The organism is Brevibacterium epidermidis NBRC 14811 (assembly GCF_001570805.1).
Lineage (GTDB): Bacteria > Actinomycetota > Actinomycetes > Actinomycetales > Brevibacteriaceae > Brevibacterium > Brevibacterium epidermidis.
In genome coordinates, this window is record NZ_BCSJ01000001.1 from 1 (window position 1) to 57,204 (window position 57,204).

A 57,204-nucleotide genomic window follows, 5' to 3' on the forward strand; every position below is an offset into this window, starting at 1 on the left:
TGACTTCCCCACCGCGTCAACGGGCCCATCAATGCTCGGTGTTAGCGTCCTTTTATGAGCTTCGAACCCACTGACACATCGCCGACGAGTACCCCGAAACCGGTCGCAGTCGTTGCCGGAGCATCGGGATTCATCGGCGGAGAGCTGCTCAATGCACTGAGCACTTGGGGATACACGACGCGAACGATCGGCCGCTCCCCCGCATCCGCCGATGCCACCTGGGATCGCCCTGACCTGATCGCCGAACTCATCGACGGAGCCGACCTGCTCATCAACCTCGCCGGCCGCAGTGTCGGCTGCCGGTACACGGATGCGAACCGACAGGTCATCTGGGACTCCCGCGTCGACACGACCCGCACTCTCAATGCTGCGGTGGGGGCCGCCTCGGCGCCGCCGCGCCTGTGGATCAACTCGAGCACGGCCACGATCTACCGTCATGCGATGGACCGACCACAGACCGAGGACGACGGTGACATCGGTGAGGGGTTCTCGGTCGACATCGCCAAAGCTTGGGAGAAGGAGTTCTTCTCCGGGTCACTGCCCGCGACCAGACGTGTTGCGCTGCGGATGGCGATCGTGCTCGGCGACGGAGCAGCGTTGAACATGCTGGCCACAGCCGCCAGGTTCGGAGCCGGCGGCGCACAGCATGAAGGCCGCTGGTTCCCACACCGCCGGTATCGCGGGATCGGACCGGAAGCGTCAGGGCCGACGATCTGGCGGGGACACCCGCCGACTCACGGCCGGCAGCGATTCAGCTGGGTTCATATCGAAGACGTGCTCCGCGCAATCCGGTTCATCGACGAGCATGAAGAGCTCAGCGGCCCGATCAACGCCTCTAACCCACAGGTCTCGGACAATCACTCGCTCATGAAGGCGCTGCGCAAGGCCGTACGGATGCCCATCGGGGTTCCTGCACCCAGATGGCTGCTCGAGACCGGGATGATCGTCCTGCGCCAGGAATCGGAACTCGTACTCAAGAGTCGGTGGGTACTGCCCTCACGGCTCGAAGCGGCCGGGTTCGACTTCAAGTGGACCGACATCGAGGCGGCGACGAAACAGCTGCTGCGCTGAACTCGACACCGTAAGTTCACACGCCTCAGCCGGCGGCCGCCTCGGCGGGGATTCCCTGCTCGACGCAGTCGACGCAATAGGGCTGCAGACCCTTCTCCGTGCATTCGGTGCACCGCAGGTACTGCTTGCGGCAGTCGAGGTTCGCACAGTTGACGAATTCCGGGGTCTTCTTTTCGCAGGACACGCAGTGCCCGATCGATTCGACATTGTCGCCGAATTCGACGTGCATGCGCTTGTCGAACACGTAGAGAGAGCCGTCCCAGTAGCCGGAATTGCCGAAGGTCTCGCCGTAGCGGACGATGCCGCCGTCCAGCTGGTAGACCTCCTCGAACCCGCGGTTCTTCATGAGCACGGACAGGACTTCGCAGCGGATGCCACCGGTGCAGTAGGTGACGACAGGTTTGTCCTTGAGGTCGTCGTATTTGCCGGATTCGATCTCGGCGATGAAGTCACGAGTGGTGTCCGTATCGGGGACGATCGCGTCCCGGAACTTCCCGATCTGCGCTTCCATCGCGTTGCGACCGTCGAAGAAGACAACCTCTTCGCCCCGTTCGTCGAGGAGTTTGTGCAGTGCTCCTGGCTTGAGGTGCTGGCCGCCGCCCATGACTCCGTCTTCCGTCACTTTGATCTCGTCCGGAGTGCCGAAGGTGACGAGTTCATCGCGCACCTTCACACTCAGACGGGGGAAGTCGTCCCCTTCGCCGTTCGACCACTTGATGTCCGCACCTTTGAACGGCGCATAGGACTTCGTCGCCCGAACGTACTGCTTCACTTCGAAGATGTCCCCGCCGACCGTGGCGTTGATGCCGTCCTTCGACACGATGATCCGCCCCTTGAGCCCGAGGCTCTCGGCCAGGGTATGCTGCCACAGCTTGACCGCTTCGGGGTCGGGCAGCGGAGTGAAGACATAGAACAGGACGATCTTGGGAGTTGCCATGACCCCCATTCTAATTGTGGTCATCCGGTGCTCCCCACAGATCCCCTCGCCGAGGCGGTCGACCGCGGCCGTGCCCGTTCCCAGCCGAGCCGCCTCGACCCGTGCCCGGGTACCCGTGGGCCGGCCGTGGACGCACTTCGCCCGCGCGGTGGGGTCACGGCTAAGATTGGGCGAGAGTGCCGTGTCGTATGAAAGGGCCCCTTAGAGGACATGTCGTCAAACCTCAGTTCTGCGGATTCCACGCAGGTCGATCCCACGCAGGACAATGCGAAGCAGGTCAAGGAGACGGTCGAGTTCGCTGCGGCGAACCCCGACGTCGATCAGCCCTTCGCCGATCTCGGTCTCAAAGCCGACGAATACGAGCAGATCAAGGAGATCCTCGGACGTCGCCCTACCTCGGCGGAATTGGCGATGTACTCGGTCATGTGGTCCGAGCACTGCTCGTACAAGTCGTCGAAGGTCCACCTCTCGAAGTTCGGTGACAAGGTCACCGAGGACATGAAGAAGCACCTGCTCGTCGGCATCGGCGAGAACGCCGGTGTCGTCGACATCGGTGACGGCTGGGCCGTGACGTTCAAGGTCGAAAGCCACAACAGCCCCAGCTTCGTCGAACCCCACCAGGGTGCGGCCACGGGCGTCGGCGGAATCGTCCGCGACATCATCTCCATGGGCGCCCGCCCGGTTGCCGTGATGGATCAGCTGCGTTTCGGCGCTATCGACCACCAGGACACCGCCCGTGTCCTCCACGGAGTCGTCGCCGGCATCAGCAACTACGGCAACTCACTGGGCCTTCCCAACATCGGCGGCGAAACGGTCTTCGATCCCAGCTACCAGGGCAACCCCCTGGTCAACGCCCTGGCCGTCGGAGTCATGCGCCATGAGGACATCCGACTGGCCAATGCTTCCGGCAAGGGCAACAAGGTCGTCCTCTTCGGTGCGCGTACCGGTGGCGACGGCATCGGCGGAGCCTCGATCCTCGCCTCGGAGTCCTTCGACGATACGAAGCCGTCGAAGCGTCCTGCCGTGCAGGTCGGTGACCCCTTCGCCGAGAAGGTGCTCATCGAATGCTGCCTCGAGCTCTTCCACGCCGGTGTCGTCGAAGGCATCCAGGACCTCGGCGCGGCCGGAATCTCCTGCGCCACCTCGGAGCTGGCGTCCAACGGCGACGGCGGAATGCACATCGCCCTCGACGATGTGCTGCTGCGTGACGAGACGCTGACCCCTGAGGAGATCCTCATGTCGGAGTCGCAGGAGCGCATGATGGCCGTCGTCCGTCCCGATCGGCTCGAGGAGTTCCTCGCCATCGTCGGCAAGTGGGAGGTCGAGACCTCCGTGCTCGGCGAGGTCACCGACACCGGCCGCCTCATCATCGAATGGCGCGGCGATGTCATCGTCGACGTGCCCCCGCGCTCCGTCGCCCACGATGGCCCCGTCTACAACCGCCCGATGAACGAGCCCTCGTGGACCGCCGAGGTGGCCGCGAACACCGTCGAAGCAGCGGGCCTGGCAAAGCCGGCCTCCGATGACGAACTGCGTTCGACGGTGCTGCAGCTCGCCGGTTCCCCGAACCTGGCTTCGAAGTCGTGGATCACCTCCCAGTACGACAAGTACGTTCAGGGCAACACCGCACAGGCGTTCCCCGACGATGCCGGAGTCATCCGCGTCGACGAGGAGTCCGGACTGGGCGTGGCCATCGCCACCGATGCCAACGGTCGCTACACGTTCCTCGACCCGGCCCGCGGAGCCCAGCTCGCACTGGCCGAGGCCTACCGCAATGTCACGACCTCCGGAGCCATTCCGCGTGCGGTCACCGACTGTCTGAACTTCGGTTCGCCCGAGGATCCGGCGATCATGTGGCAGTTCGCACAGGCCGTCGAAGGACTCGCCGAAGCCTGCCAGGACCTGGGCATCCCCGTCACCGGCGGCAACGTGTCCCTGTACAACCAGACCGGCGGAGTGGCCATCCACCCGACTCCGGTCGTCGGTGTGCTCGGCGTCTTCGATGACGTCACCCGCGCCACCCCGAGTGGCTGGCAGGAGCCGGGCCAGACCATCTACCTGCTCGGCACCACCGAGGCGGAGCTCGACGGTTCGGCGTGGGCCGACGTCACGGCCGACCACCTCGGCGGGGTTCCTCCGCAGTACAAGCCGGCAGCGGAGAAGGAGATCGGCGAGATCCTCATCAACTGCTCGCGTGACGGCATGATCGATGCCGCGCACGACCTGTCAGAAGGCGGTCTGTCGCAGGCGCTCGTCGAGTCCTGCCTGCGCTATGGCACGGGTGCGCGCATCTGGCTCGACGAGGTGTGCGAGCGTGACGGCGTCGACGTGTTCACCGCGCTGTTCTCCGAATCGACGGCTCGCGCGATCGTGGCCGTGCCGCGGTCGGAAGAGGTCCGCTTCAAGGACATGTGCACGGCCCGCCGGTTCCCGTTCGTGCGCATCGGCATGACCGATTCCGGCGATCCGGATCCGAGCCTCGACATCGTCGATCACTTCTCGATCGGCCTCGACGAGCTGCGTGAGACCTACGAGGGCACCCTGCCCAACCAGTTCGGCGGAAACGTTGCGGCAGTGACCGAAACCGCGGTCTGAGCGACGACCGTAAAAGCCTGACGCTGAGACGACCCCTCGGCCTCGACATGACCAGCATCAAGCGGTCTGTTCGAGGCCGAGGGGTCATTTCGTTGTCTTCCGATATCCGGCCAGCTTCGCCGGGTGCGACGGTCACGAGGGTGAGTCGTCAGGTGTCGCATCGTCGCGATTGCTGCGACGCCGGCGGTCACGAAGGGGTCCAACGATGCCCCAGGCGAGAGCGGTGAAGACCGCGACGATCACCCAATAGATCAGCCAGAAGGAATCCGCCAGGCCCGCGATCGCGATTCCGATGGCCAGCAGAACAATGGTGATCGCAGATGCGTTCAGGCAGCGCAGCCAGTACGCCAGACTGGTGCGGGTCGGAACTGCAGACAGCTCGGCCTCGCTGAGGTCCGAGTGACGACGGGCGAATCGGCGGTCGACCCGGGCAATGGCCTCCGGTCCGAACACTATGGAGAAGCCGACGTAGAACGCGGCCATTCCATTGCTGAAGTCCGACGTCGCTCCCCGGTTCAGATCGATGTAGGTCAGGACGACGATGACGATGTCGATGAGCGGAGTGGCTGCTAGGAGAACCGTCGAAACAGTTCTCCAGCGCAGAAGGTATCTCGCGCAGACTCCGGCGAGCAGAACGAACCAGAACAGTACTTCACCGGCGACGATGTAGAACAGCATCAGGTTCCTCGCTCAATTACGCGGGTTTGTCGTGTCTCTTGTTCGAAACTAGTGCCGGGTGTTGGACCAGAGCTCGGGGCCAGGTTGCCACTGGTTCTGGTAGGTCTGGGCCATCTGTTCCGTGTGCGGATGGGATTGTGGCGCGTACCCCTGCTGCGGAATCGAATTAGGTTGGCTGGTCACTGGGACCGTTCCCGATCGCACACGACCAAGCAAGTGACAGAGCCCGAGAACACCGAAGACGACGACCAGCCAGATGGCTTGGAAGACGACCGTGACCGCGACTCCCCCAGCCAAGTGAGCTGCCAGCATCTGGTTGACGACCGTGTTGAAGATATTCAGCACCACTGCGATAGCGACAGCGATGACGAGGATCCACCATCGACGGTTGCGGGCGATGTTCCACCCGCAGAACAGCGCGGACAGGTAGACCGAACTCACGGCACCTTGGACGATCGCCATGGCCAGCATCGAATCTGCCGGTCCGGCTTCGCTCATGCTCACAACCATTGACATCAATGGGCTGAGGACCAGCAGAGCAAGGCAGCCGAGCACGAAGATCGCTGCGCCGACTATCCTCCGCACCCACGTCGTATTCTTCACCAGCAGGATCGCAATCGCGCCGAGGATCAGCCGCAGGCAGCCGCCCACGATCGTTCCGACACTGTAGAGGACGAGTGAGTTCTGCTGCCCGGCCGAGAGCAAGGGCGCCAGCACAATCGCCGGGAGTCCCCCGACGACGAGAGCCGCCCAGAACAATGACCGTGCGAGCCATCCGGGATGCTGTGATCCTGCCGTACTCGAGATGACCGACGCGTCCGCTGTGGCCTGCGTGTCTACTGGTGTCGGAGGCTGCGATGGTGCCGGAGGATATCCATAGCTCATGATTCCACCCTACGGCCCATACACACGGTCCATGTAGGCAGAACTCTCACGGGCACGCGACTGAAGATGAGGTCGGGCACCAGCAGAATCTGATCGAGCGGTGGAGGCGGAGACTGTTGCCCCTCTGATCCGCCCGAGCAGGTGGAAGATGCCGAATCCGCCCACCGCGAGCAACAGGGACAATGCCACCACCACCGCCGTCATCAGCAGGGGCGGCGCGCCGAATGACACCATCGCGAAGAACATCAGCTGCTGGACCACAGCGACGATAGCGGACCAGACAAACGAGAGCAGCAGAATCCACCACCGTCGATTGCGCACAATGTTCCACGCAAGATAAGTGACGCCGAAGAACAGAGTCAGTCCTGCTGGCACGCGGATGAAGTCCGGCAGGAAGGACATCGGCAGCTGCGACCCCGCCGAAGCGAAGGGCGGCGACAGAATCGGAACGACGACCAGTGGGACGCACCAGACGATGAGCAGTGAACGCAGCCCCGTAATGAGCTGACCACTCATCATTCCAAGCAACGGGAACAGTGCCGCCAACACCGCTGAGTTCAGAGGCGGCACAATGTAGAGCGCGACTGCGAGACAGATCAGACACCTAGCGAACCAGAGCATGAGCCGGGAGAACATTTCGGTGTGGGCTGCGGCCGAAATGGAGGTGCCAGGACTGCGCAGCTGGCTCGTCTTCTGTGGGTGCGGACGCGACTGGTTCACGTCGGGACCCTGGGGCCATGTCGAACTCAGGTCTTCACTCTAGGAACTCTCGGCGGACAGCGGCTGACTATGACGTTGCAAAGCTGACACTCGTACAACGGCATCTGACATTGCCGCCCACGTACGCAGATCACTCGCGCCCACGTGACCCAAGATGACAACAGCCACACATGCGCCACTGCGAATGTGATTGCCTGAAGAAGAACGATGCGGCTTCGGCAGTTCCACGGCCACCGCATCAGAAACGCAGACGAACAACACGACCATCAAGGAAGAGGAGTCAGACATGGCGACGATTCGCACATCCCACGCGGGATCCTTACCCCGCACCCCCGAACTCATCGAGGCCAACAAGGTCAAGCAGGCGCAGAACACCGCCCGCCTGGCCGGCGAGTCCGTGTCGCAGGATCAGGAGCAGGAATTCGACGAGCTCCTCGCCGCCAGCGTCACCGACCTCGTCAAGCGCCAGAAGAACCTCGGCATCTCGCTGCCCAACGACGGCGAATACGGTCACGCCATGGCCGCCGACTTCGACTACGGCGCCTGGTGGCACTATTCATTCGCCCGCACCGGCGGGCTCGAGCTCCACGATATCGACCTCTGGGAGATCCCGGCGAACCGTTCGACCCCGGGCAATATCGTGCTCACGAGCATGCCCGACCGCCGCGATCGCAACCTCTTCCCGAACGTCTACACGGATCCGAAGGCCGGAACCGACACCGGAACCCAGCCCCAGTTCCCGAAGGCCACAGGCCCGATCAGCTACATCGGCCACGACCAGGTCAACCGCGATATCGCGAACCTCAAGGCCGGTCTGGCTGCCGCGGGCTACGACGAGCGCGCAGGCTACATCAACGCACTGTCGCCCGGTTCGGCCTCCCGCATCGCCAACGAGCACTACGCCACCGAAGAGGAGTTCATCTGGGCATGGGCCGATGTGCTGCGTGAGGAATACCTCGCCATCACCGAGGCGGGGCTGACCGTCCAGATCGACGATCCTTCCCTCGCGGAGAACTTCGACCAGATCAACCCGGAACCGTCTTTCGATGACTACCGCTCGTTCATCCAGGTCCGCGTCGATGCGCTCAACCATGCGCTGCGCGGAATCGACCCGGCTCAAGTGCGCGTGCACACCTGTTGGGGCTCCTGGCACGGACCGCACGTCACCGACCTCCCGTTCATCGAGATCGTCGACCAGGTGCTCTCGATCAATGCCGCCGGCATCACCTTCGAAGCCGCGAACGTCCGCCACGAACACGAATGGCGGATCTGGGAAGAGAAGAAGCTGCCCGAGGGCAAGTACATCATCCCCGGAATCGTCTCCCACTCGACGAACGTCGTCGAGCATCCCGAACTCGTCGCCGAACGCATCGGCCGATTCGCCAAGCTCGTCGGACCTGAGAACGTCGTCGCCTCCACCGACTGCGGTCTGGGTGGACGCGTCCACCCGGACATCGCCGTCGCGAAGCTGCAGTCCCTGACCGAAGGCGCGGAGATCGCTTCGAAGCGCTTCTGACTCAGCGCTGCAGAAACAGATAGCAACAGCAGAAGCGCCTGTCCCCTCCGCTCGGCTCTAACGCCGAACGGAGGGGACTTCTGTATCACGCCCCGCCGCCGAGCTCCTCATCGAAGCAGTCGCTCAAAGTCGGGTGGGCGAACTGGTATCCGGTTTCCTGCAGCTTCTCCGGCACCACTCTCTGATCCGCCAACGCGAGCTCCTTCGCCCCGTCACGTCCGAGCATGATCTCCGTGATGAAACCGGGCGTCGGGATCCACGCGGGCCTGCGCAGGTGACCGGCGAGAGCCTCGGCGAATTCCGCCTGCGTGACGAGCTCCGGGGCAACGGCATTGACCGGCCCACGCACGTAGTCATAGAGGACGGCGTGCACATACGACCGTGCAACATCGTCCAGGGAGATCCACGCCAAGGCCTGCTTCCCGCTGCCCAAGCGACCGCCGGCGCCGGCGAGGAACAGCGGCGCCTGCAGTTTGAGCAGACCACCCAAGGTGCTCAGGACGACTCCGGTTCGAATCGACACTCGTCTGATCCCGGCATCCTCGACACCGGCCGCAGTCTCCTCCCATTTCTGGCATACCTCGGCGAGGAATCCCTCACCGGCCGGTCCGGATTCGTCGACGGGTTCGTCTGCTTTCGCCCCGTAATAGCCGACCGCGGAGGCGCAGACGAAGACGGACGGACGTTTCGCCTCGGGCAGACCGCGCATCGTTTCGACGAGCAGCCTCGTCGAAACGATGCGCGACGACCAGATCTCATCCTTCGCGTGCTTGGTGAACCGAGTGGCGATTGGTCGTCCGCCGAGGTGGACCACCGCATCCGCCCAGGCGAGATCCCGTGGGTTGAGGATTCCCAGATCCGGATTCCAGTGCACCTCGTAGGGGAATTTCGGAGTTTCGCGGACGAGGAGCCGCACGAAATGACCGGCAGTGGAGAACAGGGCAGCGACCTGGCGCCCGATCATTCCGCTGCCGCCGGCGATGAGGATGTGCTTGCCCTTCTTCCGCGTCAGCAGGGGCGCGTTCGTGGATTCGAGGAAGTCGATGTCCATGAGCATCCGCTTGCGGCGGGCGTCGAAGGTGGCCTCAAGGTAGTGAGTGAGCCCCCAGTCGATGACGTCGAAGCCCTGCGGAGCCATGGAGAATTCGATATGGTCATCGATCTTCGTCCCGCCGGCGACCGAGGTGAACTCGTGCGTGTGCTTCCACTGGCTCAGCGGACCCTTCTTCAGCTCATCGACGAAGGAGAAACGCGACGGCCCCTCCGAATGCACCGAGCTGAATGGTCGTCGCACGAGACCGTAGGTGCCGGGCACGCTCGTCTTCACCTGCGCCACCGAGCCCGGGGCGATCGGAGGATAGCTCTCTTCGACGATCTCCTGCGCCCAGTGAGGCGAGAGCCGGGTCAGCGCTCCCGGCCGAGCATGCCAATCGAATGTGGTCTCCGCGCCGAGCGGAACTTCAGATGTCGACTCAAAGATGGTCATGGCATCCCTCCTACCTCGAATGATGCCACCGGTTTCTGAGAATGTGACCCGCAACTCACCTAAGTCCACATGAATTGTTCTCGCCGAGGCGGCTCACCCTCCCAGCCGACCTGCCGGGGCCGCCCGGCGGAGTCCGCATTCCGCATCCGCGGGTTAGAAGTGTGAGCGCCCTGATCGAAATCAGGACGCCCACACTTTGAACCAGCGAGTGCAGCGCGATCCGCTGCAGAAGCCGACGAGTCAGTCGGCGGCAGGGATCTTGCCGAAGCGGAACGCCGACCAGAAGTCTCCGCGCACGTAGCCGTGCTCCGGCTCCGGGTCGAAGTCCCAGTGGCGGACACGACCGACCTTGAGCGCATCGGCGACGAGCTGGCGGCTGCGCTGCGAACCGAGCACATGCTCCTCGAGGTGCTCGAGATCGTAACGGGACTCGAGCTGCTCGCGCATCTCCTGCAGCGGCTGGGCATAGGCCGGATCCTCGGCACGGTTGACCAGCTCATCGGGGTCCGCGGCCAGGTCGAAGAGCAGCACCGGATCGCCCGGGCAGATCGTGAGCTTGAGGTCGCCGCGGACCAGCGTGACCTGCGGACGGTAGGTGCCCTCGGCGAAGTATTCGATGACGACGTCGCGGTCCGCAGGCCCGATTTCGCCGGCGGCTTCCCGACGCGCGGACTCGAGCATCGAGGTTCCGGTCAGTCCTTCATCGATCGCCGAGGCGGCCCCCGCCTCCGCGTCTGCCGAGTCCTTCGAAGAGCCGGAGTTCTCGGCCGTGCCCTGGGCGATGTCGAGCAGGGTCGGCGCCAGGTCGACGAGGCTGACCGGGTTCGCGTACCGACCCGGAGCGATCACCTCGGCGGGTCCGTTGATGATGAGCGGGACGCGGGAGGACTGCTCGTAGGGCGACATCTTGAACCACAGCCCCTTCTCCCCCAGCATGTCGCCGTGGTCGCTCGTGACGATGATGACAGTGTTGTCCGCCAGGTCGAGTTCTTCGAGCTTGCGCCGGATCGCCCCAACGTGATCATCGATGTAGTTGACCGCCGCATAGTAGGCGCGGCGAGCCCGACGCACGTCCTCGATGCCCGGCTCGCGTTCGTCGAAGCCGCACATAGTGCGCAGGCGATGGCTGTGCGGATCCACGGCCTGATCGGGAACCTCGGGATGGGCTGGGTCCGGGATGGCCACCTCGGCGAATCGGTCCCAGTTGACCTTCGGCGGCTCGTACGGGTCGTGGGGGTGGATGAACGAGGTGACCATGAGGAACGGCTGATCGCTCCCGGCGGCCTGGTTCGCGCGCTTGCGGTCGTTGAGGTGACGCAGGGTCTTGAAGATCACCTCGTCGTCGAAGTCCTGCTGGACGTTCGCGGTCGCCGCACCGGCGGTGAACACGGGGTCGGCCTCGTGGTACCACTGCAGCTTCTGCTCCAGGGGACGGTTCCAGTCGGGCACCATGTCGAGGTCGGCCGGGTACACGTCGGTGGTCAGGCGCTCTTCGAAACCGTGGTGCTGATCAGGGCCGATGAAGTGCATCCGCCCGATCAGCGCGGTGTGGTAGCCGAGCTTGCGCAGTCGGTGGGCGAAGGTCGGCACGGAGGCCGCGAAGTCATCGCCGTTGTCCAGGCAGTCGATCTCCGAGGGCATACGTCCGGTCATCATCGATGCCCGCGACGGCGAGCACAGCGGGGTATTGCAGTACGCGCGGTCGAAGACGGCTCCGTCGGCAGCCAGGGCATCCATGTTCGGTGTCAGCGCGGCCGCATCGCCATAGGCGCCCAGGGCCTGGGCAGCCATCTGATCGGCTTGGATGACGACGATGTTCGGGGCGATCATGAGGGGTCCTCTCTGCGGTCGGAGCCGACTGCGGCTTCGGAATCGTTCGCTGGGTCCGGGTCTGATTCGGTCGCCGAGGCGGTCCCGGAGTCCGCGTCGGTCGTGGAGGCGGCGGTCGCCTCGGTGTCGGTGGATTCCTCAGTCGACGAGGATTCCTCTGAGTTCGCGGAATCGTCGTCCGGTGTCCAACCGTCGGCCCATTCGCCGGTTTCGTAGTCGAAGCCGACGGGTTCGCCGTTCTCGTCGGTGCGCTGGTACCAGTCGGTGTAGTCCTCGTGTTCGGAATCGATTCCGCCGTTCGCGCCGTCACCGGGTTCGGTGGGCACGACCTGGAGGGCAAAGTCGTCACCATAGGCATCGGCACCGGCGACCACGGCGTTGTCCACCGCGTTGAGCGCGTACTGGCGACGCAGGGCGCGCGGATCCGTGCGCAGCTCCTTGAACCAGGCGACGATGATGAAGAGCATGACGAAGGCGAACGGCACCGCGGTGACGATGACGAGCTGTTGGAGTCCTTCGAGCGCGCTGGCGTCGCCGAGGAGGAGCATCACCACGGCGATGCCCGACATCACCAGGCCCCAGAACACGACGACCCACTTCTTCGGTTCCTGATCACCACGGCTGGTGAGCATGCCCATGACCACCGAGGCGGAATCCGCGGAGGTGATGAAGAAGATCGACAGGACGATGATGACGACGAAGGGCAGCCATTCGACATACGGAAGGTTGTCGATGAGGGTGAAGAACACCTCGGGGGCTTCCATGCTGTCGGTGAAGCCCGATGCTCCGGACCGGTACATCCAGATGGAGGTTCCGCCCATGATTCCGTAGGCGACGAAGAGCAGCGTCGAGGGGATGAAGATGGTGCCGAGGATGAACTGGCGGATCGAGCGACCGCGGGAAATGCGGGCGATGAAGGTGCCGACGAACGGCGACCAGGAGATCCACCAGGCCCAGTAGTAGACGGTCCACAGGGACTGGAATTCCTGAGTCTCGGCGCCCCAGGACAGGGACCGGCCCATCATGTCGAACATCGAGCCGAGGTATTCCATGAGCGCCGAGGGCAGCAGGTTGAGCAGGTAGAGCGTGGGCCCGAGGAACAGCACGAGCGCGACGATGCCGACGGTCAGCACGATGTTGATCGACGACAGGTAGCGGATTCCCTTCGAGACGCCGGAGACCGCGGAGATGATGAAGCCGAGGGTGAGGACGAGGATGATGATGACCAGCGCATTGTTCGTCATCGGTCCCGCATCTGCGACGATGCTGACGCCCGTGCCGATCTGCATTGCTGCGATGCCGAGGGCCGCGGCCGTGCCGAAGAGAGTGGCGACGATCGCGAAGATGTCGACGAGCTTGCCGGCGAAGCCCTCGGTCTGGCGCTTGCCGAACAGAGTCTGGAAGATCGAGGACAGCAGCAGCGAACGGCCGCGACGGTAGGCGGCGTAGGCGATGGCCCCGCCGACGAGCGCGTACATCGCCCAGGCGTGGAAGCCCCAGTGGAAGTAGGTCTGGGCCATCGCACCGTGGAGCGCCTCGGTGGTCTCCGGATCATTCGTCAGCGGAGGCGGTGAGATGAAGTAGGTCAGGGGCTCGGACGGTCCGAAGAAGAGGACGCCGATGCCGATGCCCGCGGCGAAGAGCATGGCGACCCAGGAGAAGGTGCTGAACTCCGCTTTCTCCCCGTCCTTGCCCAAGGGGATCTTGCCGTACGAGGAGAACGCGAGGATGAGCAGGGAGACGAGGATGATGATCGCGACGAGGTTGAACAGCCAACCGACGTTGAGCGTGGCCCAGTCGTAGGCCGTCTGAGCGACGGTGGCAACGCTGGATGGGCTCGTGATGCCCCAGATGACGAAGGCGACGGTGAGGCCGCCGGCGATCGCGAAGATGATCTTGTCCAGCGAGTACTTGCGCCGCTGTTCGTCGATGGCGATTCCGGGCACGAGGATCGGGTGGGTGTCGTGCGGGTAGTGGCCGTGCGTATCTTCGAGATCGGCCTTCACGGGACCCCGCGGGCGGCGGTAGTCGAACTGGCCGAGGTTGCGCCCGGTCTCGCGGCCGACGCGTTTGGCGTCGTCCCTCACTCGGCGGGCATCGGCCATGATTCGCTCGCGTGGTGCACGGCGAGCCGCCTCGGTGGTGGAATCGGACTGCTGATCCGGGCCCGGATCCTGTCCGTCGGTTCGGGTGGAGTCATCTGTCATGTGTCGGTTCACACTCTTTCGATTGTTGCGGAAACCGCCGAAATCGATCGGTGCCGTGCACGGAGTCAAACGCATCATGGCCCGATGGCATGAACGCACATCGGGTACAAGTCGGAATTCAGTAGATGCGACCGGCCGGCGGTCGTCGATCAGGCAGGAGGTCTGCGGATCGGCGATCAGTGACTAAGGCTCGCCGCCCCACCAGCCGATGGCCATGGGTTCCCAGGAATCATTGGCGAAGCCACAGCTCGGGCGCTCTCGATTCGGGGTCGACCATCCGCAGCGGCGGAGGTCGTTGAATCCGAGAGGGGTCATATCTTCGGACGATAACAGCTTCCTTGAGGCTTCACAATAAATTCTCAGCAACAAGCAGGAGAACCGCTGGCCTGGTCGGCCGCTTATGGCCGAGTCAGCCAGACGTGGTCGGGGCAACCGGGTATGGCATGTGCAACCCGGTACGGCCGCGTCAGCCGATTTCGACGAGGATGACTCCGACGGTGATGAAGCCGATGCCCAGCAGCGCCTTCCGCGTCAGCGGATCCTTCCAGATCACGCGGGAGAGCAAGCAGACCAGGGCGACTCCGCAGGCCGCCCACAGACCATAGGCGACGCCGAGCGGCATCCCCTCGGCGAGGGTGCGGCCGAGGAAGAAGAAGGCCGCGGTGTAGCTGATCGCCACGGGGATGAACCAGATCTTGCGCTGCAGTCCGGCGCTCGCACGCAGGCACAGCGTGCCGGCGACTTCGCTGAGGATCGACAGTGCCAGCCACAGCCAACTCATTCGGTCACCTCCGCTCCGACGGTCTCGGATTCTTCGGGGGTGCCGGATTCGACGAGGATGACGCCGATGATGATGAGGGCGATGCCGATGATGGCGCCGATGCTCAGGAGTTCCCCGAAGAACACGATGCCGAGCACGGCGACGAGGGCGACCCCGCTGGCCGACCACGTGGCATAGACGGCGCCGAGCGGCATGCCCAGTCTCTGGGTGAGGCCGAGGATGAAGAAGGCTGTGGCGTAGAGGACGACGACCCCGGGGATCCAGACAGGGTCGGAGACCGATGCGCGCAGCATCAGGGTGGCGGCCACCTCGGCGAGGATGGCTGCGACGAGCAGCAACAGTCGTTTCAAGTTCATTCGGTCACCTCCGTCTCAGTATCGGTAGACGTTTCTTCAGCAGCACCGTCGGACATCTGCTCAGCGGCGTCGATGAGCGAGAGGGCGTGTCGGCACACGGCCGTGAGGTCATCGGAGGGAAACACTCCGGTGGCTTCGGACATCCACGCACCGTCGGCACAGAACCGGGCCGCGGTCAGCAGAGACACCGCGCGTGGGTCGAGTCCGGTGGTGTCGAACCACGGGCCGAGGTGTTCACTCCAGGCCCGCGACAGCTTCGGGTGATAGAGCGCATCGGAGAAGATCCAGTAGTCGGCGCGGGAGACCTCAGCGGTGGTGGCCACGGTGACGTAGGCACGGTGCCGGTCGAAGCTCGTCAGGTCCTGACTCGATTGCCCGGTGTGCTTGCACAGTCGCTGCGCCCATTCTTCGGCGGCGTGGTCGACGAGCCCGAGCATGAGCGCTTCCTTCGACGGGAAGTGATACATCAGACCCGGCTTCGTCAGCCCAGCCTTCTGCGCGACCGACTCGAGTGAGATGGTCACACCCTGCACCGAATCATGCGACTCAGCCAGAGCCTTCGCCGCTTCGAGAATCCGCATCCGTCCATCACTTGCCATACCGCTACTTTACCAACCGGTTGGTAAAGTAGCCAAAGCAAAACAAGAGGGCGGCCCGCACCTTGTCGGTGCGAACCGCCCCTCGTTCTCGCCTGCAGGCCGTCGATCTGGCCGCGCGCGAATTCTCAGCTCAGTTGAGCAGCGCCCGGTCGCCCAGAGTCGCTCCCTTGAGTTTCGAGAATTCACCGAGCAGGGTCTCGACGGTCAGGTCCTTCTTCTCCTCGGCCGAAGCCTGGTAGATGATCCGTCCTTCGTGCATCATGATCAGCCGGTTGCCCAGCGCGATCGCCTGCTCCATATTGTGCGTGACCATAAGTGTGGTCAGCCCGTCGGCTTCGACGATCTTCTTCGTCAGGGCCGACACCAGGGCGGCACGCTGCGGGTCAAGAGCGGCAGTGTGCTCGTCGAGCAGCAGGATCCGCGGCTGGGTGAATCCGGCCATGAGCAGGCTCAGCGCCTGCCTCTGACCACCGGAGAGCAGCCCGACCTTCGTCTTCAGCCGGTTCTCCAGGCCGAGTTCGAGAGTGGCCAGCTCGTCCTTGAAGTGTTCGCGCCGCTCCGAGGTGGTCCCCCGCCCCAGCCCACGCGGCTTTCCGCGCTTGAGCGCAAGCGAGAGGTTCTGTTCGATCGTGAGGTCCGGAGCGGTGCCGGCCATCGGGTCCTGGAAGACTCGCCCCAGGTATTTCGCCCGTTTGTACTCGGGCATCTTCGATACCTCGGCGCCGTCGATGGTGATCGAACCCGTGTCGATGGGCAGACGTCCGGAGATGGTGTTGAGCAGCGTCGACTTTCCGGCGCCGTTGGAACCGATGACGGTGACGAAGTCGGATTCGTCGAGTTCGAGCGAGAGCCCTTGCAGCGCCTTGCGTTCGTTGACGGTGCCCGGGAAGAAGGTCTTCGAGATGTTGTCGATCTTGAGCATGGGTCTCAGATCTCCTTCCCGGCTCGGGCGCCGGTGGCCCCGGCGGGGATATCGGCGACTTCGGCCGGGTCCTTCATATCGGTCGTTCCCGCCGGCACCGAGGCGGCCGCGCGGTTTCCGCGTCCGCGCAGTGAGGGGATCCGCTTGAGGAAGCCCCATCTGGGCAGCAGAAGTGCGATGACGACGAGCAGTGCGGTCGTCAGCTTCATATCGTTCGTATCGAGGCCGGCGCGCAGAGCGAGGAAGATGATGAGTCGGTAGAAGACCGATCCGAGCAGTGCGCCGAGGCTGGCCATGAAGATGTTGCGGCTGCCGAAGACGGCCTGGCCGAGGATGACCGAGGCGAGTCCGACGAGAATGAGGCCGATGCCCATGCTGATATCGGAGAATCCCTGGTATTGGGCGATGAGTGCGCCGCAGAGGGCGACGAATCCGTTCGACAGCGCCAGGGTGAGCATCGTCGAGTTGTCTGTGTTCACGCCGAGGCTGCGGATCATCTCTTTGTTGTTGCCGGTCGCCTGGATGGCCAGACCGAGATCAGTAGTGAGGAACCAGTCGATGGCGAATTTGAGGATGAGGGCGAACACGAGCAGGATCGCAATCGATGCCCAGCCGCCCATGAGCATGTTCTCGCGCAGCGGGGTGAACACTGTGTCCTCTCGCAGGAGCGGCAGGTTCGCCTTCCCCATGATCCGGAGGTTGATCGACCACAAGCCGATCATCGTGAGGATTCCAGCGAGCAGTCCGTCGATGCCGCCCTTCGTATGGAGCAGGCCGGTGATGTAGCCGGCGATGAGTCCCGCGCCGATTGCGGCGAGAGTGGCCAGGAAGGGGTTGACCCCGGCGATGATGAGGGAGGCTGCGGTGGCGCCGCCCGTGGTGAAGCTTCCGTCGACGGTGAGGTCGGGGAAGTTGAGGACCTTGAAGGTCAGATAGACCCCGAGCGCCATCGCGCCGTAGATGAGCCCGAGCTCCAATGCTCCGAACATGGGTTTCCGTTCATTTCTGGTGTGTGGTTCGTGGTGGCCCCGAGGTCGTCGGCGGGAGCGCCGGCGGCCTCGGGGCCGGTGACGTCGGTGCGGTCGGAGAAGTCAGGACTCCACGCACCGGGTCACAGGGTGTGACTGGTGTCGGTTACTCGATGACCTTGTCGGCTTCATCGACGAGCTTCTTCGGAATCTCGACGCCCTGGGCCTTGGCAGCCTTCGGGTTGACGACGAGTTCGAGGTTAGAGCTGGTCTCGACGGGCATCTCGGCGGGCTTCTTTCCGTCCTGGAGGATCTTCAGAGCCATTTCACCGGTCTGTTCACCGAGCTTCGTGTAGTCGATGCCGCGGGTGATCGCCGCACCGGATTCGACTTGGCCGGCTTCCGACCCGACGAGCAGAGCCTTGTTCTTCTCTGCCGCCTGGACCATCGTCGACACTGCCGAGACCACGTTGTTGTCGGTGGGCACGTAGTAGGCGTCGACCTTGCCGAGCGAGTCCACTGCCTGAGCGAGTTCGCCCGAGTTCGCGATCGTCGCTTCCTTGATCTTCACGTCGAGGCCCTTTGCGGCCTTCTTCGCGAGATCGACCTGCACCTGCGAGTTGACCTCACCGGAGCTGTAGACGATGCCGACGGTCTTCGCATCGGGCTTGACGTCCTTGACCAGCTTCAGCTGCTCTTCGACCGGGTTGAGGTCGGAGGTGCCGGTGACGTTGCCGCCGGGCTTGTCGTTGGAGTCGACGAGTCCGGCTTCTTCGGCGTCGGTGACGGCGGTGAAGAGCACGGGCTTGTCGGAGATCGCCTGAGCTGCGGCCTGGGCGGCCGGGGTAGCGACAGCCAGAACCAGGTCGAGGTCGTCGCTGGCGAACTGCTGGGCGATCGAGGTCGCATTGGCCTGTTCGCCCTGGGCGTTCTGCACATCCCATTCGACGTCGACGCCGGCGTCCTCGAAGGACTTCTTGAAGCCTTCGGTGGCGGCGTCGAGCGCCGGGTGCTGCACGAGCTGCGAGACGCCGATGGAGAACGAATCGCCTTCGCCGCCTCCGCTCTCACCGCCGCCGCAGGCCGAAACCGCAAGAATCGAACCGACTGCCACCATCGCTGTGGCTACTTTCCTGAGACGCATTCTTCTCCCTTTCGGAATTTCGGTCCGCCGGTGCGGATCCGTCACGAATTCTGCATTCGGCACCGTTTTCCCTCGCGCGCAAGGAAATGACGGCAATGCAGATGAATGATGCGCCGCCTTCACCCAGACCGTTCTGAGATCATGACGCGCATCACGTCGAATGTGATGATATCCACTGTATGGCCCGGCACTGACACCGGGTGCCGAATCCGGGTTTTGGAGACAATCGTCCCAGTATCGTTATCTGCGGCGACAGACGTCCCCTCAGGCCTCGATTTCGATATCCGATCGTCCCAGCACATCGAGGATCCATGCGTACTCGAAGGCGATCTCCTTCCAGGCGTCATACCGCCCGGAGGCTCCCCCGTGCCCGGCGACCATTTCGGTCTTGAGCAGGGCGTTCGCACCGACCTCGCGGAGTCGGGCGACCCATTTCGCGGGTTCGACGTAGAGGACTCGGGTGTCGTTGAGCGAGGTCACGGCCAAGATCTGCGGGTAAGCCGCCTCGGTGACGTTTTCGTAGGGAGAGTACGAGCGCATGTACTCGTAGACCTCCGGATCATGGAGCGGGTCGCCCCACTCCTCCCATTCGATGACGGTCAGCGGCAGCTCGGGCATGAGGATCGAAGTCAGCGCGTCGACGAAGGGCACTTCGGCGCTGATTCCGGCGAAGAGCTCAGGCGCCATATTCGCAATCGCGCCCATGAGCAGTCCGCCGGCCGATCCGCCGCTGGCCACGAGCCGGTCCGGGCTCGTCCATCCGGTGTCGATGAGGTGGCGGGCGACGTCGATGAAGTCGGTGAACGTGTTCTTCTTCGCCGTGGTCTTGCCCTGGTCGTACCAGTGTCGGCCCATTTCTCCGCCGCCGCGCACGTGGGCGATGGCGAAGACGACGCCCCGGTCGAGCAGCGACAGCCGCGAGACCGAGAAGTACGGGTCCATGCTCGCTTCGTAGGAGCCGTACCCGTAGAGGAGCAGCGGTGCCGGCTCGACTTTCGCCGAGGCGGCCCCGCCGTTCATCTCGTCCGCACCGTCGCCTGTCCCCGCCGTCGCCGAGGCAGTGCCGCCGTCGAATCGGTGAAGATCCTTGCGGAATACGACCGAGACCGGGATATCGGTGCCGTCTGCGGCCTTCGCCCATAGGAGGGTTTCGGTGTAGTCGTCCAGATCGACCGATCCGAGAACTGGCTGACGCTTGAGAACCGTGTCAGTGCCGTCTGCGACCCTGTGGGAATAGATCACGGCGGGTGTGGACATGGAGGTGAAATGCAGTCGGATGCTCGCCTGCTCGAACTCGGGGTTGTTGCCCACATAGAGTGACCCGGTCTCCCGACCGAAGGGCAGCTCCTGCAGCGGAGCGAACGGAGAGGAGGAGTCCCCCAAGCGAATGATGCCGACGCGTGCGAAGCCGCCGCGACGGTAGCTGAGCACGATGAAGTCGGCGAAGGCGTCGACGTCTTCGATGCGCAGATCGTTGATGCTCAGCTCGCCGTCAGTGCCTGCACCGGATTCGGTGACGATGACGTCGCGGCCGGGTGCGGTCGGGTCGGCGACGGGAACGTCGACGAGGTCGAAGTCGGCGCGGTTGCGATTGTGGGTGATGAAGAATCGGTCTTCACCGCCGATGACGGCGTGCTCGACGTTGTATTCGACTCCGTCGACCCGGGGCCAGATCTCCTGCGGTTCGGCTTCGAGATCGTCGGCGCTGATGCTCCAGTATCCGGTGGTCGTCTTCGATCCGGTGACGACGAACATCATCCGGCCCGAGCGCGAGAAGCCCGATCCGACGAAGAAGCGCTCATCGGGTTCGTGGAAGATGCACACATCGTCGCTGCTGTCGGTGCCGACGACGTGGCGCCACACTTTCTCCGGTCGCCAAGCGTCGTCAACGGTGGTGTAGAAGACGTAGCGTCCGCTCGGGTCGAGCGAGGCTCCGGCGAAGGTGCCGTCGATCGTGTCGGCGAGGTCGTCTCCCGTGATGAGGTCGCGGACGTGGAGGGTGTAGCGTTCGTCGCCGGTGGTGTCGACGCCGTAGAGGAGTCGGCTGCCGTCGTCGGAGAGTGAGAAGGAGCCGAGGGAGAAGAACTCCTGACCTTCGGCGGCGATGTTCGAGTCGAAGACGACTTCCTCTCCGGGCAGAGGCTCTTCGCCGACCTCCGGCGGGGTCCAGTCGTCGGGGTCCGAGACGGGGATCCGGACGCTGATTCCGTAGTCGAGTCCTGCTTTCGTGCGGGAGAAGTACCAGTAGCTCCCGCGCCGGTTGGGCACGGACATATCAGTCTCTTTGATGCGCGTCTTGATCTCGGTGAAGATCGAGTTCTGGAGGCCTTCGAGGTGAGCGGTCTGCGCGCTGGTCCAGGCGTTCTCCGCTTCGAGGTGGGCGATGACCTCGGGCGATTCCTTCTCACGCATCCACTCGTAGTCGTCGATGAAAGTGTGGCCGTGATGAGTGCGCTCGAATGGGACCTTCTTCGCCACCGGCGCCGATGTCGGAGTCGCGGTCGTCGAGGTTGCGGAGTCGTTGCCGGAATTTTCGCTCATGACGCCAGCCTATCCGCCGTCCCACGAACACCCGCACCTCGTCACTGCCTCACCCCTCGACACCACCAGGTGAGCAGAATGCACTCAACGCGCGCAATGAGCAGAAAGCGCAGAGTGAGCACAAGCACGCCGTTGACACTCAGCAACCTCTAAGGTGAGTCTCACATCACACCTGCCTTCAAAGGAGAAGTCCGTGCCAAAGGCGCCACCTCCCGAGGATTCCGTGTCGGAATCCTCTCATCCTTCGCGACGAACCTTCGGTCGCATCGCCTACGGGGCGATCGCCTTGGCGGCGATCGGAACGGCGACGACCTACTCGGTCAAGGCCGCCTCGGCGAAGGGTGACCTGTCATCGAATCTCACCCTCATCGCTCCGGCCGGCGCCGGCGGCGGCTGGGACGGGTTCGCTCGCGAGACCCAGCAGGCCATGCGCGTCGAGCGGCTCGCGAACAACGCCCAGGTCGTCAACATCCCGGGTGCCGGCGGCACCATCGGGCTCGGCAAATTCTCGACCATGCACGGTCAGGCGGACACGATCCTGGCCACCGGCACCGCCATGGTCGGCGGAATCGCCCTGAACAAGTCACCGGTCGGCTTCGACAACACGACTCTGCTCGCCCGAGTGGCCGAGGACTATGACGTACTCATCGCCGCCGCCGATTCTCCGCACAACACGATCGACGATGTCATCGGCGCGTGGAAGAAGGATCCGAAGGGATTCGTGTGGACGGGCGGTTCGGCCGGCTCGGTCGACCATCTGACCATCGCTCAGCTGGCGCTGCTCGGCGGGATCTCCGCCTCGGACATCACCTACATTCCGAAGTCCGGCGGCGGTGAAGCCATCCAGACTCTGCTTTCGGGCACCACCGATTTCGCCTCCTGCGGCTTCAACGAGGTCTCCGACCAGATCGAGGCCGGACGCGTCAAAGCCATCGGCGTGGCTGCACCCAAACGCATCGAGGGCTTCGACGACGTGCCGACCATGTCCGAACAGGGCTACGAGGTCACGCTGACGAACTGGCGCGGCTGGCTCGGAGCACCGGATATCACCGGCGACGACTCCGCTCAGCTCCTCGAGATCCTGCAGAAGACCCGTGACAGTGCGGCGTGGAAGGACGCCCTCGATCGGAACAAGTGGACCGACGTGTGGCAGACCGGCGAGGAATTCGCGGAGTTCATCAAGGAGGACAGCTCCCGAGTGGAGAAGCTGCTGAAGGAGTTGGGACTGTGAGCGCACAGACGACGGCGAAGACGGAGCGGACGGGCCACCTCGGCGCGGGCACCTGGTGGCAGGGACGGTCAGGGCTCATCGTCCCCCTCATCATGGGGGCGTTCTCGACCTATCTGCTCATCGGCATCCTCACCATGGAGGTGCCTGCGGATGCGGACAAACCTGGCCCGCAGTTCTTCCCGACGATCATCATGCTCGTCGGCTACGCGCTGACGATTATGCTGGTCATCGCCTATATCCGCAATCCCGAACCCGTCGATGTCGACGATGAGCTGCCGGCCGCGGCCGAGGAGGACAAGGCGTTCTCGACTCCGGTCACGTCGGCGGTCTCGGCCTCTCGACTCTCTCCTCACGAAGAAGACGAGCCGGAGAAGGATCGAGCAGCTCTGGCCGCGGCGCGCAAAGCAGATGCGAAGCATCGCACGCACAGTGACTTCGTGTCCCTGGCCTGGGGCGCCGGCGGGTTCGCGGCGTTCGCGTTCCTCCTCGAATTCGCCGGATGGATCATCGCCGCAGCCCTGCTGTTCTGGTGCGTGGCCCGGTCGATGGGCTCGAAGAAGCCGCTGTTCGACCTCACTCTGGCACTGACGTTCTCGTCCCTGGTCTACATCGCCTTCGCGGTGCTGCTGGGGCTCAATCTTCCTTCGGGAATTCTGGGAGGTGGCTTCTGATATGGACGCCCTCATGTCCCTCTTCGAAGGGTTCACACACGCTCTGACGCCGATGAACCTGCTGTGGGTCCTCGTCGGCTGCTTCCTCGGCACCGCCGTCGGTGTGCTGCCGGGCCTCGGGTCGTCGATGGCCGTGGCACTGCTGCTTCCGATGACCTTCGCTCTGGATCCCACGGGTGCGTTCATCATGTTCGCCGGCGTCTACTTCGGTGGGCTCTTCGGCGACTCGACGATGGCCATCCTCATGAACACACCGGGCCAGGCCTCTGCGATCGCCTCGACGTTCGAAGGCCACAAGATGGCCAAGTCAGGGCGCGCCCCACAGGCTCTGGCTACGGCCGCGATCGGCGCGTTCATCGGCGGGTTCATCTCCTGCTTCCTCGTCGTCTTCGTCGCACCGGCTCTGGCCGACCTGTCGACGAGCTTCGGCCCGGCCGAGTTCTTCGCCCTCGCGCTCTTCGCCTTCGTCGCCACCTCCTCGGTGGTCGCCGATTCGGTGCTCAAGGGGCTCACTGCTCTGGTGCTGGGCATCGGCATCACCGTCATCGGCATCGACTCGGTCTCGGGCACGGAGCGGTTCACGCTCGGCGTCCCCGAGCTCTTCGACGGCGTCTCCCTGGTCACGGTGACCGTGGGTGTGCTCGCCCTCGGCGAGGTGTTCTTCATCGCCTCTCGCATCCGCCGTCAGACCAAGGACAACACGATCAACTCCTCGGGTCGTCCGTTCCTCTCGCGCAAGGAGGTCGGCGAGGCGCTGCCGGCATGGCTGCGCGGAACCGCGATCGGTCTGCCCTTCGGCGTCATCCCCGTCGGCGGTGCCGATGTTCCGACGTTCATGGCCTACGGTTTGGAGCGCAAGCTCGATTCCCGCCGGAAGGATCCGCAGTTCGGCAAGGGTGCGATCCGTGGTCTTGCCGCCCCCGAGGCGGCCGGATCGGCGACGACGGGCATCGCCATGGGCGCCCTGCTGGCACTGGGTCTGCCGATCTCGGCGACGGCGGCGATCATGTTGGCTGCCTTCCGTCAGTACGGCATCCAGCCCGGGCCGCTGCTCTTCGACCGCTCCCCCGAGCTGGTCTGGGGTCTGCTTGCGAGCTTCTTCGTCGCGATGATCGTCCTGCTCATCATCAACCTGCCGTTCGCTCCGCTGTGGGCGAAGCTGCTGAAGATCCCGGACCCGTACCTCTACGGCGGCATCGCCGTCTTCTGCGGACTGGGCATCTATGCGACTTCCGCCTCGACGTTCGAGCTGCTCATCCTCTTGGGCATCGGTGTGCTGAGCTTCGTGCTCAAGCGCTACGGTGTGCCGTTGGCGCCGCTGATGATCGGCATGGTGCTCGGGCCCTTGGCCGAGTCGAACCTGCGCGATGCTCTGCTGGCCGCCGGCGGTGATGCGTCGACTCTGGTGTCGTCGCCGATCACGATCGTCATCTACGTCGTGCTCATCGCTGCTCTCGTCTACACCGGCATCGGCCGAGTGCTGGCCCGAAAGCGCCAGAGGCAGGCGACGTCAGGAGCATCGAACTCCACAGAGTCGATCAGCCTCTGACCCAGCGGCGGCACCTGGCCGTCGTTCAAGCCGAAGGGCGGCACCTGGCTGTCGTTCAAGCCCAAGCGCGGTTCGCCAGCCAACTAACCGTCGTTCAAGGCCAAGCGCGGATATCGGGACGTTTACGTCCCGATATCCGCGCTTCTGCTTGATCGAGGGTTGTCGGGCCAGCCACCCGCCGCCCGAGGGCCCGCTAACCAGTCCGGTCAGCGGTCGGAGTCAGCACCGGCGGCAGCTCCCGGCAGGAGTCGCCCGGCCCCCTTGAGGCCAAAGCTCGTGAGCACGGCGGCCACGAGGACGAGGACGACGGCCGCACCGGCGGCCCACTGCACGCCGAAGTCGAAGGCAGACACGGCCGCCTCGGTGATTCGTTCACCGGCTGCACCACTCAGCCCGGACGCGTATTCGAGCGCGGAGCCGAGCGTATCGAACTGAGCTCTGTCCGCTTTGTCCCCGATCGCGGACTGCAGCGCGGATCCGTACATGAAGGTCGAGAGTCCACCGAGCACGGTCGTTCCCATGACGGACCCGAATTCGTACGCGGTTTCCGATATCGCCGAGGCAGCTCCGGCCTTGTGCGCGGGGACTGCGGCGAGGATGAGGTCGTTCGTGATGACCTCGGCGGTGCCGAGTCCGACGCCGAGGATGAGGAAGGCCAGCAGCATTCCCATCACGGAGTGTTCGGAGGTGAAGGCGATGATGCCCATGCCGACCGCGTTGAGCGCGAGCGCGCAGGGCACGACGACGCGCGGTTCGAAGCGGGCGATGAGCGGCACTGCCAGATAGCCGGCCGCAACCGAGGTAATGAGCCCCGGGATGAGCACAAGGGCGGCGTCGATCGGTGAGAGTCCGAGCACGAGCTGGAGCAGCTGGGTGCCGAAGTAGAGGAACCCTGCCAGTCCCATGATGCTCAACAGGTTCGACACCACCGCCGAGGTGAATACGAAGTTCGCGAACAGACGGACGTCGAGCATCGGGTTCGGAGTGGCGAGCTGGCGGAGGACGAAGCTGGCTCCGGCGACGATAGCCACGGACAGGCTGAGCCAGAAGAGGAAGTCGGCGCCAGACGCCATGCTGTGTTTGATGGCAAAGACGAGCGGGGCCAGGGCGAGCATCGACAGGATGATGGAGAACGTGTCGAAGCGGCCCGGGTTCGGATCACGCGATTCGGGCAGCAGAACTGCAGCAGCGGGAATGAAGAGCGCGATGAGCGGCAGGTTGATGAAGAAGACCGAGCTCCAATGGAAGTGCTCGAGCAGGAAGCCGCCGACGATGGGCCCGAGTGCGGCACCACCGGAGAACATCGCGGCCCAGGTGGCGATCGCGATGCGACGGTCCTTGTCATGGTTGAAGATGTTGCGGATGAGCGACAGTGTCGATGGCATGAGGGTAGCGCCGAAGATGCCGAGCAGTGCGCGGGCGAGGATGAGCATCTCGGCGGAGGTGGAGAACGCCGCGAGCAGCGAGGCCGCACCAAAGCCGACGGACCCGATGATGAGCAGCTTGCGACGTCCGACCCGATCACCGAGGCTGCCCATGGCCACCAGCAGACCGGCGAGCATGAGCGCGTAGATGTCGACGATCCACAGCAGCTGCGTGCCCGTCGGATGCAGGCCGGTGCTGATTGCCGGGATCGCGAAGCCGAGGACCGTGTTGTCGATCGAGATCAGCAGCACGGGGATCATGAGCACCGCGAGACCGGCCCATTCGCGCCGACCGGCACGCAGCTGTGGAGTCAGTGTCGTCGTCATGCCATCAACTGTACCGTCTGGACGGTACAGTTGAAAATCGGTTGGCGTGCTGCAACCGAGATGCTCAGGTACTGCGCAGATACAGGCCCGGCCGCGCGAGGAATCCGAGCGGTCTCATGCATGCCCAGCAGGCAGAACACCAGGCACACGTCCGTCTCGTAAGTACAGCCATGGACTAGGCTCGTGGCTATGGCACGCAATCCGACCGCAACCAAGGAGAAGCTCCTCGACGCTTTCGATACGCTCCTCGACGAACACGGCACCGCCGGAGCGACTCTGGACGCAGTAGCGGCGAAGGCCGGAGTCTCCAAAGGCGGTCTGCTCTATCATTTCGGGTCGAAGGCCGAGCTCATCAAGGGCAGCCTGGAACGCCTCGACCAGCTGGTCGCCGAAGACGTCGAGGAGATGAACGCTGCCGGCGCGCGCCTCCATTACTACTACCTCGAGACCTCAGCCGAGGTCGGCACTCCCCTGGATCGCAGCCTCATCGCCGCCGGCTGCCTTGCACTCGAGAACGAGGACGCCAAGGCGGCTCTGCGTCGCACACGCGAAGCGTGGTTCGACGCTCTCAACAACCACCTCGGCGATGCTGATCTGGCGATGACGATTCAGCTCATCGGCGACGGAATGTACTTCAACCAGAACTTCGGGCTGTCACAGGATGAGGCCCTCGACCACGTGAAGCGTGTGCTCACTCGTTTGGGCCTCTAAGGCACCTGCGACTGCCTTCGAACATGGAGTTCCGGACATCTCGTGCGGGATCTTGCGTCAATCTCCCGCACAGATCGTCCGGAAGTCGGCGCGCCGCCGCAGTTGCACTCGCACGTAGGTGACTGTGGATAGCGATTCTTTATCCACACGCCGGTTTCTCGCCATTCCCTTTCCGTGGCCAGCGGACGAGGCTGGCACCTATGTCCGCTGACACCCGCTGGGTGATGCACGATTTTCCTGAGGTCTTCCGAACCCGGGACTACATCGAACGAGGCATCACAAGGCACAGCCTCTATCATTCGAAGCGCTATAAGCAGGTGCTCCCAGGCGTACGGATGGACCGCGAACGGTTCGACCGTCGTCCGGTACCTGCATGGGCTGATACCAGCTGGCTGTTTGATGCGCAGAGGCTCCGAGCCGCACTCCTTCACTACCCAGACATTGCTGCTGGCCACGCCCTTGCCGCGCGGCTCTATGGCTGGCCTCTTCCGTCCAACTGGATGACGTCGCAGCTCCATGTCTCAGTCACAAATCCCAATTCCCGGATCAGACTCCCTGGAATCACACTGCGCCGAATGACGAATATGACCGTCACACAATGGTTCGAGTTGCCCGTTCTCGCTCCTGCAGAGGTCGTCATCGGCATCGCAGGCGACCTGCTGCAACGCGACCTCGTGAAACTCTGCGACGCGGCCGTTGGCAACTGGCACGGACCACCGCAGATCGGTCTCGACGAACTGCGTGACTGCGTTCGCACACGTCCTTTTATCCGGGGACGAGAACACCTCTCCGAGGCGGTCGGTCTTGCCCGCCCAAATGTCGATTCGCCGCCGGAGACAGACCTGCGGCTGTGGGCCGTCGAGGTCGGTCTCCCTGAACCCGTCGTTCACCCTCAGACCCTCAGCCGCATCCTTGGGCGCATAGTCGAACCTGACCTCGGCTATCCTGACACGCGGCTCGCTCTGGAGTACGAAGGCGGTCACCATTTCGAGTCGAAACGCCAGAGAGAAAGCGATCTCAGACGCGACGAAGCACTTCGGGCTGAGGGATGGACGGTCCTCCACGTGACGAGCAACACCAACTACATCTTGTTAGAGGCACAGATTCGTGATCACTTGGGACTCGAACCTCGCCCGGGACATCACAGCCGCTATCGAAGATGACGATTGCCTACGACCGACTCCGCTTGGGACTGTGAGTTCCGGACGATCCGTGCTGAGTACCGAGGTCTGAGTCAGCACGGATCGTCCGAAAGTCTTAGAGCTTCCCGCGATGAAAGCAACAACCAAGCGCGGGCCACCCCGAAACCTGAGAACTTCTCAGACTTCTCAACCTCAGCTCAGGTGATGAACCTCCTGCAGTCCGTACACCGGGGTGTCGATTCCCTCGTGGCGAGCCTTGAGCTGGAGCGCCAGGTACAGCGAGTAGTGGCGGGCCTGATGCAGATTGCCGCCCATGAACCACAGGTTCTCCTGCTGGGTGGGCTTCCACATATTGCGCTGCTCACCCTCCCACGGACCCGGGTCCTTCGTCGTCTCCGACCCCAAGCCCCAGCACTTGCCGACCTTGTCCGCGGTCTCCTGATCGACGAGGTCCGCGACCCACCCATTCATCGAACCATAGCCGGTGGCGTAGACGACGAGGTCAGCCGGCAGCTCGGTCCCATCGGAGAGGACGACGGCATCCTCGGTGAGGTGGTCGACCTGCCCCTTGGCCAGCTTCACTTTGCCGTCGGCGACGAGCTCGGCGGATCCGACGTCGATGTAATACCCCGACCCTCGACGCAGGTACTTGAGGAACAGCCCGGACTCATCGTCACCGAAGTCGAGGTCGAACCCGGCATCCTCCATCCGCTGGTAGAAGTCCTTGTCCGCTTCCTTGATCTGGTCGTAGAGCGGGATCTGGAACTCGTGCATGATCCGGTACGGCAGTGACGCGAAGATGAGATCCGCCTTCTCCGTCGTCACACCATTGGCCAGCGCGCGTTCGGAGTACAGGTCGCCCATCGCGATCTCCACGAGCGAGTCGCTCTTGACGATGTGCGTGCTCGAGCGCTGCACCATCGTGACGTCGGCGCCGTTCTCATACAGGGCGCCGCAGATGTCGAACGCCGAGTTGTTGCTGCCGATGACGACGACCTTCTTGCCAGCGTAGGCGTCGGGGCCCGGGTGCTGCGAGGAGTGCTGCTGCTCGCCCTTGAAGATGTCCGAGCCGGGGAAGGTGGGGATGTTCGGCTTGCCCGACATGCCCGTGGCCATCACCAGATGGGTCGGGTGCAGAGTGATCTTCTCCCCGTTCCGGTCGACCTCGACCGTCCACCGGCCGGCTGCTTCGTCATATTTCGCCGAGGCGGCTGTGGTCGATGACCAGTACGGAATCTCCATCACCTTCGTGTAGAACTCCAGCCAGTCCGCGATCTTGTCCTTCGGCGCGAACACCGGCCAATTGTCGGGGAACTTCAGATACGGCAGATGGTCGTACCAGACCGGATCGTGCAGACACAGCGACTTGTACCGCGACCGCCACTGATCGCCCGGCCGCTCCCACCGGTCGATGACCAGGGACGGCACCCCGAGTTGGCGGAGACGAGCGCCGAGGGCGATCCCACCCTGCCCGCCGCCGACGACGAGGATGTAGGGATCGGCGGTCTTGCCCCAGGCGTCGTCCTCCTCGGCGAGCTTTTCCGACCAGCTCTTCCGGTTGGGATCGACTCCATGTTCGGCGCCTTTGACCCGGCGAGTGCCGCGCGGCTCCTCATGACCGGCGATCTCCTGCAGCGAGGTGAGCATGGTCCAGGCCTTAGTGCCGTCTTCGTCGATGAGGCGGACGAGTCCCTTGCCACGCCCCACCGAGGTGGTGAAGGTGAACCATGCTTCGGTCACTCCGTCGGCAGTTGCCGCCGGCTCGCTGAGTTCGAACTCCTCCGGCGAGACGCGGTCGAGGTTATGGGTGAGCAGGTCGGTGACCCCATCGGGATTCTCCACCGTCTTGAGATTCCAAGTGAAGGACACAAGGTCTCTCCAATAGCTGTCCGTGGCGAACAGTCCGGCGGCGGCCGGAATATCCCGGCGGCTCAGGGCCGATTCAAAGTCCTGCAGCCACCTCATTGCGATGTCATCGGCAGTCAGCTGGGGACGGTCGAGCGTCGTTGTCATCTTTCCTCCTCGTTGAGTTCAGTGACTCCAAACTAGGACGGACGCTCACGGCTCGGAAGAGTTGCATCGGATTGCATGGCTCGCACATAGGCGGGATTCTCACAGACGCTTCGACCCCATGGTCAGGGGCGCGTTCCCGTCTTATACTCAAGGCATGCTTCAGCCGGATCTGGCGCATCTCGCCAGGGATCTGACACGCATTCACGATGCTGTGATCACCGGGGCGTCTCCCCCGGTGCAACCGCGCGCGCTGGTCAGGCGCTCGTGGGATCGAATGCTGCGCTTGGGGCTGGACCCGGATGGCGCGAATGCGCGGATCGTCGCCGATGAGACTGAGTTGGAGACTCGGAGAAGGAATTCGCGGCTGCGCTTGGTCGTCGAGGAGATGCGGTCGGTGCTGCTGCGGGCTCCGGATGCGGCTCCGTTCATCCTCGTCGTCACCGATGCCGATGGCGTCATTCTGTGGCGTGATGGTGCGGCGTCCGCGAGGCGCCAAGCCGATGAGCTCGGATTCGTCGATGGAGCTCATTGGTCCGAAGCCAAGGTCGGCACGAATGCCATCGGCACGGCGCTGACCGAGGAGGCACCCGTCCAGCTCTTCTCCGCCGAGCACTTCGAAGCGTCTCAGCATCCCTGGTACTGCAGTGCCGTCCCCGTGCACGACCCGCATGACGGGACCCTGTTGGGAGTCGTCGACATCAGCGGCCCGGCGATGACCCTCCACCCGGCCGTGCAGTCCTTGGTGACAACGGCGGTGCGTCTGGCCGAGGCCAGACTGATGATCGCGCAGCAGGAAGCACTGAACACCTTGCGCGATCGGATGTCGGCGATGCTCGCCGGCACGTCCGGCCCGGCACTCGTCGTCGACGATGCCGGATGGGTGGCCTACCAGCAGGGAGTGCGCAGCCGCGACCGCATCGAGGCCCCCGCTGCCGACCGCTCGATCCTCATTCCCGGTGCCGGTCTGTGCCTGCCGGAGAAGATCACCGGCGGGTGGCTGCTGCGGCCCACCGGCGACCGTCGAGCCTCGGTGACTCTGCGGATGAGACAGGACCCACCCGTGCTCGACATCCATTCCAGTACCGACCCCCTCGTCGTTCCGCTCACGCCGCGGAGGGCGCAGATTCTGGCGGCGGTCACCTCGGCGGGTGTTGCAGGGATCAGTGCCGCCGATCTCAGCCAGCGCCTCTACGGGGACGGCGACCATGTGGTCACCGTCCGCGCTGAGGTCTCGCGTCTGCGCCGCTCGGTTGGGGCGCTGCTCGCCACCCGACCGTACCGGTGGGCCGAGGGCGTCGACGCGCGGGTGGAATGAGAAGCTCCAAATAAGTCGTCTGACAAAACATTTCGACGATATTCACAATCAATTTGACAACTTGAGACACTTAGTCAATAGCAGGCTCTGGGAATAACACTCCGGGCCGTTCATTTACTATTCGCTCGGACAATCTACCTACCCCATTTACCGCCTTTATTCAAAAAGAGCAATCTTCTACGCATTCTCGTCATAATATACCGATGCATAGATTGGCCCACTTGCATGACCAGTGTATACACGGTCAACGATATTGCTCTTAACTAGATCGCCGAATGAAGCGTCATCCAAACAGGACGAAGTAAGACCTGAAAGCCGTGCGAAGAAATATGCTACGGTGCCTACCGCCTCCGCCGGGTCCACCCTTCGACCTGGAAGGCACGCAAAAGCGCGATACCCTGAACGCAACCAAGACCGCTGCATGTATTGGGCCTTTTCTGGAGCTCCCCGCTTCACCCTATCCTTGCGCGCCTGCTCTGATTCATAAGCCCAATTGACCTGGAGTTCATACATTGGAGCTAACCCAGGATTTCCTGGCGCAGTGATATTCGCATATTCATAAGATTCAGGTATGGCGAACGCTATGACCTCCGCATACGCACCAATATCCAACTCCTCTTCGGGACTCAACTCTTGAAGCCCGAGGCCGAAATACGAGGCAAATCCAGCAAATATAAATCGAGCGATAGGATCATTATCTTCGAATGTATCATTTGGATCGTATCCATATTCATATAGCCACGAGGTAACCAATTCGGAAACAAAACATCCAGCTTCTCTGATTAAATCTTTTTTGTCGCCCTCGGATAAATCTCCCAGATATTTCCACAATACAGGCGGCGGATAATTTGCATCCAGAAGAATTTGAGGATATCTCCCCCACGCCTCTAACATCCACGGCAAATTTTTTATATCTAGCGGGAATCCAGTAGATTTCGTTAGAGACACATTTTTCAGTCTGTCTGAATAGTTTTCAACCGACGAATCCGTTTCAGACTGATCGCTGTCGTCCATCTTATTCTCGCCATCTGAACGCCTTGTACGCGCTTCCACTCTTCCTTCGCTTCTGGAAAGCGCCCGCTCCATGCACAGCCGAATAGAACGCGGATCCTGTACCCAGACTTTCAGATCTCCTGCTTCATCGAAGTCAACAACGAACACAAAGGTCGGGCTACCTGAACGCGTTTGTGCCAGCCACGACTCAACGTCTTCGAGTTTCACAGAGGGATCCGCGCTAGACCGACTCGATTTAACCTGAACATGCGCAGTACGTCCACCAACTTCCCAATGATCAAGTTGAGCACCAGGCGGCCATTTGGGCAACATTAGATGCAGGTCTAGCCCATAGTCCATTTGTGTAAGCGAATTGACCGCGCACCCAGCGCCGATCAGCAGCTCAGCCGTGCGATGCTCAGCTTGAGCCCCCTGCACACCATTCCTGTCCAAGAAAGCCATGCTCACTACGCTAACAGACGGGAGAATCGTGAAATCTGAAAAATTGCTCATATCAATTTGACGATGATAATCGAATAGTGCGACTTACTCCACGGTATTCAAGTTACCTGCAGAAATATTTATGCGCCAAAGACCTCTCGTAGCTCTCGAGTGAGTTCAACGACTGCCAAGCCCACCGATTTGCACCCTCGCTAGAGACTGGTGCCTAGAATCTCACAATTTGGGCTCATGCGGCTGCCGCCCTTGACCCGTTTCGAAAACAGGACGCCGCAACAGCATTGCGACTGAAGCACCGCAACTACGACCGCTGGCTTCTGCGACGAATAACGGCAGCGTCTCATCTCGCAACTGCTCTCAAAACCCCCTTTTTGCCACCACCGGCGGGGAATATTGTGGTCACGGAGGTGACCGTACGGTGCCATTTCACTCGCCTAGGACACGACGGCCCCGCGGTAGCTCCCGACCGACCACAGCACCCCTTCGGGATCCTGGATGGCGAAGTCGAGTGATCCGTAGTCCTGTTCCGTCAGTCCCGTGACTTCGGTGGCGCCGGCGGCGAGCGCACGCGCGTGGAGCTCACGGACGTTTCCGGAAGCCAGGTACACCGACCCCGAGGCGACTCCGGTCTTCGTCATGACCCCGCCGTCATCGCGGACGGACCCGAGCATCACTCCCCCGCCCTCGGACCAGGCAAGTTCGGCGTGATCGACGCGGTTCGGATCGTCGGCGTTCGTGTACTCGGCGACGACGTCGAAGCCGAGCGCCTCCTGGAGAAATGCGATCGCGGCTTTGGCATCGCGATAGCGGAAGGTGGGCCAGACGTTGGCATGGTTCTCGGACATGGTCACTCCTGAGGTCGTCGCAGTTGGAATTCCATCATCGACGCGCACCCACCTATACGTCTTGGACAAATGGGAACAGGTCATCCCCTCGCCGAGGCGGCCCCCACTGAATCTGTCCCCTCAGTCCGGGTCCGGGCCACGTCATCGGCGGCCAGCCACCGGCTGGGGCTGAGACCGACGAAATCCTGAAAGTCCCGGTTGAGGTGCGCTTGGTCGGCATAGCCGCAGCTCACAGCGATCTCTGCCAAACTGCCCCGGCCTTCCGGGATGAGCCTCCGCGCCCGATCGAAGCGGACGATGCGGGCGGCGTCCTTGGGTCCGATCCCGTATTCGGATCGGAACTGGCTGCCCAGATGGCGCCTGCTCCATCCGACGTGATCGGCGACGAGGGAGACGGGCAGACCGCCATGGCTGTCGGCGATCCGATGCCAGGCGGCGGCCACCTCGGTGCGCGGACGATTCGCGTCATCGATCGTGCGCATGAGCACGTCGTCGATGGCGGCGAAGCGGGCGGACCATTCGGTCTCCAGGTTGACCCGCTCGTGCAGTTCCGCGGCCAGCGGCCGGGAGATCGACGCAAGGTCGACGCTGTGGTGGGCGAATTCTGCGGCGGGGATTCCGAAGAACGCCCGTGGAGCCGACGGGCTGAAATTGATCTGGATTCCCGACATCGCACCGGGGTGGGCGATGAGCGTCGAGCGCAGGTGAAGGCCGGCGAGCAGCACGTCGAAATGCTCACGGCTGCCGGTGAGGGCATCGACCTGGCACAGTGGTTCGTCGATCGAGACGATGAAAGTCAGAGTTCCCGATGGCAGTCCGAGGTGCGTCCCCGCGGGGACGCCGGAGATGTCGTAGCCGACGTAGTCACCCACGAACGGCCGCAGACTCGGGTGAGGCCGGCCGATCAGGTCGTCAGTGCGCGACGCGGACATGGCGCCAGTGTAGACCCGCGAGTGCGGGCGGGTAGGCGTGATCGGCCCGGCCCGTCACGATCGTTCGACCACGCCCCAGATCGGGTCGGTGAAAGTCCGGTCGAGATCGAGCCCGAATTCTCCACGGAGAACGGCGACGAAGTCGGCGGCATCGGTCACCGTCCGCTCAATGCGTTCGGGCTCGTCACCGGGGCGGAGGCTGCGCAGCTCGCCACCTTCGAGCGACACTTTTCCGCCGCTGTCGAGCGTCCTGGCCACCACCGGTGCGCCGGTGAAGCGCGTGCCGGGTTTCGTCGCGGTGAACCAGTTCGACACCTCGAGGTCGGATTGTTCACGTGGGACATCCGCGAAGGCATAGACGGTGCGAAACTCCTGGTCAGCACTGGTCCGCGACTGCAGCGCCCAGTCGGCTTCCGCTCGCATCGCCGGTGCCAGCACGGTGTCGGCCGGGACGATCCTGTGCTCTCCGTGCTCTGTCGTCCGCGGTTTCGACTCCGCCTCGAGTGCGAGTGCAGACTGCGGCGTCCCACCGCCGAACCCCGGGTCGACGAGGAAACGCCGACCCTTGATCTCGACGATCGTCGCCTGGTGGGTCAGCGGTCCGGGCGCGGACCTCCCGTCGCCGAGGTGAACGCGGGCGAGAATCGGGTGCGCGCTCAGCCCGAGCTCTCGGAGCACGGCGCGGATGAGTGTCGCGTGTTCGTGGCAGTAGCCGCCGCGGCCGGCGTCCAAGAGCTTCGCCGTCAGTGAGTCGAGGTCGGTGGGAATGCCCCGCGATTCTCCTGCCGCGCGTGCGGCGATGACGTCGAGGTTCTCGAAGCAGATCGACCGGACGTGGGCGGTCAGCAGCTCGTCGATGAGGTCGACGATGTCGTCGATCGTCCCGAGCGCCCGACGGCGCAGTCCGTCCTCCGAGCTGTCGAGTCCGAGCCGGTCGGCATACCGGGCTGCAAGCGATGACGGTGTCATTGCCGGTGCTTCCATTGCGGGCGCGAATTCACGCCCACGGTTGGGGTCGGAGTCCGTGGGCTCCGCGATAGTTCGGCGACGTCGGCTGCTCCCACTCGCCGAGGAGGTCCTCGGGGAGCCGATAGACCGTGACCTGCAGTGGGTGGCAGTTCTCCACCGGATCGGACGAGCCGTCACCGAACATCGGTGCGGACAGATCCCCGCCGGGGCAGGTGGACAGGGCCGCGAGCAGGTCTTGTTCGGCGAAGAACTCGAAGTAATCGCCCGGGCGTGCCGGGCAGGTCTTCATGAAGTATTCGTCGTTGCTGTTCAACCCCGTGCACTGGAAGACGTTGAGCACATCGTGGACGTCGAATTCGGTGAGACCGTACGGCAGGATGGCGCGGACGAGGTTCGAATGGCAGTGGTAGTCGAAGTCGACGCCGCTCAGTATCTGCGACACATAAGGGTCGCATCGGGTGCCCAAGGTGTCGTGCACGCGGCCGCCTTCCGGGTCGATGCCGTAGTCGGACAGTGTGTCGCCGACGATGGTGGCCATCGGCCGCAGAAACGGCAGGGTCGACCACAGGCGATCGAAAGTGGACACGTGTGCCGCCTGGAGCTGTCGGGTCCGTGCGGCCCAGAACCGTTCTCTGGGATCGTGGCGATTCCACAGATTGAGGTCGCCGACCTGCGGGCCGTCGACGGTGGAGATGCGGCAGACGTGGCCGGCAGGGATGTCCCACGCCTGTCCGGAGCGGATGGGGATGGTGAACTCGTCGATGATTTCCCGGGAGTCGGTGTCCTCACCGATCTGTGAGTAGAAGTCACTGTCGACCTCGAGCGCGGGGCCCTGATAGGCGGCTTCCTGCAGACGGCTCTGAGCCATTGGACGCATCCTCCTCCGTAGTCATGTTGCCTGCAACGATGCCAGCTTCTGACCGGCTGTCCAAGACGGTGGTCGTCGGGTCTATGCTGAAATCAGAGAGCCGACGCAGGTGAATGAGCCGCGTCGTCGCATGCACCGAACCGCGTGCACCGAGCAGTGGGAGGTCGGAATGGCTGAAGAGATCGACGTGGAGATGCAGGACACGGGGGAGTTCCTGGCCAGCATCCGCTCAACGACGGGAACCGACGAGATCGTTCTGATGTTCGACGATGCCGAAGAGGTCTCCGACGGAGTCTTGGGCAATGACGAAGCCTCTGTCCGCGCGACCGTGGAATTCCTTCTCAGCCATCAGCCTCCTGGGGACCTGCCGGACCGGATCGACCTCGTCGACATCGCCGCTGCCTACGACGGAGCGATCGAGTCCATCCGCAGGCTGAGGGACTAGAACCACCTGGGTTGAGCACCTCAGGCATCAACGTGGGCCCCAGCGTTCTTCTTCCGGAGCATCCGTTTCCAAGGCAGCACCGACACAAGCGCCAACATCGCGACGATGAGGAACACCATGGCCAGGGGGTCAGTGACAACTGCCCAGAAGTCTCCGCCGGTCAGCCCCAGAGCCTGTTGCAGGTTCCGCTCGAGCATCTCTCCCAGGACGAGTCCGATGACCAAAAGAGCCGGTGCCATGCCGACCAGGCGCATCACATAACCGAGCACGCCGAAGGCCAGTGCGATGTACACATCGGTCACCGAATTGTGGATGCTGTAGCAGGAGATGAGCGCGAGGATGAGAATGACCGGAGCCATGAACGGCATCGGAATCGACAGGATCTTCGCCAGCAGCGGAGACGCACCGATATTGATGACGACTCCGAGGACCGCGCTGAAGAGCAGCGCCCCGATGATCGTCCATCCCAGTTCCGGGTTCGCGTCGAAGAAACCGGGACCGGGATTGAGGCCGTACATCATCAGGTAGGCAAGCAGAACCGCGGTCGTTCCCGAACCTGGAATGCCCAAGGTCAGCAGAGGCACCATCGAACCCGACACCGCAGCATTGTTCGCGGACTCCGGGGCCACCAATCCGCGGACGGCGCCCTTGCCCATGCCTGCGGATGCAGGGGCGAGTCGCTTTTCAAGCCCGTAGGAGAAGAAGGCAGCGATCGTCGTTCCTGCGCCGGGAAGCACGCCGGCGACGAACCCGATGACCGATCCTCGCAGGCTGGGAAGTGTTCCCTGCTTGAGGTCGGACTTAGTCGGAAGGAAACGTCCCGACAGTTTCGACATCACCTGGGAGTCTCTGCCCATTGTGGTGCTGGCCAGAATCTCACCGACGCCGAAGACGCCGATGATAGCGACGATCGAGTCGATTCCCTCCAACAGGGTGAAGCTGCCGAAGGTGAAGCGCGGAAGTCCGGATTGGAGCTCGATGCCGACAGTCGACACGGCCACTCCGATGGCAACCGCTGTCAGTCCCAGCATCGGGGCCGAACCGACGAGGGTGGCGCTGAGTACGAGTGCCATGACGACGACGGCGAAATAGGCGCCTGGGCCGAACGCCAGGCCGAGTTCCGACATCGGTCCCGCGATGAAGGCGAGTCCCAGGAATGCGAGCACACTGCCGACGAATGATGCGATGGCGGAGATCGACAGGGCGGTGGCCGCCTTGCCTTTCAGCGCCATCGGGTGACCGTCGAGTGTGGTCATGATGGCGCCGGGATCGCCTGGGATGTTCAGCAGGATCGCCGAGATCCTGCCGCCGTATTCCGCGCCGAGATACAGAGACACCATGAGTGGGAGAGAGATCTCGGCCGGAACTGTGATCGCCACCGGTAGGAGCAGCGCAATAGCGGTCGACGGACCGATGCCGGGCAGCAGACCGGCGATGGTTCCGAGGACGACGCCGCCCAGAATGACAAACAGCAGAGTCGGTGATGCGGCGATACCGCCCAGAGCGGAGAGGAGATCGTTGATTGTGCTCACAGCTGCAGACCTCCGAATACCCAGTACTCCAACCAGCCGACAGGCAGCAGCACGTTGAGCCAGACATCGAACACGAGGAACAGAACCATCGCGATCACAAGGTTGATGACGAAGAGTCCAACGGCTTGTGGCGCACTGAGACGAACTCCGAACACCGTCATCGAGACCAGCATCGAGAAGATGACTGAAGCTTCGACGAATCCGATGAGGAAGATCGAGGCCGCATACAGACCGAAGAGGACGATGCACCATGCGACACGCAGAATCTCCTGTCCTCCGACCGGCCTGACGTCGACGCTTCCGCGCAGAATCGCGATGATCCCGAGGGTGGTTGTGCAGAACAGAACTACTCCAACGACCAGAGGGAACGTTTTCGGACCGATTCCGTCTTCCCCCGCGGCATTGGGCAGGAGGAAGGCATTGATGAGGTAGAAGATCGCGAGGAAGCCAAGCACAATGCTCGATACCATCGCCGAGGTGGTCCGACTTCCAGGTTCTTGGTGTCGTTCGTCGACCGGTCGAGTCGCGGTCGGATCTGGATTCGCGCTCATTTCACCAGCCCCACTTTCTGCAGCACTTCGGTCGATTCTTCCTGCTCGGGTCGAATCACCGTGTCGAGCCATTCCTCCCCGGCGACGTACTCGGGGTTGATCCCCAAGGCCTCTGACTGCTTGGCGAATTCGTCGGTCTCCACGGCCCTCTTCAGTGACTCTCGCCACCAGTCGACTGCGTCTTGAGGCATGTCCTTCGGGCCGAAGACTCCTCTCCAGTGGTTGATCGTGATGTCCATTCCGAGGTCGTGCCACGTCGGAACTCCTGGTGCTGAATCGACCGGTTCCGGAGCAGAGACTGCGATGATTTCGACATCTCCACTGTCGACGAGTTCCATCGCTTCCGACATCCCCGTCGATGCCACATCGATACGTCCGCCCAACAGTTCGTTGTTGAGGTCGCCACCGTCCGAGAACGCGACGAGATTGAGCTTGGACAGGTCGTCGACTCCGTATTCGCTGGCGGGGCGAAGGACGTTGAGCTGATCGTCGCTGGGTACGGTCCCGATTCCGAAGTTGACCGAGCCTACGTCCTCCTTGATCGCATCGAGGACCTTCTGTGCGGAGTCGTACTTCGATCCGGATTTCACGATCCACACTTCATAGTCGGTCGTCAGCTGAGCCAGTGGCGTGAAGTCGTTCAGAGACATGTCTGTCGTTCCCGTGATGTTCGAGAGGAAGATCCGGTTGGACTCGAACACGACCGACGTTCCGTCATTCTCCCGTTGGAGGACGGCGGCACGAGCCGGATTGCCTCCGCCGCCTCCCATGTTCTCGATCGACATGAAGGTGTCGATTCCTGCGGCTTCGAAGCCGTCGTTCGTGATGCGTGTCGTCAGATCGAGGCCGCCGCCTGGGGAACCTGCAGCGATCGCGGTGACCCGGGGCGGAGGGAAGCCATCATTTCTGTGGACGTCCGGCATACAGGCTGTCGTGGACGCGACGAGCGATAGTCCCGCAGACACTGCGACGACGCGCAGAAGAGTTCGTCTTGTTGGGGATCTTCTCGCCATTGGGAATCCGAAGTGGAGCATGACCGGCACGTTACCCGTCGGAGCCCTCAAACCTCAACGAATCTTGCGAGAATGAGACAAGCAGCCTGAGTGCTCTGCCCGGTGTTCCCACCCAGCGGGCAGATGCCGAAGGGCGGAACCGACACAATGTCGATTCCGCCCTTCGGCATGTGACGAGGTCCGGAGGCTCCCTGGGAGCCTGCTCAGTCCAGCAGGTCGTGGCGCACGATCGACTGTTCGCGATCAGGGCCGACGCCGATGACCGACATCCGGCAGCCCGAGAGCTCCTCGAGTGCGAGCACGTACTTCTGCGCATTCTCGGGAAGGTCGTCGAAGGTGCGGGCCTTCGTGATGTCCTCGCTCCAGCCGTCGAAGTACTCGAAGATCGGCTTCGCGTGGTGGAACTCGGTCTGGGACACCGGCATCTCGTCCTGGCGCACTCCGTCGACGTCGTAGGCGACGCAGACGGGGATCCGGTCGATGCCGGTGAGCACATCGAGCTTCGTGAGCACATAGTCGGTGAAGCCGTTGGTGCGTGCGGCGTAGCGGGCGATGACCGCGTCGTACCAGCCGCAGCGGCGCGGACGTCCGGTGTTGACTCCGAATTCTCCGCCGGCCTTCTGCAGGTATTCGCCCATCTCGTCGAAGAGTTCGGTGGGGAACGGGCCGGCTCCCACGCGTGTGGTGTAGGCCTTGACGATGCCGACGACGCGGTTGATCCGGGTCGGGCCGATGCCCGTGCCCACACAGGATCCGCCGGCGGTCGGGTTCGACGAGGTGACGAACGGGTAGGTGCCGTGGTCGACGTCGAGCATGGTCGCCTGGCCACCCTCCATGACGACGACCTCACCGCGGTCGAGCGCCTCGTTGAGCATGAGCTCGGTCTCGGCGACGTAGGGGCGCAGCCGTTCGATGAAGGGTTCGAAGTATTCGACGATCTCTTCGACCGACACCGCCCGCCGGTTGTAGACCTTGACGAGCAGTTCGTTCTTCTGCCGCAGGGACCCTTCGATCTTCTGCCGCAGGATGGATTCGTCGAAGACGTCCTGGACGCGGATGCCCAGGCGCCCGATCTTGTCCATGTACGCCGGGCCGATGCCGCGGCCGGTGGTGCCGATGGCGCGCTTGCCGAGGAACCGCTCCGTCACCTTGTCCAGCGTCTGGTGGTACGGCGCCACGAGGTGGGCGTTCGCCGAGATCCGCAGCTTCGAGGTGTCGGCGCCGCGGGACTCGAGCGCATCGATCTCCTCGAAGAGCGCCTCGAGGTTGACGACGACGCCGTTGCCGATGACCGGGGTGACGTTGGGTGAGAGGATACCGGCGGGCAGAAGCTTGAGTTCGTACTTCTCTCCTCCGACGACAACCGTGTGGCCGGCGTTGTTCCCACCATTGGGCTTGACCACGTAGTCGACGCTGGTGCCGAGGATGTCGGTGGTCTTACCTTTACCTTCGTCGCCCCACTGAGCGCCGACGACAACGATTGCTGGCATGAGAGTGCTTCACCTCGAAGTGAAAAGGGGATGTCATTACTCGCTAAGTCTACTGGGTCACACTGACGCAGCCGCCATCGGGCGCATCATATCGCCGAGGTGGTGCCCCGTCGGGCACCGCCCCGAACCACCGAGGCAGCCTTCCCCCTAACGCGCAGAGCTCAGCCGCGTCTCTCCCGCTCGGCGAGGATCTGCTCGCGGAGGATATCCGCGTGCCCGCAGTGTTGGGCGAGCTCCCGCAGGACATGGAGGAGCACCCATCGCAGCGGCATCGGCCCAGCCCGATGACCGGTGAGCACGGTGTCGAGGCCCATCCCCTCGATCGCGGAATGCGACCGCTCCACGGCAGCCCGGAAGTCGGCCGAGACGCTGGCGATCGTGTCCGAGGAGTCGAGAAGGAAGGAGTCCTTCGAATCCTGCGGCAGCCCGTAGTCGGTCCTGCTTCGGCCGGTGACTGCCTCACCGAACCAGACGGTTTCGACGAACACCGCATGCTTGAGCAGAGACAGCAGGCGGGTTCGGCTCGGCACGAGGGACCGCCTCGCCTCCTCCTCGCTCAGGTCGTCGAGGCTGCCGAGCAGATGCTGTCGGTGTTCGTCGATGAATGCCGTGAACTGCACGCCGAGGTCGGACTCGCGCACATCAGATGGTCTGGGGGTCGGACTGCCGCCGTCGGCACCTGCGCCTATCATGTCCCCACTGTAGAGCCGCCTCGGCGAGGGAGGACAGACCCGATCGCCGACTCGCCCGCAATCGCGGGCGATCAGCATCCTTGTTCGGCAGGTCCCGCGGACCTATGCTGAAGTGACCCACGTAACCCGTTGTTCGGGCAGGAGCCTTGGCATTGTCGCCGGAGCCGTCGACTTCAGGGCATCACCGCTCAGAGGAGGTCGCTCATGTCCACCACATCAATGCATCCGGTCACGAGTGCTTCGCAGAATCAGCCCGCGGACCAGTCACAGTCCCCCGCTCTGCCCTACGCACGCCGCCGCGACCAACTCGTCGGATCGGTCATCGACGCCTCCACCACTGTGCTGGCCCAATACGACCACGACATCGTCAAGTTCGGTATGGGGGCACCGGCCCCGGACATGCTGCCGGCCGCGGACTTCGCCCGCATCGCCGCGCAAGTCTTCTCCCCGGAGAACTTCACGTACGGGGAGACGAAGGGCGAGCCGGTCCTCATCGACGCTCTCCACGAGTACCTCACTTCGACCGATCAGATCCCGCCCGAACAGCAGGGCAACCGGGACCGTCTCCTCATCACCTCCGGTGGCATGCAGGGACTTGACCTCGGGTTCAAGCTCTTCGTCACCCCGGGTGACCTCGTCGCCTGTGAGTCGCCGACCTACACGAACGGTTCGGCCACGGCCATGAGCTATGAGGCGGAGATCCTCGAGATCCCCGTCGACGAAGAAGGTATGCAGATCGATGTCCTCGAGGAGCACACGAAGCGCACCGGGCGCGCACCGAAGGTCGTCTACACCGTCCCGACCTTCCAGAACCCGGCCGGAGTGACGATGTCGCTGCCGCGTCGCGAACGCCTGCTCGAGTTCGCCCACCGTCACCGGTCGGTCATCATCGAGGACAACCCGTACGGAATGCTCCGCTTCGAAGGTCAGTCCCTGCCGGCGCTGAGCGACCTCAGCCCGAACGATCCCCTCATCTTCGGGGTGCGCACGTTCTCGAAATTCGTCGCCCCAGGTCTGCGGGTCGGGTGGATCGACGTCGACCCGGAAGTCCGCGAGCTCGCCGTCAATGCAAAACAGACGATGGACTCCTGCGCCCCCGTTCCCAACCAGCACCTCATCGCCCGCTGGCTGGCCGAAGGCGGTGCCGAATCACACGTCGAGGTCCTGCGCAAGGCGTACCGCGCGCGGAAGATCGCCATGTCAGAAGGCCTTGAGAGGCTCTTCCCCGGCGAGATCCGAGCTACCGATCCCGACGGCGGATTCTTCCTGTGGGTGACCTTCGAGGACGAATCCATCAACACCGAAGATCTCATGACCACCGCGCTCGAGGAGGGCGTGGCCTACATCCCCGGCCCCGCGTTCTCGCCGGCCGGGAACTTCTCGAATGCGCTGCGGCTGTGCTTCGCCTCGGCGGCTCCCGATCGCATCGACGACGGTCTCGAACGTCTCCGCCGGGCCGTCGATCGGTACCGCGCGGAACGCTGAGCACCACGACGACACCCTCGCCGAGGCGGCTCTGACCTCACCCGACCACGACGTCGGGCACTCCCGCAGTGGGAGCCGTCTCGGTGCTCGATGTCAGAGCTCGCCGAGGCGGCCGATCCATTGGATGAGGAGCTGAGTCTCCGTCGCGCCGAGAATGTCCGGGTTCGCCGCAGCGCGTTCGATGACGGCATGGCCCAGCCGACCGTCTCCCGGTTCGCCCTGTCCAGTTCCGGTGATGGCGGCGAGTACGCCTTCGCGCACGCCGGCTGAGAGTTCGGGATCATTCCTGCCCTGAATGATCAGCCGCAGGGTGACGCCGATATTCGTGGCGAGCACATGAGCGGCGGCCTGTTCGTGGCCGACGACGAGTCGCCCCTCCTGCTCGGCTTTGAGCGTCAGACCGCGCAGAATCTCGCTCGGCTTCGACTGCGCCTCGGGTGAATAGCCGGGCCTGACCTTGCCGTACATGAGGGTGTAGAAACCCGGATTCTCCAGACCGAAGGCGACGTGGGCGTCCCACCCCAGACGCAGATCCTGGATCGGGTCGCCACTGGATTCGGTGGAGGACTTCGCTGACAGATACATGTCGAAGCCACGCTCGACGACGGCCTCGATCAGGCCCTGCTTATTGCCGAAGAAGTGATACAGAGTGGGCATCTTGACCCCCGCCGCGTCGCAGACCGCGCGCAGAGAGAAGTCCTCTCCGGGCGCGGCGGCAATGAGGTCGGCGGCCGCCTCGAGCAGGCGGGTCCGTGTATCCGTTTCCTCAACTTCTGTCATATCGCTATATTATAGTGTACCGTCGATATAGTGTGATGTAACAACGATACGGAGATTGAAACCATGACCGAACAGACTCTGCAAGGCAAGACCATCCTCATCGCAGGAGGCGGGAAGAACCTCGGCGGACTCATCGCTCGACAGACCGCCGCAGCCGGAGCTGATGTCGCCATCCACTACAACTCGGAATCAACGCGGCCGGAGGCCGAAGAGACTCTCGCGGCCGTCGAGGCCAGCGGATCGAAGGGCGTTCTGCTCACCGGAGATCTCACCGAGCCCGCCACCGTCGAGAAACTCTTCGACGATGCCGTCTCGGCACTGGGGTCCATCGATATCGCGGTGAATACGACGGGCAAGGTTCTGCGCAAACCCATTACGGAGACCACCGAGGACGAGTACGACGCGATGTTCGACATCAACGCGAAGGCCGCCTACTTCTTCATCAAGGAGGCAGGCAGGCATCTGGCCGACAACGGCAAGATCGTCACCATCGTCACCGCTCTGCTCGCGGCGTTCACCGACGGCTATTCCACATACGCCGGCGGCAAGAGTCCGGTCGAGCATTTCACCCGAGCCGCGGCGAAGGAATATGCCGACCGCGGGATCTCCGTCACCGCCATCGCGCCCGGCCCCATGGACACACCGTTCTTCTATGGCCAGGAGACCCCGGAACGGGTGGAGTTCCACAAATCGCAGGGCATGGGCAACCGTCTGACCCAAATCGAGGACATCGCGCCGATCGTGCGCTTCCTCGCAACGGAAGGCGGCTGGATCACCGGGCAGACGATCTTCGCCAACGGCGGTTACACCACCCGCTGAGGCGGATTCGACACCTCAGTCACACTCATTGCCCAACCGACAACCACATCCCGACAGCACATATCTCAACAGCACAGGAGCACATATGTCAGACCTGCAGATTCCCGAACCCGTCGCCGGCTTCATCGACACCGTCAACGCTCACGACAACCAGGGCTTCCTGGACGCATTCACCCCCGATGGCACTGTCGACGACTGGGGACGCGAGTTCCAGGGCCGGGAGGCCATCAAGGCCTGGAGCGATAAGGAATTCATCGGTGCAACCGGCGTCCTCACGCCCGAGGATGTCACCGTCGACGGAAACGACGTCACCATCATCGGCGATTGGCGCTCCACCCACGCCAACGGTCGGTCATCGTTCGCCTTCGTCATCGACGGCGACAAACTGAGCAGGATGACGATCCGCGAAGGGTGACAGACGGCGGAGGGGGCGGCTTCGGCATATGACAGAATGACGAAATGTCCGAAGCCCGCCCCCTCCACCTGCGCCTGCCCTATTTGGGCCTCACTCTCATCGGCGGCAGCCTCGGTACCGCGGCACGTGAGGCAATCAGCCTCGCCGTGTCCGATGTCGACGGCATCCCAGTGGCGATCTTCGGGATCAACATCCTCGGCGCCTTCTGCCTGGGACTCCTCCTGTCCGCGCTGTCTCGGATGGGACCGGACGTCGGGATGCGTCAGAAGATGCGCATCCTCATCGGCACCGGATTCATGGGCGGGTTCACCACATACAGTGCACTGGCCGCGGACGCGGCGAGCCTCCTCGGCGAAGGTCGGGTAGGTGCGGGGCTTCTCTACGGTCTGGTCACCATCGTCATCGGCGGACTGGCCACCTGGGCTGGCATCGCGCTGGCATCGGCCCGCCGACGGAACGCTTCAGCGGGGCCGTCATCACCCGCATCGACGGCGTCCCCCGAAACACCTGAATCCCTCGACGAACCAATCTCGTCCCCCGAGCCCTCATCGCACGAAGGCGGTGATGACCGATGACCCCGATGCTCTTCATCGGCATCGCGATCGCCGGGGGCCTCGGGGCCGTGGCGCGCATGCTCTTCGACGGCGCCTTCAAGGTGTGGAGCCCTCGGTCGACACCGTGGTCCACTCTGCTCATCAACGTCTCGGGTTCATTCGTCCTCGGGCTGCTCACCGGGCTGGCCGGAGCGAACCTGCTGCCGGAGGACTGGCATCTGGTGCTCGGCACCGGGTTCCTCGGCGGGTATACGACGTTTTCCACGGCGAGCTTCGAGACCGTGAAGCTCATCGAGGAACGCAAGTGGGGCTCGAGCCTGCTCAGCGGAATCGGCACATTGATCTTCGCCACTGCCGCCTCCGGACTCGGGCTGTGGGCCGGCGGACTGTTCTGAGCCACGATCGGCCGTTTCGAACTCAGCCGCATATCGACACGTCCACCCTCAGCGAGGCGCTGGTCGCACAGACGCAGAACGGCCCAGTTGAAAGCGAAGAGCCCATGTTCAAACGTGAGCTATTCACCTTAAACTGGCCCGACAGCGAATGGGCCCCGGTCCGCGAGCACGCGGGCCCCGGGCCGACAGCGCCTCAGCTCCGCAACGCCGGTTCAGTTGTAGGCGCGGTGGTACTGAGCCGGACGGTAGTCGATGTCAAAGCGCAGGGCGTCGGCAGCGCGCAGCGCGAAGTTCGGATCGCGCAGGTACTCACGGCCCACGAGGATCGCATCGGCCTGTCCGGTGGCCAGAATGTGCTCACCCTGGAACGGTTCGTTGATGAGGCCGACGGCCGCGGTCGGCAGTCCCGATCCCTGACGCACGCCGGCGGCCAGGTTCGTCTGGTAACCGGGGCCGACGGGGATCTTCGCCATCACATTGCCGCCGGAGGAGACGTCGATGAGGTCGACTCCGTGCTCCTTGAGCCATCCGGCGACCTCGACGGTGTCCTCGAGGCTCAGTCCGCCCTCGGTCCAATCCGTGGCCGACAGGCGCACGAACACGGGAACGTCCTCGCCCACCTCGGCGCGGGTGGCGTCGACGATCTCGAGCAGCAGACGAGCCCGGTTCTCCAGGGTTCCGCCGTAGGAGTCGGTGCGGGTGTTGCTCAGCGGCGACAGGAACTCGTGGACGAGGTACCCGTGCGCGGCGTGGATCTCGACGAAGTCGAACCCGGCCTCGATCGCCCGGCGCGCCGAGGATCGGAAGGCTTCGACCACCTCGGCGATCTCCGCCTCGGTCAGGGCACGCGGTTCGGCGAGTCCGTCGAAGGCCAGTGCGGACGGAGCCACGGTCTGCCAACCGCCTTCGTCGACGGGCACGCTGCCGTCGCCGTCGGTCCCCCATTCGGGATAGGTCGAGGCCTTGCGGCCTGCGTGGGCGAGCTGGATGCCGGCGGCAGTGCCCTGCGAGTGGAGGAAGTCGACGACCGGGACGAACGCGTCGCGCTGCTCGTCGTTCCACAGTCCCAGGTCCTTGGCCGAGATCCGCGCCTCGGGAGTGACTCCGGTGGCTTCGACGATGACGGCGCCCGCTCCCCCGCGGGCCATCGCACCGTAGTGGACGGTGTGCCACGGTGCGGGAACTCCGTCGAGGGTTTCGACGGAGTACTGGCACATGGGCGGAACCCAGATGCGGTTGCGGAACGTGAGTCCGCGCAGGGTGAGCGGTTCGAACAGCAGATGAGACATAGCACCTCGTGATCTCGTCGAGAATGGTCGTTCGGAAGTATGAGATTCTTCGTACTTCGGGTTCGGACTGTACTACGAAAAATTTCGTACTACCAAATGTTTCGTACAATAGGCGGACACGACATCATCTGCGACCGTTGACTGCTAAGACAGCCGACCCAGCCGCAGACCGAGACGATGGCGAGACGGGAGGCTCCTGATGCGCACACTCGACCACCCCGGCCGGGACGAGATGAGACTCGACACCGTGCTGGCGGCTCTCGCCGACCCGGTTCGCCGCACCGTCGCCTGTAAACTCAACGACGCTTTCGGCGATCACGCGTGTGCGACCTTCGAGCTGCCGGTGTCGAAGTCCACGGCGACCTATCACTTCCGCACTCTGCGCGAAGCGGGAGTGATCCGCCAGGAGTATGAGGGCACGAAGATCATGAACACCCTGCGCAAGGATGACCTCGACGCCCGCTTCCCCGGCCTCCTCGACGCCGTGTTCGCCGCCCAGGACATCGAACGCGCCGAGGCGACCGCCCCCGATTCCCGAAACTGACCTGACCGAGTCGCCTCCGCCCAGACGCGCGAACAGGCCCCTCTCCCCCGCGTGAGCCGCGTCCCTCACCCACGATCGAAAATTAAGTGTGCTCAAATTGCCCGCTACTGGTGGGTAGACGTGCAATCTGCGCACACTTAACTCGCATTCGGCACGGCCGCCAGCCTCATGGCATGGCCGTATCGATTCGAAACCGTCCTCAGCCCGGCCGCACCGACACCAGCATCGTGAGCGTGCCAGCCTGGACGACCCTGTCGTTCTGATTGAGCACCTCGATGCGGAAGTCGACGATGTCGTCGGACCGGGGCTCAGCTCCTGACCGGCTGCCCTTCCTCCCGGGCCTTGGCCCGACCGCGAGCAAGATCGACCAGTCCGATGATTCCGGCGAAGACGATGACGAGCGCGATGAACCCGAAGCCCGCGACGATGGCCGCGCCGTATCCGGCGATCGGCTGGACGACGAAGAACACGGCGGTGACGATCGCGATGCCGATGGCCGTGCCCACTCGCTGCCCGGTCTGCATCACACCGCCGGAGCTTCCCGCGTAGTCGACGGGAACCTCGGCCAGGGTGAGCGTCTGATTCGGGCTGATCGCCATGCCCTGCCCGAGACCGGTGACCCCGAGGGTCAGCAGCAGCCACCAGATGCTGACTCCCCAGGACTCATGGGCCAACACGAGGAGCGCCGAGGCGACGACCCCGGTCAGACCGATTGCGACCCCGAGGACGACCATCTTCCGGCCGAAGGTGAGCACGACACGGCCGGCCGCCTGTGCTGCGATCGCCGAGAGCAGCGCCGAGGGCAGACCGACGAGGCCCGCATGGAGGGCGGGGAATCCGAGACCGTTCTGCAGGTAGAGCGCGACGATGACCCAGATGCCGGGCATGCCGACGAAATACATCGACGTCAGCGATGCCCCGTAGGCGAAGCTGCGTGTCCTGAACAGCTGCATGTCGACCATCGGTGATCCGCCTCGGCGGGAGTACCGGTTCTCCCACCGCACCCACAGCCAGACGACGGCGGCACCGACCGGGACGAGGGCATAGATCCAGGCACCTGCGCTGCGCTCGAGGAAGGGCAGCATGACCAGCAACGTGCCCACGGCGAGCAGAACGAGCCCGACCGGGTCGAAGTCGGCGCGACGCCGGCCGTGCGGACCTGGCTCGGCGCCGGCACCGACCCACGCGCTCTGCGGCAGCCAGAACCGGCCGAGGATGATCGCGGCCAGGGCGATCGGCACGTTGATGAGGAACGCCGAACGCCATCCCCATTCCTCGCCGAGCACGGCGATGAGCCCGCCACCGAGGACGGGCCCGATGCCCACGGAGACGCCGACGATCGTGCCGAACATCCCGAAGGCGCGACCGCGGACCTTGCCGTGGAAGTACTGCTGGAGCATCCCCACGCCCTGGGGGCTGAGCAGACCGGAGCCCAGCCCCATGACGACACGGGCGATGTTGAGCACGAGCGGGTCCGGGGACAGTCCCGAGATGAGGGAACCGAGGGCGAAGACACTGACGCCGATGACGAAGAGCCGACCACGGCCGAAGAGGTCACCGGCTCGGCCGGCGGCCACGAGCAGCACGCCGAACGCGAGCGTATACCCCGAGAGCACCCACTGGATCGCCGAATTCGAGGCGCCGATCGAGCGCTGCATGTCGGGGAGGATGACATTGACGATCGAGACGCTCAGCAGCGACATGAACATCGGGACGAGCATCACCGCCAGGATCTTGCGCTGCTCTGCCGTCATGACCGTCTCGGAAACATTACCCATTCATATAGTTCTACGCCGCCCTGCCGACAAGCACAATCGGCCTCCGTGGTGCGTTTGCTCACGCACCGCGGAGGCCGATGTATCCGCCGACGGTGCGGCGGGCATGGGCGTCGTCGAGGCCGATCTGTGCCACTGACCGGTCCGCAGACCCGAGGAACAGCCCCTCGTTCTCAGACGCGACTGGGGCTGCGAGCGATTGCTCGCAGCCCCAGAATGACGGACGGTGCAGCTCACCTGCTCATTCGCGTCGAATATGGCAGGATACTCTGTTCGCAGATTCGAATGGTCACGACCGATAGTCGATTTCGATATCGGCGATGTCCTGGTCCTCGAGATTCACGACGATGTTGTCCGGAGTGCGAGTGGTCATCCAGATCAGCTCTTCGGTCTTGCTCGCATTGCCTTCGATGTGGGGCATATACGGCGGCACGAAGACGAAGTCCCCCTCCTCCATATAGACGATCTGCTCGTAGCGCTCGCCGTAGCGGATGAACCCGCGGCCCTTGAAGATGTACCCACCGGTCTCGGCCTCACCGTGATGGTGAGCGGCTGAGATCTCACCAGGGCCGGTGTGGACCTTGCCGAACCAGAGGTTCGATGCTTTCGAGTTCTCGCGTGATACGCCCGAGACGCGGCGGGCATTCGCCGTCTGTCCCGGAGCCTCGTGCAGGTCATTCGCTCTCTGCACGGAGAAGAGGTCGACATTGCGATTGATGTCGAAGCCATCGCTGCTGTTGGTGGTCATGGTGTTCCCTTTCTTTCTCGTTCTGTTGTCGAAGCGGATCAAGATCCTGTCGGTCGGTCCCCTACTCGGAGTTCTCCTCTGCCTCGGCGGGTCGTTCCGCTCAGGTGGAGCGAGGGAGTCCGAGATGTCGTTGTGCGAGCTGATTGCGAATCATCTCGTCTGTCAGCGGCGCAAAGGTGTAGAGGCGCGCGTCTCGGAAATATCGCTGCATGGGTAGGTGACGGTGGAAGCCCCACCCGCCCATCACCCGCATTCCGATATCGGTGGCGGTCGTCGCGGCTTCCGAGGCTGAGAGTTTGGCAAGACCGGAGAGGTTCTCCACCGCTTCACCAGATCCCTGGTCGGACATCTCCGCCCCGTTGTAGAGGAGATGACGAGCCGACTCGGTGCGCGTGAGCGCGTCGACGAGGGGGTGCTGAAGTCCCTGGAACGACCCGATCGGCTTGTCGAATGCATGGCGACCATTCGCATAGTCGACGGCACAGGACAGAGCCCCGCGAGCTATACCCAATGCCACGGCGGCCCCGTTGAGTCGTTCGCCGTTGAGTGTGGCGAGGACATTTCTGAATCCGGATCCGACGTCGCCGAGGACGTTCTCCGCCGGCACTGCCACATCCTCGAGGATGACGTCGGCCTGCTCGAGGCCGCGGATGCCCATCGTGTCGATCGGCGTCGTCGTGATCCCGGGGGTATCGCGCGGAATGATGAACATCGAGATTCCGTCGATGCCGGACTTCTCCACCGCCGAGGTGCGGGCGAGGAGGATGATGAATGTGGCCGTCGACGCTCCGCCGATCCATTTCTTCGCGCCATTGATCAGCCAAGTGCCATCGGGGGCCCTGCGCGCCCATGTCGCCATCTGGCGGGCCACATCGGTGCCCCCGGCGGGTTCGCTCAGCCCGAAGGACATTCGTGCGGAACCCGAGAGGAGAGGACCGAGCCATTCGGCCTTCTGATCCCCCGTTCCGTACCGATGGAGGAGTTCGACACCCATGTATTGGACGACCATGCTCACACCGATCGAAGTGGCACCGGCACCGAGCTCTTCGAGCACCGTGACCTGGCTGGTGTGGCTCGGCCCCCGACCGTCGACGTCAGCCTCGAGTCCGACCAGTCCTTCGGCGGCGAGCGCCTCGTACAGCTCGAAGTCGTAGGTCTCGTCTTCATCATGCCGGTTCAGCCGCTGCGGGCTGGTCACCGCGTGAAGGGTTCGGCGAACTCGCGTGCGCAGGTCTGTGATCGCCGGGCTGTCACCTCGGGTCGAGAAAGGCACCGCGCCGTCGGCACCGAGATCAACCGGCTCTGTGAAACTGTCAATCATCGTCATCGTCGGACTCATTCTCCTCCGCCGTCTCGGCGGGAGATGAGGAACGAGCTGCGGAATGTCATCACCGTCGACCCATCCTGCTTCTTCACCTCGTAGGCCAGAGACCACAGACCCCTGCCCGGCTTACTCGTCGTCCGCGCCTCGACGACAGTCGCCTCGGCGTGGACAGTGTCGTCGATGAAGACCGGGTTCATTGCACGGACCTCGTCGAGGCCGAGCCACGCTTCGACATGGGTGAAGTATCCGGTCTGAGTGAGCAGCCCCAGTGCCACAGACAGCGTCAGTGGCCCATGGCCTATCCTCTGACCGAACGGTGTGGCTGCCGCATATTCGGAGTTGAGATGAAGCGAGACCCAATCTCCGGTCAGCCCGGCCCATTGGACGAGGTGCGCATCTGTGATCGTCAGCCCGGGGCTGATGACGACGTCTCCCTCTTGCAGGTCTTCCCAGAAATGATCCGGGCGACCCTTCACCTGTCCGATCTCGACTGTGTCCACGACTTTCCTCCGTACCTCACCGCGAGGACGAGGCCCCGGGATGTTGATCGATTTCTTCTCGTCTCCCGACAACTATAGACTAGCGAACGCTTGTTCGTATACTGTTTTGTGAAAAGTTCCGCACCTGAAATCGGCAGCGAACCAAACGTCGCAGCGAAGGAGACAGCAATGACACAGGTCACCACCACGGTGGAGCCCACCGTGCACGATCGACTCAAGGACAGCATCACCACAGCCAAGCTCGGTGGCTCCGAGAAAAATCGGGAGAAGATCAGGAAGTCAGGAAAGCTGCTCGTCCGCGAGCGCCTTGCCGAGCTCTTCGACGATGAAGACTACATCGAGGACGGGCTCCTGGCTCGCTTCGAGGACGGCCTGCCCGGCGATGCCGTCGTCATTGCCTTCGGCAAGGTCGACGGGCGCGAGGTCTGCGTCATCGCCAATGACTACAGCGTCAAGGCCGGAACTTGGGGCAATCGCACCTTCGAGAAGATCACCATGGCACAGAAGAAGGCCGAGGATTCCGGCATCCCCATCGTCTACCTCTTCGATTCCGCCGGCGCACGCATCGACGAACAGTTCGAGTCATTCGCCGGGCGCAACGCCTGGGGAAACATCTTCTACAACCAGGTTCAGATCTCCGGACGGGTGCCACAGGTCTGCGCACTGTTCGGCCCCTCTCCTGCAGGTTCGGCCTACGTACCCGCGCTCTGCGACCTCACCATCATGGTGAGAGGCAATGCGACCGCCTACCTGGGTTCGCCTCGACTGGCAGAAATGGTCACCGGCGAGCAGGTCACGCTCGAGGAGATGGGCGGAGCGGAGATGCACTCGACTGTCTCGGGCCTCGGCGACGTCCTCGTCGACGATGACAGCGAAGCGATCGCCGCGATCCGGGTCTGGCTCTCGTTCCTCCCTCCGAACTGGAGCACAACCCCTCCCATCACCGAGGCAGTCCCACCCCGCGAAGGTCGCACCATCGAGGACATCGTCCCCCTCCGCGAGGCCGAGGTCTTCGACATGGAAGAACTCGTCGAGTCCCTCGTCGACGAGGGCACGTGGTTCCCGTACAAGGAGCTCTTCGCCCCCGAAATGCTCACCGGCTTCGCCCGCATTAACGGGCGCCCCGTCGGTCTGGTCGGGAACCAACCGACGCACATGGGCGGGTCCATCTTCCCCGATTCCTCCGACAAGGCCGCGCGGTTCATCTGGATCTGCAATGCCTATGGAATCCCCATCATCTTCCTCGTCGACATCGCCGGCTACATGATCGGCTCGGAGGTTGAACGTCAAGGCATCATCCGACATGGGGCCAAAATGATCTTCGCGGTGTCGGAATGCCGAGTCCCCCGCATCACCGTCCTCGTCCGCAAGGCCTACGGCGGTGGCTACCTGGCGATGTCGGGAGCACCGATGAATCCCGATGCCGTCATCGCCCTCCCGACGGCCCGGCCCGCACTCATGGGCCCCGATGCCGCGGTCAACGGCGTCTACTACAACCAGATCCACGCCATCGAAGATCCTGAGGAGCGCAAGGCGTACATCGCGGAGAAACAGGCCGAATACGCGGAGAAGATCGACGTCTTCAAGATCGCCAACGCCAACGCCGTCGAGGCGGTCGTTCCGGCCAATGAGCTCCGCTCGGACCTGACCCGCAGGCTCGGCCTCTACAGCAAACGCAAGATGGCTCCCATCGAACGCCGTCAGGCCGTGACACCCGCCTGACCTCAAAAGGAACAAAACCGAACGGCCGGGCCGTCATCACGACGGCCCGGCCCTTACTCCACTCGGAGACTCCCGCAGCCTCGAGGACCACTGAAACCCTCAGCGGAAGGACTCAGGTCTGTCATCGAAGAGTCTGAAGACCTGCGTTGCTCCCCCGTCGATCATCAGATCCGCGCCATTGATGTTCTTCGCCGCTTCGCCGAGCAGGAATTCGATGAACGAACCGATCTCCTTCGGATCGACGATGTTTTCCGTCGGCACCTTCTCTTTGACCTGATCCCTGACTGCCTGAATGACCATTGCAGTGTCAACCACACCTGGGCAGACGTTGTTCACCGTCACCCCGGTGCCCCAGAAGTCCAGCAGCAGCGAGCGCGTCAGGTTTGACAGCCCCGCTTTCGAGGCCGCATAGCTGGGGTACGGGTAGCCCGTCGTACCGGCGATCGACGAGATGTTGATGACTCTCCCCCACCCCTGCTCGGCCATACCGGGCCCGAAGTGACGGATCATCCGGAAGGGCCCGTTGAGATTGACGCCGATGACTTTGTCGAATGACGATTCGTCATGGTCAACCAGGTACTTGCGGTCAAGCAATCCCGCCGCATTGACGAGCACGTCGATCCCGCCGAAATCTCGCTCGACTGCGGCCACGAGTCCCACCACAGAGACCTCACTCGTCACGTCGACCGGGTAGGCCGCGCTCTGGCCGCCAAGGCCCTTGATCTTCTTGCTCGCCGCTTCTGCTGCGGCCAGATTGACGTCGGTGCAGATGATCGTGTGGCCGGCCCGGGCAAGAATCTCGTTGATTCCGGCACTCATTCCACCACCCGCTCCGGTGATGAGCACCCGGCGAGATCTCCCTTCGCCAGGAACGACTGGGGCGGACGGGACAGGAGTTTCATGGTGAGTCATGTGGAATACCTTTCGGCAGGTTTCGAAATGAATGAACACATCCGGCTCGAGGACACGGGCGCATGAACCTCTCCCTGAGCACCATTCCGTCGCAGTGCGGCCGGACGACGCATGGCCGAGAATAAGTTCACGAACAAGCGTTAGTTTTTGAGTCTGCAAGAATAGGCGCATAGAGTCAATGCCCTCCGCGCAGCCGAACACTCAACAGAGGGCGAACAGAGAACGAGAGGCGACAGCAATGGCAACGAAGGGTGAGCAGACAGCCACAGCAGTGAGAGAGAAGGCGACCGACTTCTTCTTCGAGAAGGGATTCTCGGCAACAACCCTGCGGGAAGTCGCCTCCGCCGCCGGAGTCAAGGTCAGCAGCCTCTACAACCACATCTCAAGCAAGGAAGACCTCCTGCAGCAGGTGATGGGGAGCTTCATGGACGACATCATCGCCGATACGGAGGATGCCCTGGACGGCGAGACCGAGGCGATAGACAGACTGCTGAGCGTCGTCGACAGCCACCTCCGGTTCCACGCCACCGAAGCCCGAAAAGTCTTCATCGGCAACAACAACCTCCGCTTTCTGAGCCAGGAGGCCAGGAATGAGATCACCGCCAAACGCAGCGAATACGTGCGCCGAATCCAAGACATCATCGAAGAGGCCGGACAGGCAGGAGTCGCCACCATCCTCGACTCCCGCCTTCAGGCCTACGCGATCATCGCCCTCGGCACCGACGTCGCCACCTGGTATCGACCCGACGGACGACTCCCCCTCGACGAGATCGTCGATATCTACTCGAAGATCGCCCTGCGAGGGCTCTCCGTCTCCGAGGCCGACGCACGAGTCGACAGCAGACGGAGGGCTCGCACGTCCCTCGCCGGCTGATACCGCACCCTCCCCACCTCCCCTGGCGCCCCTGCATCCGTGCAGGGGCGCCATCTTTTCAGATGAATCGCTGCGCACCCCTTGCGCCTGAGCCTCGAACCGAATATTGTTACGGACGAACGCTTGTTCGTTTATCTGCAGGATGATCTGCAGAGCAGCGGGAGGAATGACTTGCACACAATCAACACCTGGATCGAGCTCAATGCTCGGAAGCATCCGGCGAAAGAGGCCCTGGTCGGCATCGATGGGCGCGTGACTTTCTCGCAGCTTGCCGAACGCGCCTGGGGCCTGGCTCGCGGTCTGCAGGAAAAAGGTGTGAGACCAGCGACGAACATCGGCGTCATGGGGTCCAACACGGTGTTCAACGCCGAGATGTTCTTCTCTGTGGCAGCTGCCGGCGGAGTCTACGTTGCCTACAACTGGCGCTGGTCGGCAGTTGAGTGCGCCCAGGGGATTGCCGAGACGGCTGCGGACTTCATCATCGTCGAGGCTCAGTTCGACGAACTCGTCGACCGTGCGCTCGCGAAACTCTCCGAAACGCAGGAGACGCTCCCTCACGTCATCCGTGAGAGCGAGATCAACGCACTTCGCACCGGAAATGGCCCACTCGCCTCGGAGACCACTCTCGATTCTCCGCTGTGCATCCTCTACACGGGAGGA

Annotated in this window: 52 protein-coding genes (1 of these 52 only partly in view); 19 read left to right on the top strand and 33 right to left on the bottom strand. The window is 63.4% G+C overall.

Annotated elements, in window-relative coordinates; all coding sequences use genetic code 11:
- The first annotated feature begins 54 nt into the window (after positions 1-54).
- Positions 55-1,071, top strand: coding sequence for an epimerase (locus BEP01S_RS00005; protein WP_062239017.1), 1,017 nt, complete (start codon positions 55-57; stop codon positions 1,069-1,071).
- 25 nt (positions 1,072-1,096) lie between these two features.
- On the opposite strand, the gene trhO is transcribed toward BEP01S_RS00005, so the two are convergent.
- Positions 1,097-2,008 (bottom strand): oxygen-dependent tRNA uridine(34) hydroxylase TrhO, encoded by a 912-nt coding sequence (trhO, locus tag BEP01S_RS00010; protein WP_039209475.1) that lies wholly within the window; start codon positions 2,006-2,008, stop codon positions 1,097-1,099.
- 210 nt (positions 2,009-2,218) lie between these two features.
- Here trhO and purL point away from each other — a divergent pair, with 210 nt between their 5' ends.
- Positions 2,219-4,603 (top strand): phosphoribosylformylglycinamidine synthase subunit PurL, encoded by a 2,385-nt coding sequence (purL, locus tag BEP01S_RS00015; protein ID WP_062239019.1) that lies wholly within the window; start codon positions 2,219-2,221, stop codon positions 4,601-4,603.
- Positions 4,604-4,735: 132 nt separating this feature from the next.
- Here purL and BEP01S_RS00020 read toward each other — a convergent pair whose 3' ends face one another.
- From BEP01S_RS00020 to BEP01S_RS00030, 3 genes are read right to left on the bottom strand one after another with little or no spacing between them, the layout of a single operon-like run.
- The gene (locus BEP01S_RS00020; protein WP_062239021.1) at positions 4,736-5,281 is read right to left on the bottom strand and encodes a hypothetical protein; all 546 of its coding nucleotides are present in this window, start codon (positions 5,279-5,281) and stop codon (positions 4,736-4,738) included.
- A 48-nt stretch (positions 5,282-5,329) separates the two neighbouring features.
- On the bottom strand, positions 5,330-6,166 hold the full coding sequence (locus BEP01S_RS00025) for a hypothetical protein (protein WP_157070464.1): 837 nt from the start codon (positions 6,164-6,166) through the stop codon (positions 5,330-5,332).
- 9 nt (positions 6,167-6,175) lie between these two features.
- Positions 6,176-6,886: a hypothetical protein gene (locus BEP01S_RS00030; protein WP_157070465.1), complete on the bottom strand. Its 711-nt coding sequence runs from the start codon at positions 6,884-6,886 to the stop codon at positions 6,176-6,178.
- 286 nt (positions 6,887-7,172) lie between these two features.
- On the opposite strand from BEP01S_RS00030, the gene BEP01S_RS00035 reads away from it, so the two are divergent.
- The gene (locus BEP01S_RS00035) at positions 7,173-8,402 is read left to right on the top strand and encodes a cobalamin-independent methionine synthase II family protein (protein WP_062239403.1); all 1,230 of its coding nucleotides are present in this window, start codon (positions 7,173-7,175) and stop codon (positions 8,400-8,402) included.
- A gap of 85 nt (positions 8,403-8,487) precedes the next feature.
- On the opposite strand, the gene BEP01S_RS00040 is transcribed toward BEP01S_RS00035, so the two are convergent.
- From BEP01S_RS00040 to BEP01S_RS00085, 10 genes are all read right to left on the bottom strand, one after another.
- Positions 8,488-9,888, bottom strand: coding sequence for a TIGR01777 family oxidoreductase (locus tag BEP01S_RS00040; RefSeq protein ID WP_062239027.1), 1,401 nt, complete (start codon positions 9,886-9,888; stop codon positions 8,488-8,490).
- Between the two features lie 240 nt (positions 9,889-10,128).
- On the bottom strand, positions 10,129-11,718 hold the full coding sequence (gene betC, locus BEP01S_RS00045; protein ID WP_062239029.1) for a choline-sulfatase: 1,590 nt from the start codon (positions 11,716-11,718) through the stop codon (positions 10,129-10,131).
- Positions 11,715-13,925: a BCCT family transporter gene (locus tag BEP01S_RS00050; protein WP_062239405.1), complete on the bottom strand. Its 2,211-nt coding sequence runs from the start codon at positions 13,923-13,925 to the stop codon at positions 11,715-11,717. Before BEP01S_RS00050 ends, betC begins: the two co-directional genes overlap by 4 nt.
- Before the next feature lie 466 nt (positions 13,926-14,391).
- A complete protein-coding gene (locus tag BEP01S_RS00055) occupies positions 14,392-14,706 on the bottom strand; it encodes a DMT family transporter (RefSeq protein ID WP_062239032.1) in 315 nt (104 codons plus the stop codon).
- The gene (locus tag BEP01S_RS00060) at positions 14,703-15,062 is read right to left on the bottom strand and encodes a DMT family transporter (RefSeq protein WP_062239035.1); all 360 of its coding nucleotides are present in this window, start codon (positions 15,060-15,062) and stop codon (positions 14,703-14,705) included. The genes BEP01S_RS00055 and BEP01S_RS00060 overlap by 4 nt, the downstream gene beginning before the upstream one ends.
- Positions 15,059-15,661, bottom strand: a complete 603-nt coding sequence (locus BEP01S_RS00065; protein WP_083532380.1) for a TetR/AcrR family transcriptional regulator — start codon at positions 15,659-15,661, stop codon at positions 15,059-15,061. The genes BEP01S_RS00060 and BEP01S_RS00065 overlap by 4 nt, the downstream gene beginning before the upstream one ends.
- Before the next feature lie 130 nt (positions 15,662-15,791).
- Complete coding sequence (locus BEP01S_RS00070) at positions 15,792-16,583, bottom strand: ABC transporter ATP-binding protein (RefSeq protein WP_039209292.1); 792 nt, start codon at positions 16,581-16,583, stop codon at positions 15,792-15,794.
- Between the two features lie 5 nt (positions 16,584-16,588).
- Positions 16,589-17,572 (bottom strand): ABC transporter permease, encoded by a 984-nt coding sequence (locus tag BEP01S_RS00075; RefSeq protein ID WP_062239038.1) that lies wholly within the window; start codon positions 17,570-17,572, stop codon positions 16,589-16,591.
- A gap of 145 nt (positions 17,573-17,717) precedes the next feature.
- On the bottom strand, positions 17,718-18,695 hold the full coding sequence (locus BEP01S_RS00080) for an ABC transporter substrate-binding protein (protein ID WP_062239041.1): 978 nt from the start codon (positions 18,693-18,695) through the stop codon (positions 17,718-17,720).
- Positions 18,696-18,959: 264 nt separating this feature from the next.
- Positions 18,960-21,236, bottom strand: coding sequence for a S9 family peptidase (locus tag BEP01S_RS00085; RefSeq protein ID WP_062239043.1), 2,277 nt, complete (start codon positions 21,234-21,236; stop codon positions 18,960-18,962).
- 193 nt (positions 21,237-21,429) lie between these two features.
- Between BEP01S_RS00085 and BEP01S_RS00090 the strand changes: the two genes are divergently transcribed.
- Genes BEP01S_RS00090 through BEP01S_RS00100 form a run of 3 tightly spaced genes read left to right on the top strand, consistent with a single transcriptional unit; the run spans position 21,430 to position 24,687 of the window.
- Positions 21,430-22,467: a Bug family tripartite tricarboxylate transporter substrate binding protein gene (locus BEP01S_RS00090; RefSeq protein ID WP_083532381.1), complete on the top strand. Its 1,038-nt coding sequence runs from the start codon at positions 21,430-21,432 to the stop codon at positions 22,465-22,467.
- Entirely contained in the window at positions 22,464-23,138 is a 675-nt protein-coding gene (locus BEP01S_RS00095) for a tripartite tricarboxylate transporter TctB family protein (RefSeq protein ID WP_062239051.1), read from the top strand. The genes BEP01S_RS00090 and BEP01S_RS00095 overlap by 4 nt, the downstream gene beginning before the upstream one ends.
- A gap of 1 nt (position 23,139) precedes the next feature.
- Positions 23,140-24,687: a tripartite tricarboxylate transporter permease gene (locus BEP01S_RS00100; protein WP_062239054.1), complete on the top strand. Its 1,548-nt coding sequence runs from the start codon at positions 23,140-23,142 to the stop codon at positions 24,685-24,687.
- Between the two features lie 206 nt (positions 24,688-24,893).
- Here the strand turns inward: BEP01S_RS00100 and BEP01S_RS00105 are convergent, their stop codons facing one another.
- Entirely contained in the window at positions 24,894-26,438 is a 1,545-nt protein-coding gene (locus tag BEP01S_RS00105) for an MFS transporter (RefSeq protein ID WP_062239058.1), read from the bottom strand.
- 189 nt (positions 26,439-26,627) lie between these two features.
- On the opposite strand from BEP01S_RS00105, the gene BEP01S_RS00110 reads away from it, so the two are divergent.
- A complete protein-coding gene (locus BEP01S_RS00110) occupies positions 26,628-27,149 on the top strand; it encodes a TetR/AcrR family transcriptional regulator (protein ID WP_062239061.1) in 522 nt (173 codons plus the stop codon).
- Positions 27,150-27,349: 200 nt separating this feature from the next.
- Positions 27,350-28,312, top strand: a complete 963-nt coding sequence (locus BEP01S_RS17030) for an endonuclease domain-containing protein (RefSeq protein ID WP_244881996.1) — start codon at positions 27,350-27,352, stop codon at positions 28,310-28,312.
- Positions 28,313-28,483: 171 nt separating this feature from the next.
- Here the strand turns inward: BEP01S_RS17030 and BEP01S_RS00120 are convergent, their stop codons facing one another.
- Positions 28,484-30,304 (bottom strand): NAD(P)/FAD-dependent oxidoreductase, encoded by a 1,821-nt coding sequence (locus BEP01S_RS00120; RefSeq protein WP_062239068.1) that lies wholly within the window; start codon positions 30,302-30,304, stop codon positions 28,484-28,486.
- Between the two features lie 154 nt (positions 30,305-30,458).
- Between BEP01S_RS00120 and BEP01S_RS00125 the strand changes: the two genes are divergently transcribed.
- Positions 30,459-31,619, top strand: coding sequence for a GAF domain-containing protein (locus BEP01S_RS00125; RefSeq protein ID WP_062239072.1), 1,161 nt, complete (start codon positions 30,459-30,461; stop codon positions 31,617-31,619).
- Between the two features lie 177 nt (positions 31,620-31,796).
- On the opposite strand, the gene BEP01S_RS16710 is transcribed toward BEP01S_RS00125, so the two are convergent.
- From BEP01S_RS16710 to BEP01S_RS00145, 5 genes are all read right to left on the bottom strand, one after another.
- Complete coding sequence (locus BEP01S_RS16710; protein ID WP_157070466.1) at positions 31,797-33,074, bottom strand: DUF4365 domain-containing protein; 1,278 nt, start codon at positions 33,072-33,074, stop codon at positions 31,797-31,799.
- A gap of 431 nt (positions 33,075-33,505) precedes the next feature.
- Positions 33,506-33,916: a VOC family protein gene (locus BEP01S_RS00130; protein WP_062239075.1), complete on the bottom strand. Its 411-nt coding sequence runs from the start codon at positions 33,914-33,916 to the stop codon at positions 33,506-33,508.
- Positions 33,917-33,996: 80 nt separating this feature from the next.
- Entirely contained in the window at positions 33,997-34,848 is an 852-nt protein-coding gene (locus BEP01S_RS00135) for a helix-turn-helix domain-containing protein (RefSeq protein ID WP_062239077.1), read from the bottom strand.
- Positions 34,849-34,902: 54 nt separating this feature from the next.
- The gene (locus BEP01S_RS00140; protein ID WP_062239080.1) at positions 34,903-35,817 is read right to left on the bottom strand and encodes an arylamine N-acetyltransferase family protein; all 915 of its coding nucleotides are present in this window, start codon (positions 35,815-35,817) and stop codon (positions 34,903-34,905) included.
- 28 nt (positions 35,818-35,845) lie between these two features.
- Complete coding sequence (locus BEP01S_RS00145; protein WP_062239083.1) at positions 35,846-36,685, bottom strand: urea carboxylase-associated family protein; 840 nt, start codon at positions 36,683-36,685, stop codon at positions 35,846-35,848.
- Positions 36,686-36,854: 169 nt separating this feature from the next.
- On the opposite strand from BEP01S_RS00145, the gene BEP01S_RS00150 reads away from it, so the two are divergent.
- Positions 36,855-37,130, top strand: a complete 276-nt coding sequence (locus BEP01S_RS00150) for a hypothetical protein (protein ID WP_157070467.1) — start codon at positions 36,855-36,857, stop codon at positions 37,128-37,130.
- 20 nt (positions 37,131-37,150) lie between these two features.
- On the opposite strand, the gene BEP01S_RS00155 is transcribed toward BEP01S_RS00150, so the two are convergent.
- The 5 genes from BEP01S_RS00155 to BEP01S_RS00175 form a co-directional block, all read right to left on the bottom strand.
- Positions 37,151-38,662 carry a tripartite tricarboxylate transporter permease gene (locus BEP01S_RS00155; RefSeq protein WP_062239089.1) on the bottom strand — a complete coding sequence of 504 codons (1,512 nt, stop codon included), beginning with the start codon at positions 38,660-38,662 and terminating at the stop codon, positions 37,151-37,153.
- Positions 38,659-39,213, bottom strand: a complete 555-nt coding sequence (locus tag BEP01S_RS00160) for a tripartite tricarboxylate transporter TctB family protein (protein WP_167348238.1) — start codon at positions 39,211-39,213, stop codon at positions 38,659-38,661. The genes BEP01S_RS00155 and BEP01S_RS00160 overlap by 4 nt, the downstream gene beginning before the upstream one ends.
- Positions 39,210-40,136 carry a Bug family tripartite tricarboxylate transporter substrate binding protein gene (locus tag BEP01S_RS00165; RefSeq protein ID WP_062239094.1) on the bottom strand — a complete coding sequence of 309 codons (927 nt, stop codon included), beginning with the start codon at positions 40,134-40,136 and terminating at the stop codon, positions 39,210-39,212. Before BEP01S_RS00165 ends, BEP01S_RS00160 begins: the two co-directional genes overlap by 4 nt.
- A 293-nt stretch (positions 40,137-40,429) precedes the next feature.
- Complete coding sequence (locus BEP01S_RS00170; RefSeq protein WP_062239097.1) at positions 40,430-41,716, bottom strand: adenylosuccinate synthase; 1,287 nt, start codon at positions 41,714-41,716, stop codon at positions 40,430-40,432.
- Between the two features lie 161 nt (positions 41,717-41,877).
- Positions 41,878-42,408, bottom strand: a complete 531-nt coding sequence (locus tag BEP01S_RS00175) for a DinB family protein (RefSeq protein ID WP_083532389.1) — start codon at positions 42,406-42,408, stop codon at positions 41,878-41,880.
- A 204-nt stretch (positions 42,409-42,612) separates the two neighbouring features.
- Here BEP01S_RS00175 and BEP01S_RS00180 point away from each other — a divergent pair, with 204 nt between their 5' ends.
- Positions 42,613-43,893, top strand: a complete 1,281-nt coding sequence (locus tag BEP01S_RS00180) for an aminotransferase-like domain-containing protein (RefSeq protein WP_244881997.1) — start codon at positions 42,613-42,615, stop codon at positions 43,891-43,893.
- 93 nt (positions 43,894-43,986) lie between these two features.
- On the opposite strand, the gene BEP01S_RS00185 is transcribed toward BEP01S_RS00180, so the two are convergent.
- On the bottom strand, positions 43,987-44,673 hold the full coding sequence (locus BEP01S_RS00185; protein WP_062239102.1) for a TetR/AcrR family transcriptional regulator: 687 nt from the start codon (positions 44,671-44,673) through the stop codon (positions 43,987-43,989).
- 63 nt (positions 44,674-44,736) lie between these two features.
- On the opposite strand from BEP01S_RS00185, the gene BEP01S_RS00190 reads away from it, so the two are divergent.
- The 4 genes from BEP01S_RS00190 (at position 44,737) to crcB (ending at position 46,856) form a co-directional block, all read left to right on the top strand.
- Positions 44,737-45,492 (top strand): SDR family oxidoreductase, encoded by a 756-nt coding sequence (locus BEP01S_RS00190; RefSeq protein ID WP_062239105.1) that lies wholly within the window; start codon positions 44,737-44,739, stop codon positions 45,490-45,492.
- Between the two features lie 85 nt (positions 45,493-45,577).
- Positions 45,578-45,907 (top strand): nuclear transport factor 2 family protein, encoded by a 330-nt coding sequence (locus tag BEP01S_RS00195; protein WP_062239108.1) that lies wholly within the window; start codon positions 45,578-45,580, stop codon positions 45,905-45,907.
- Positions 45,908-45,951: 44 nt separating this feature from the next.
- Positions 45,952-46,482 (top strand): fluoride efflux transporter FluC, encoded by a 531-nt coding sequence (locus BEP01S_RS00200; protein WP_083532390.1) that lies wholly within the window; start codon positions 45,952-45,954, stop codon positions 46,480-46,482.
- Positions 46,479-46,856 carry a fluoride efflux transporter CrcB gene (crcB, locus tag BEP01S_RS00205; protein WP_062239110.1) on the top strand — a complete coding sequence of 126 codons (378 nt, stop codon included), beginning with the start codon at positions 46,479-46,481 and terminating at the stop codon, positions 46,854-46,856. The genes BEP01S_RS00200 and crcB overlap by 4 nt, the downstream gene beginning before the upstream one ends.
- 212 nt (positions 46,857-47,068) lie before the next feature.
- Here the strand turns inward: crcB and BEP01S_RS00210 are convergent, their stop codons facing one another.
- Positions 47,069-48,145, bottom strand: a complete 1,077-nt coding sequence (locus tag BEP01S_RS00210) for an NADH:flavin oxidoreductase/NADH oxidase (RefSeq protein ID WP_062239113.1) — start codon at positions 48,143-48,145, stop codon at positions 47,069-47,071.
- A 199-nt stretch (positions 48,146-48,344) separates the two neighbouring features.
- Here BEP01S_RS00210 and BEP01S_RS00215 point away from each other — a divergent pair, with 199 nt between their 5' ends.
- A complete protein-coding gene (locus BEP01S_RS00215) occupies positions 48,345-48,689 on the top strand; it encodes an ArsR/SmtB family transcription factor (protein WP_062239117.1) in 345 nt (114 codons plus the stop codon).
- A 308-nt stretch (positions 48,690-48,997) separates the two neighbouring features.
- On the opposite strand, the gene BEP01S_RS00220 is transcribed toward BEP01S_RS00215, so the two are convergent.
- From BEP01S_RS00220 to BEP01S_RS00235, 4 genes are all read right to left on the bottom strand, one after another.
- Complete coding sequence (locus BEP01S_RS00220) at positions 48,998-50,467, bottom strand: MFS transporter (RefSeq protein WP_062239120.1); 1,470 nt, start codon at positions 50,465-50,467, stop codon at positions 48,998-49,000.
- Positions 50,468-50,753: 286 nt separating this feature from the next.
- On the bottom strand, positions 50,754-51,212 hold the full coding sequence (locus BEP01S_RS00225; RefSeq protein ID WP_083532391.1) for a cupin domain-containing protein: 459 nt from the start codon (positions 51,210-51,212) through the stop codon (positions 50,754-50,756).
- Positions 51,213-51,312: 100 nt separating this feature from the next.
- The gene (locus BEP01S_RS00230) at positions 51,313-52,485 is read right to left on the bottom strand and encodes an acyl-CoA dehydrogenase family protein (RefSeq protein ID WP_062239414.1); all 1,173 of its coding nucleotides are present in this window, start codon (positions 52,483-52,485) and stop codon (positions 51,313-51,315) included.
- Between the two features lie 62 nt (positions 52,486-52,547).
- Positions 52,548-53,036 (bottom strand): MaoC/PaaZ C-terminal domain-containing protein, encoded by a 489-nt coding sequence (locus tag BEP01S_RS00235; RefSeq protein WP_218004308.1) that lies wholly within the window; start codon positions 53,034-53,036, stop codon positions 52,548-52,550.
- Between the two features lie 168 nt (positions 53,037-53,204).
- Here BEP01S_RS00235 and BEP01S_RS00240 point away from each other — a divergent pair, with 168 nt between their 5' ends.
- A complete protein-coding gene (locus BEP01S_RS00240) occupies positions 53,205-54,758 on the top strand; it encodes an acyl-CoA carboxylase subunit beta (protein ID WP_062239123.1) in 1,554 nt (517 codons plus the stop codon).
- Positions 54,759-54,857: 99 nt separating this feature from the next.
- On the opposite strand, the gene BEP01S_RS00245 is transcribed toward BEP01S_RS00240, so the two are convergent.
- Complete coding sequence (locus BEP01S_RS00245) at positions 54,858-55,709, bottom strand: SDR family NAD(P)-dependent oxidoreductase (RefSeq protein WP_167348240.1); 852 nt, start codon at positions 55,707-55,709, stop codon at positions 54,858-54,860.
- Positions 55,710-55,908: 199 nt separating this feature from the next.
- On the opposite strand from BEP01S_RS00245, the gene BEP01S_RS00250 reads away from it, so the two are divergent.
- Both BEP01S_RS00250 and BEP01S_RS00255 read left to right on the top strand, forming a co-directional pair.
- Complete coding sequence (locus BEP01S_RS00250; RefSeq protein WP_062239129.1) at positions 55,909-56,544, top strand: TetR/AcrR family transcriptional regulator; 636 nt, start codon at positions 55,909-55,911, stop codon at positions 56,542-56,544.
- Positions 56,545-56,715: 171 nt separating this feature from the next.
- Positions 56,716-57,204: the 5' portion of a class I adenylate-forming enzyme family protein gene (locus BEP01S_RS00255; RefSeq protein ID WP_062239132.1), read on the top strand. 1,041 nt of this gene lie beyond the right edge of the window; the window shows 489 of its 1,530 coding nt (coding positions 1-489); the start codon lies at positions 56,716-56,718; the stop codon falls past the right edge of the window.

Bases quoted from the DNA above. Each gene is read 5' to 3' on its own strand.
- BEP01S_RS00005 (WP_062239017.1), top strand. From the start codon at position 55: ATGAGCTTCGAACCCACTGACACATCGCCGACGAGTACCCCGAAACCG.
- trhO (WP_039209475.1), bottom strand. From the start codon at position 2,008: ATGGCAACTCCCAAGATCGTCCTGTTCTATGTCTTCACTCCGCTGCCC.
- purL (WP_062239019.1), top strand. From the start codon at position 2,219: ATGTCGTCAAACCTCAGTTCTGCGGATTCCACGCAGGTCGATCCCACG.
- BEP01S_RS00020 (WP_062239021.1), bottom strand. From the start codon at position 5,281: ATGCTGTTCTACATCGTCGCCGGTGAAGTACTGTTCTGGTTCGTTCTG.
- BEP01S_RS00025 (WP_157070464.1), bottom strand. From the start codon at position 6,166: ATGAGCTATGGATATCCTCCGGCACCATCGCAGCCTCCGACACCAGTA.
- BEP01S_RS00035 (WP_062239403.1), top strand. From the start codon at position 7,173: ATGGCGACGATTCGCACATCCCACGCGGGATCCTTACCCCGCACCCCC.
- BEP01S_RS00040 (WP_062239027.1), bottom strand. From the start codon at position 9,888: ATGACCATCTTTGAGTCGACATCTGAAGTTCCGCTCGGCGCGGAGACC.
- betC (WP_062239029.1), bottom strand. From the start codon at position 11,718: ATGATCGCCCCGAACATCGTCGTCATCCAAGCCGATCAGATGGCTGCC.
- BEP01S_RS00050 (WP_062239405.1), bottom strand. From the start codon at position 13,925: ATGACAGATGACTCCACCCGAACCGACGGACAGGATCCGGGCCCGGAT.
- BEP01S_RS00055 (WP_062239032.1), bottom strand. From the start codon at position 14,706: ATGAGTTGGCTGTGGCTGGCACTGTCGATCCTCAGCGAAGTCGCCGGC.
- BEP01S_RS00060 (WP_062239035.1), bottom strand. From the start codon at position 15,062: ATGAACTTGAAACGACTGTTGCTGCTCGTCGCAGCCATCCTCGCCGAG.
- BEP01S_RS00065 (WP_083532380.1), bottom strand. From the start codon at position 15,661: ATGGCAAGTGATGGACGGATGCGGATTCTCGAAGCGGCGAAGGCTCTG.
- BEP01S_RS00070 (WP_039209292.1), bottom strand. From the start codon at position 16,583: ATGCTCAAGATCGACAACATCTCGAAGACCTTCTTCCCGGGCACCGTC.
- BEP01S_RS00075 (WP_062239038.1), bottom strand. From the start codon at position 17,572: ATGTTCGGAGCATTGGAGCTCGGGCTCATCTACGGCGCGATGGCGCTC.
- BEP01S_RS00080 (WP_062239041.1), bottom strand. From the start codon at position 18,695: ATGCGTCTCAGGAAAGTAGCCACAGCGATGGTGGCAGTCGGTTCGATT.
- BEP01S_RS00085 (WP_062239043.1), bottom strand. From the start codon at position 21,236: ATGAGCGAAAATTCCGGCAACGACTCCGCAACCTCGACGACCGCGACT.
- BEP01S_RS00100 (WP_062239054.1), top strand. From the start codon at position 23,140: ATGGACGCCCTCATGTCCCTCTTCGAAGGGTTCACACACGCTCTGACG.
- BEP01S_RS00105 (WP_062239058.1), bottom strand. From the start codon at position 26,438: ATGACGACGACACTGACTCCACAGCTGCGTGCCGGTCGGCGCGAATGG.
- BEP01S_RS00110 (WP_062239061.1), top strand. From the start codon at position 26,628: ATGGCACGCAATCCGACCGCAACCAAGGAGAAGCTCCTCGACGCTTTC.
- BEP01S_RS17030 (WP_244881996.1), top strand. From the start codon at position 27,350: ATGTCCGCTGACACCCGCTGGGTGATGCACGATTTTCCTGAGGTCTTC.
- BEP01S_RS00120 (WP_062239068.1), bottom strand. From the start codon at position 30,304: ATGACAACGACGCTCGACCGTCCCCAGCTGACTGCCGATGACATCGCA.
- BEP01S_RS00125 (WP_062239072.1), top strand. From the start codon at position 30,459: ATGCTTCAGCCGGATCTGGCGCATCTCGCCAGGGATCTGACACGCATT.
- BEP01S_RS16710 (WP_157070466.1), bottom strand. From the start codon at position 33,074: ATGGCTTTCTTGGACAGGAATGGTGTGCAGGGGGCTCAAGCTGAGCAT.
- BEP01S_RS00130 (WP_062239075.1), bottom strand. From the start codon at position 33,916: ATGTCCGAGAACCATGCCAACGTCTGGCCCACCTTCCGCTATCGCGAT.
- BEP01S_RS00135 (WP_062239077.1), bottom strand. From the start codon at position 34,848: ATGTCCGCGTCGCGCACTGACGACCTGATCGGCCGGCCTCACCCGAGT.
- BEP01S_RS00140 (WP_062239080.1), bottom strand. From the start codon at position 35,817: ATGACACCGTCATCGCTTGCAGCCCGGTATGCCGACCGGCTCGGACTC.
- BEP01S_RS00145 (WP_062239083.1), bottom strand. From the start codon at position 36,685: ATGGCTCAGAGCCGTCTGCAGGAAGCCGCCTATCAGGGCCCCGCGCTC.
- BEP01S_RS00150 (WP_157070467.1), top strand. From the start codon at position 36,855: ATGGCTGAAGAGATCGACGTGGAGATGCAGGACACGGGGGAGTTCCTG.
- BEP01S_RS00160 (WP_167348238.1), bottom strand. From the start codon at position 39,213: ATGAGCGCGAATCCAGATCCGACCGCGACTCGACCGGTCGACGAACGA.
- BEP01S_RS00165 (WP_062239094.1), bottom strand. From the start codon at position 40,136: ATGCCGGACGTCCACAGAAATGATGGCTTCCCTCCGCCCCGGGTCACC.
- BEP01S_RS00170 (WP_062239097.1), bottom strand. From the start codon at position 41,716: ATGCCAGCAATCGTTGTCGTCGGCGCTCAGTGGGGCGACGAAGGTAAA.
- BEP01S_RS00175 (WP_083532389.1), bottom strand. From the start codon at position 42,408: ATGATAGGCGCAGGTGCCGACGGCGGCAGTCCGACCCCCAGACCATCT.
- BEP01S_RS00180 (WP_244881997.1), top strand. From the start codon at position 42,613: ATGTCCACCACATCAATGCATCCGGTCACGAGTGCTTCGCAGAATCAG.
- BEP01S_RS00185 (WP_062239102.1), bottom strand. From the start codon at position 44,673: ATGACAGAAGTTGAGGAAACGGATACACGGACCCGCCTGCTCGAGGCG.
- BEP01S_RS00190 (WP_062239105.1), top strand. From the start codon at position 44,737: ATGACCGAACAGACTCTGCAAGGCAAGACCATCCTCATCGCAGGAGGC.
- BEP01S_RS00195 (WP_062239108.1), top strand. From the start codon at position 45,578: ATGTCAGACCTGCAGATTCCCGAACCCGTCGCCGGCTTCATCGACACC.
- BEP01S_RS00200 (WP_083532390.1), top strand. From the start codon at position 45,952: ATGTCCGAAGCCCGCCCCCTCCACCTGCGCCTGCCCTATTTGGGCCTC.
- crcB (WP_062239110.1), top strand. From the start codon at position 46,479: ATGACCCCGATGCTCTTCATCGGCATCGCGATCGCCGGGGGCCTCGGG.
- BEP01S_RS00210 (WP_062239113.1), bottom strand. From the start codon at position 48,145: ATGTCTCATCTGCTGTTCGAACCGCTCACCCTGCGCGGACTCACGTTC.
- BEP01S_RS00215 (WP_062239117.1), top strand. From the start codon at position 48,345: ATGCGCACACTCGACCACCCCGGCCGGGACGAGATGAGACTCGACACC.
- BEP01S_RS00220 (WP_062239120.1), bottom strand. From the start codon at position 50,467: ATGGGTAATGTTTCCGAGACGGTCATGACGGCAGAGCAGCGCAAGATC.
- BEP01S_RS00225 (WP_083532391.1), bottom strand. From the start codon at position 51,212: ATGACCACCAACAGCAGCGATGGCTTCGACATCAATCGCAATGTCGAC.
- BEP01S_RS00240 (WP_062239123.1), top strand. From the start codon at position 53,205: ATGACACAGGTCACCACCACGGTGGAGCCCACCGTGCACGATCGACTC.
- BEP01S_RS00250 (WP_062239129.1), top strand. From the start codon at position 55,909: ATGGCAACGAAGGGTGAGCAGACAGCCACAGCAGTGAGAGAGAAGGCG.